The organism is Acinetobacter sp. YH12052 (genome assembly GCF_013419835.1).
In the GTDB taxonomy this organism is placed as follows: domain Bacteria; phylum Pseudomonadota; class Gammaproteobacteria; order Pseudomonadales; family Moraxellaceae; genus Acinetobacter; species Acinetobacter amyesii.
In genome coordinates this window covers 57,672-115,342 of record NZ_VOZI01000001.1, presented here as the reverse complement: position 1 = coordinate 115,342, position 57,671 = coordinate 57,672, and the positions used below count along the sequence as shown (strand labels likewise).

Below are 57,671 nucleotides of genomic sequence, written 5' to 3'. Positions count from 1 at the left end.
TATTCGCCAAAACGGAATATTTTGAATGTCTTTGTCGCATTAATGCTGACTTTTAGCATTGTGGCTATGCATTATATTGGTATGGCGGCTGTTGATTTTGTACCGCTAAACTCGATGGATGTATTGGTGGCAGCGCAGATAAACCATAATTTATTGCTGTTTATTGTCTTATTTGTCACCAGTTTATTGTTGATGGCAGCCTTTAGTGTAGCGGTATTAGAACAACGTTTAGAGCATCGCAGTTTACAGTTGATGCGTGCAAATCGAGAATTGGCCAATCAAGCGGTACAAGACAATTTGACCCGTTTACCTAATCGACTGTTTTTGGCTGAATATGCACATTTTCTATTTACAGAGCATCGCTTAAGACAAGATAAAATTGCTTTTATTTATATTGATATCGACCGTTTTAAAGCGGTCAATGATGTGTTTGGACACCATGTGGGTGATCAATTGCTGATTCAAATTGCCACGCGAATTCATCGTTTAATCGATGATCAAGCCAAATTGCTACGAATCGGTGGCGATGAGTTTCTGATTGTGCTTGAGTCGGCAAGCAATGACTCTGCGACAGCAATGTCTGAAAAAATATTGGAATTGATGCAAGAAAGCTTTTTGATTGCAGGCAAGGAAATCAATATTTCAGGCAGTATTGGTATTGCGATGTACCCTGAACATGGTGCGAACCTACAAGATCTGCTGATCAATGCAGATACAGCAATGTTGAGTTCAAAGTATCAAGGGCGGAATACCTATTCATTTTTTAATTATACCGCTGACCAATTTGAAGAAAAAAGTCAGACGAAACTGATCAATGATTTATATAAAGCGGTAGAAGAACAACAATTTATCTTATTTTATCAGCCAAAATTCAATGCCACTGATCGTGAAATTTGTGGGGTTGAGGCCTTAATTCGTTGGAATCATCCAACCTTAGGTATGCTGACGCCAAATAAGTTTATCAATGGTGCGGAAAAAACTGGACTGATTATTGCCATGGGCTATTGGGCGCTTGAAGAAGCCTGTAAGCAAATTCAGCACTGGGAAAAGCTGAATATGCCGCTGTATCCGATTGCGGTTAATTTATCAGCCATCCAGTTTGAGCATAAACATTTATTTAGTACTTTAGAGTCGCTTTTTGCACGGTATGAAATTAACCCGTCCAATTTAATTATTGAAATTACCGAGTCAACAGCGATGCATCATATCGATGCCAGTATCGTGACTTTTGAACATTTGAGACAGATGGGGATTAAAGTTGCGATTGATGACTTTGGAACAGGACATTCAAGTTTCTTGTATTTAAAAGAACTACCTGTAGATGAGCTGAAAATTGACCGTGAATTTATCCGCAATTTGAGCGTTGGCTCTAAAGAAGAAATTATTTTAGAAAGTATTATTCACTTGGCAATTCGACTGGGGCTAACAGTCACTGCAGAAGGTGTAGAGACAGAACAACAAGCAGAAATTTTAAAACGTTTAGGTTGCCAACAGTTACAAGGATATTTGTTAGGAATGCCGATGCCAGTGGTACAGCTTGAAGAAAGCATGAAAGCGAAAGTTGAATAAGGTCATTTGTAGTCTGATCGCATTGCCAATGTGTATAGAAAAAAAGAAAATGAAATGTGCTATATCGTCGATAAAAACAGGTCGTCATCCAATGTAAAACATCAAGACACGCCACGCTAAGATTTTGACTCAACCCGATGTGGTTGATTATTTTTAATGGTCAATCTGATACAATATCGCCAATTTTCCATATTGATCAGATCTGATCTTTTGCACTGCGAGTTTTGCAGTAGGTGTCTTTCATGAGTTTTAAAGAAGAATTAGCGACACAGGTCGCTCAGCGACGTACTTTCGCTATTATTTCCCACCCAAATAACACACTATAATTCATCTCATTCCAACCCATTTCAAAAGCATTCAAATTAAAATTAATATTTTATTAATTTACAATATTTTATTTAAATTTCATTCTTGTACCCATTGCATGGTATTTCAAGTTGCATTAAGTTTATTCAGAAGTTTTGTGTACATGAGTGTGTACATATTTAATGTTATTTTTTTTGATTTAAAAATTTGTACACAGGTGTGAAATGCCACTTACGGACACATGGCTTAAAAAGAATTTAGGTAAGGTTAGGGGTGAGCAACATGTCGAACCTGATAGGGATGGCTTGAGTGTGCGTGTCTCACCTAAAGGTAAGATCACTTTTCAAATGCGCTTCAGATATGAGGGTAAGCAAGCTCGTCTAGACTTGGGTTCTTATCCCAATTTGACTTTATTGCAAGCTAGACAAGAGTTGCAAAAAATGAAAGGTGTTCTAGAGGCAGGACATGATCCAAGAGTATATAAAAAGCTAGAAGTTCATAAGGTGACAAACGCACTAACTTTTAAAGAGCTCTATTTCGAATGGCATGAAAAATACTGCATGCCGAATAAGAAGAATGCACAACAACAATTGCGCTCTTTTGAGTTGTATGTGTTTCCTAAATATGGATCTTTGCCAGCAAATCAAATTACACTACATATGTGGTTAGAGTTACTGGAAGACCATTTTGAAAAGTCTGCATCAATTACTGATAGACTATTAACGAATTCAAAACAGTGTTTAGACTGGGGTGTAAATCGTAGGCTTATTGAGAACAACCCGATACGTCATATAACAGGCAAACGTGATCTTAATATTAAAAAGAATAAAGTAGACCGAATTCTTGAAGATGATGAGGTAGCACTAATCTGGAAAATTTGTGATAAATCTAGAATGGCATTGAAGAATGCACTGTTTATAAAAATCTGTCTCTTCTATGCAAATAGATATAGTGAACTGAGGATGGCGAAAAAAACAGACTTCGATTTTGAACGCAAAATTTGGACTGTGCCACCTGAAAATCATAAAACAGGTAAGTACACGAAGCGGCCTCTTCTTAGACCGATATTACCTGAAATTGAGCCTTTTATTAGGCAGGCTATGGAGCTGAATAATTCCATCTATATGTTTGTGAATAATGGGACTAAAGAGATGTATGGGCAAAATGGTCCAGGCAAGCTTCCGTATAATGTTATGCAATATGCAAGAAAACATTATGGTGTGGAGATGAAGCATTGGTCTATGCATGATTTAAGACGTACCGCTCGTACTCATTTTAGTCGTTTTACATCACGTGATATTGCAGAGTTAATGATTGGTCACACCATGCCTGGAGAGCAAGGGACTTATGATTATCACGATTATCAAAAAGAGATGAGTATAGCTTATAAGCAGTGGTGGGAAAAATTGGAAAGCCTAACTAATTAGTTAGGCTTTTGTTGTTTCTGAAATATTGGTTTTCCCAGATTATGATTTGCTCTTCATCCCAAAGGCTTTTAGAACCCACGGATACCTTGATAGGAGATGGAAAGGGTTCTTTAAAAATTTTCTGAGTAGGTTGCTGCCATCTCCATAGTGTTGTTTGAGATTTGATTTTGAATCTATTTAGTAGTTCTTGAGAAGTAAGATAAGCCATTGCTAATTTACTCCTTCGGGCTTTTAAAATTATGAATAATATCAGTATCAATATAGGGTGAGTCCTTTTGGAACAACCCATCTAGCACATTAGAGAGATCCTTTAAGTCCACAAAATACGGAGACTTTTGACTTCGATCTAGACGTGCGCATTTGAAAGGGAAGTCCATTTTTCTTGCTTTTTCTAAAATATTTTCTTTGCTTAGATGTGGGTAATATGCTTTACAGACATCATCCAGCATTGGCATCGGGTTGCCGAATTTTAGAAACAGATAGTCGTAAGTAGAAATAGTTATTGTCACTTTTAAACACTCATGTATTGTCGATAAGCGCATTGTGCAATTGATAAATAAAAAATGAGGAATGTTACAGCTGTAAAAAATAAATGAACGTAAATTAATTGAATTGTAAGGTTTATTTTTTCATGTAAATTAGTTATGTAATTCTAATTTATAAAGGTCTAGCAGATGTCTCATGTGGAAATTAGACAAAATATTAACGAGTTAAAAGCTGAGCTGTTAAATCAGTATGGTGCAGTCATTGTATTTCTTGCGGATTGGGATCCTTATGTGCAACAACTAAAAGTAGAAGTTGTAAGAGATAAATCTATGCCTATTAAAACAGTGAAAGAGAAGATCAAGAGCATCCAATCTATAAAATTTTCTAATTTAGAGTCTGTTGAAAGAATAAAGTTTCACAAAATAAAGGATGATTTTGAAGAAGGCGAAACTCAAGAAATTTATCAAGCTATGCTTCAGGATCAACACAATCCCCGTTATGAACAATTCCAAAAAGATTATAAATATAGTATTGGGGATTTAATTGAATTGTTTAATCAGCTAGATTCGCTGTCTAGTAGATTGTCTAACTTAACTGCAAAAGAAGCTGAAGAAGAGTTTGAAAATATTTTTTATCAATATATTTGTTTAAATACGGTTAATTATGGGTTGACTAATAAGGCTTTAAAAAAACGAATTGATAAGACTAGAGTTGTTTTAGGTGAAAGGACTAAGATCAGAAATCAAAAAAACGAAATGCTTACGCAGATTGTGTTGCGACAACATCAGCAAGGTAAGCGTTGGAAATCTGCAGATCAAGTTGCGAAAGATTGTATTGAGGTTATTGAAGAAGAGTTTGAGAAATTTGATACCAAGTGGCTTAATGATAAATTAACTGAAATTGAGGTAAATATATCATTTCAAGAAAGCAGACTAAAGGAAGTTGATAAAAATGATCCGAAGTATAAAAATAGTGAACAGCTAATGACAATAATGAGCGAAGAAATTTTGAATATTAAAAATGCTTTAAAGCGAGGATACCCATATGAGGAATATAATGATTTTCTATCATATGGGACTGAATATGTTGAAAAAAGTATTTCGAATACTTTACGTAAAAATAAACCTTTACTTGAAAAAATTCTTGAACAATCGGAACTCTAAGCTTCTTAATTTAATGTTCATTAATGAAATTAGACTCTGCCTAATCTAGGCAGAGTCTAATTTTACTATGATTTAAATTGGATTTAGTAAGGAAACTCACCTGTTAGGGGGTTACATTCTTTTACATAGGCTTGATTTATGAGTTCTTCCAAAACCTTATCTTCCGAAAGGTTTTTTTTACGAGCAAGTGAGGCTAAGGCTTCTTTTGCTTTAACTGTAAGAGCATAAAATCCAGGTTTTTTAACCTTTTTATCATCTCGATGTCTTTTCTGATACCAAGCATTAGATATTTTTTTTCTAAGGGCATAGTGGACATTAATATCTAGATCATAAAGTTGATCAAAGATTGAGTTAATATTTATTTCAGGATTAGTAGAGTTTAATAAATTCACGCGGAGTCTCTTATATTCTTCACTTTTATAAATGTGACTATTAGCCCATATGTAAAAATCATTTTCAGCAAAATTAAAATGACTATCGAACTTCATGTGTACATTGGAGAAACGTTTATATATTTCCTCTAATGATCTGGGATGGTCAAAATATTCTTCGTATGTGAAAAGTATATAAAAAAACTTATAAACAGGATTGCTTATATCTTCTAGTATTCTACTTCTTAAATTATTTTGCATAGTATTGTTTGCGAATAATATAAAACGTTTATTATTTTCGATATTCTTCAGATCAATTTTAGGCATAGAAATATGAGCTTGGTATTCTTCTAGGCAATAAATAAAATGCTCTATATCACGGTCATGTAAATGACAGAGTTCAGCCATGATTTCCTTTTTGATATCAGAAAATTTATCGAGTCTGTTTAGCATATCAACATCAGTCCGCCTAACATCTTTGTATTGTTTAATCTCTTCATTAAAGATATTGAGTATCCATACTGCATCAATATCTCTACAACGTGATAGGAATGATTTAGTTTGATCTAAAGCTGGAGTTCTACGCATTTTTGAATCTACCTTAGTAAAAGCTTAGGTCATACTTTATGGCAATCTATTGCTTACTATTCCATTTCTTTTCGGGTGATTTCGGTTGATTTGCCATAGTTTTTTTAAATGCTTGGCGTGAAGAAATTACCGTGATATCTATAGCTCCATCTTAAATACAGGGCCTATTTAACTTTGAACTTAACTTTGATGGAGTGCTTATCATAGTTTTAAATGTAGGACGTTTAGAATTTAAAATATGGAGGTGATGAGGTTTTAATTTGAATTTATGATTCATGATTTTGAAAAAATATGAATTTATTTAAGTAAATAATGAGGGAGTGTTTAAGCAGAAAATACCGTGTAACTTTTTAGATGCTTTTGATGGCTAAATAAATTTAAAACTTTGAATTTTTATCCCTATACAAGTTTTGAAATTGATTTTTATTAATTAACTTAATTCTAGCTTTTTTTAAGGCTGGAGCCTAGATGAATTTAAGCGTGGAGCAGGGAGAAAATATGCTTAATGGGATAAATAGATACTGTACTACAGGAGGAATTTGGACTCCCTAAAGCTTTGGTTATTAATCTAATCGTTTATTAGTTAATATTTTGTTGAGAAGTAAAACGTATATATATACTGAATTCCCTATCTCTTATGTAACTGTCACACACATAGGTTTAAACATGAGAAATTTAATTAATCAGGCACAACTTACACTTGATATTGAGAACTTCTTAAAATGTCTAAAAAGAAGAAGTAGGGAATGGGATGGATTCTATTCACAGCTTACTAATCTGTTATTAGACTTTAATGATATTTATGATCCTGATGATGAATACCCAGGTTATCTTCAGTTCTTTATTATTCTGATATATGACTTAAAAAGCATAGACTCTGATGAAGTTGATCTTAAAAATGAATTGGAATCGATTGGGTATAGAGAATTGAGATCAGAGTTGTTAGATTTATCTGACCTTTGCGAAAAATATTATGAAACTATTGAAAAACAGAAAGATGAAAATAAAATTGAAGTGCAGAAATATTGTAGATCAATACTTAATAAATGCAGTCGAATATTAGTTGCTCGTGTAGACTTGGGTTATTTGCAAGAATATTCTAGACGAATCAGGGTTGAGGATATTTATAATGATTTGGATATACTGCTTAATCGTATTCAAAATAAAGATGGCATATTTAAACATGTGATCGGATATATGTGGGGAGTAGAACAAGGCGGTAGAAGTAAAGGTTTCCACTGCCACTTAGCAATCATCTATGATAATGCCTATCGTGCTGGAAGTGCAGGATATTGGGGAGATGAAATAATCGAGCTATGGAGGGATATTACTAGAGGTTATGGTCAAGGCTATAATTGCTGGAACCGTGAACGTGTAGCGAAACTTCGAAGAGAGGATAAGCTGGGGATCGGTGTGATTTATCGTTGCGATTCAAAACAAGTGACAAATTTCATTGAGGCAATGGAATACATTGCTGATCATCACAAACGTACTCTTCAATACTTACGTGTAAAGCCAAAAGGACGAAGAGTATTTGGTAAAGGTCAGTTAAGAGCGCAGTATGATAGACGCTAAATGAAAATAATCTCAGATACAGCAGGTAAATAGCCACCGATTTTATAGATACCTTTTAGTTAGATATGGACTGTCACTACTCTCCTAGACAAATTTAGTCTATTCTTTTTACATAGGAGAGAATATTGTGAGTGGGCAACGATATACTCCAGAATTTAAAGATGAAGTTGTTAAATTGATTAATGAACGTGGATATTCTGTCACTGATGTAGCATAGCGTTTAGGTGTATCACAGCACAGCATTTATAAATGGCTAAAGGCGGTACAGCCTTTACGTAACAACTCTGATGAACATGAACTACGCGAAGCAAAGAAAGAAATCCTACGTCTTAAAAGTCAGCTTAAACAGACTGAAGAGGAACGGGATATCTTAAAGTGAAAGCACTGCTTTCACGCCGCTTTGCAAGCCTGCCCGAGTGAAGTATCAGTTTATCCTGGAATACAGCCATCAATTTAAGATTAAAACGATGTGTCGGGTCCTTAAGATCGCTCGTGCTGGTTACTATGCCTGGTTGCATGAACCCGAATCAGGCAGGACGATTGAAGATAAGCGGTTATTACAGCTCATCCATTCTTCTTATGAGGCCAGTTATGGCATCTATGGTTATCGTCGCAGTACGCTGGATCGTAAGCGTCCGCTGAGTTATTTATGGGAGGATTATCATCCAAGCAGATAAAATTATAAAGCACTGATTTAATTGCATATAACAGAAAGAATATGAAATCTGTTTTAATCTCCATATATGATGAATATCATTTAAAGCATCGTAATAAAATAGAGACTTTATTCAGCTCATTAAAAGGGTAATATAATTTAGTCCTCAGTAAAGCGAGAAGCATTGAAGTGTACTTAGCTGGAATTTATGCATCTTTATATGCTTACTAATGATGTTATCAAAATAAGCTAAACATTCGAGTAATGGAATCCTTGGCTTAAATAGGTTTCGGGTTATTTTTAGCAAGTAAATGAAAAAGTAGTTAAATGTCATCTTATTTAAATATCTGCGGCGTATGGTTCAGCCATCTTTAGATGGGTTGATGCCATGCTCGGTTCTCTTGAAAAATTCCAATTAAAAACAATCAGCGTGGTATGTATAAGTTTCAGCGCTTTATTGCTTACCGCTTGTCAAACTACTACGATAACGCGAAATCAACAAGCCAATACAGAGCAACAGCTCCAACAAGAAAAAGTCCAACAACCGAAACGTGTGGTCTTTTTTTTGGGTGATGGTATGGGCATCACCACGCTTACCGCTTCACGTATTTATGCTGTTGGTGAAGATGGTCAGTTGGCGATTGATCGGCTGCCTGAGTCTGCTTTTGTTCGTACCTTTTCTGAAGATGCGCAAGTCACGGACAGCGCACCTTCGATGGGCGCGTACATGACCGGTGTGAAGATGAAAAACGAGGTGATCTCGATGCAGACAGGGACGATTGCGGTTGAACCTGACTCAGTAGGGAATAACCAGTGCGTTAGTAACCCACAAAACAAAAATAAGCAAAACACACAGACTTTACTTGAATTAGCCAAAGCAAAGGGCTGGGGGACAGGGGTTGTGACCACGACGCGAATCACGCATGCCACACCAGCATCGACTTATGCGCATATATGCCACCGTGATGCTGAAAATGACATTGCATCACAGTTGGTCCCGAGCTCAAAAGGCGATGATTATCAACGCTATAACCTCAAACTCAAAGATGGAGTCGATGTGGTTTTAGGTGGAGGTAAGCGTCAATTTTTGCCTAAAGATGCAGGTGGAGAACGTACTGATGGGCGCAATCTAATTACCGAGATGCAAAAGGCAGGCTACCGCGTGGTTTTTGATGAAAACCAACTGTCCCAAGTGCAACTGGCGAAAAATGAAAAATTATTGGGTTTATTTAATCACAGCCATTTAAATTACGACTTGGATCGCACCAAGAAAAACTTGGCAGAGCCGAGTCTCAAGCAAATGACGCTGTCTGCTTTAGACATCCTGACGCAAAATAAAAAAGGTTTTTTCCTGATGGTGGAGGGCGGGCGTATAGATCATGCGCTGCATGACACCAATGCCAAACGTGCTTTACAAGACACGATTGCCTTAAATGATGCTTTAGAAGCAACCATTCAAAAGCTTAAACAAAGTGATCCTGAACTTAAAAATACACTGATTGTAATCACAGCCGACCATGATCACACCTTGGTTTTAAATGGTTATGCCAAGCGTACAGGAAAATACGTCGAAGGTAAGGAAACCAGTGTGCTTGGATTGGTAAAAAACTATGATCAAGCGGGCTTTGCTCAAGATATTCATGGTCAACCTTATCCGATTATCGGTTTTGGTACGGGCAAAAAACGCCCCACTCAAAACCGTATGGATGACTTGGTACTGAACTTAAAAGACACTGATGTCTGTCATCCTGTACAAGGGCCAAAGGCACCACAAGGTGAAAAATATAGTTTCACCTATCCTTTGGCTGAAACGGGTTGGTGTACGGGCACTGCTGCGGATGATTTCCAACAAGAAGCTGTGATTCAAACGGGCTATAAAGATAAAGAAACGCATGGCGGTGCAGATGTGTTTTTAGGTGCGATTGGTCAGGGAGCCGATCAGTTCTCAGGTAGCCTTGAAAATATTGAGGTCAATCACCTCATTCGTAAGATCACAGGCTTATAGCAGAGGGATATCACATGAAACATACTTTAAAAACCATCCCATACATGATGCTTCTGCTTACAGCGTCGATTTCTTCAAGTGCTTTATATGCTGCGGACACCACAGTTACACCGACGAAAAGCGTTATATTCTTTTTAGGCGATGGCATGGGACCAACCACAGTGACGGCAAGTCGTATTTATGCTGTGGGGGAAAATGGCAAACTGGCCATGGACAGCATGAAGCACGCAGCAAGGATTAAAACCTATTCTGAGGATGGTCAAACCACAGATAGCGCTCCCTCTATGGGCGCCTATATGACTGGGCAGAAAAATAAAAATGAAGTGATTGCCATGACAACAGGAACGGTTGCGGTCGAACCTGAAGAAGGAAAATTGCCGAATGGCAAAAGCTTAGCGAAAGCCATCAACCGTTGTCCAGAACAGGGCAGTAGTATGGTCGCAGGGATGCCTGCGTTAAGTATTTTAGAACTGGCAAAAAAGCAGGGTAAAGCGGTTGGCGTAGTGACGACGACCGAACTCACCCATGCCACACCTGCGGCAACCTATGCACATATCTGTCACCGTGATGCGCAATACGATATCGCGCTTCAAGCTGTTCCAAAAGGTAAAGCTTATAATCCAAACTTATTGGATGGCATTAATGTCCTTATGGGAGGCGGCTTAAATCATTGGACGCCTTATGATGCAGTCTCTAACCCCAAAGGGCGCTTGGATGGTCGTGATTTATTGGCAGAGTTTAAACAGCAGGGTTATCAAACCGTTTTAAGCCAAAGTGATTTGGCACAGACGGTCAATACTCAGAAAATTTTCGGCGTATTCTCCACACAGTCGCATTTAAATTTTGATTTGGACCGACTCAAGAAGAATATAGAGACTGAACCGAGTCTGGCGGCGATGACCAGTAAAGCGATTGATGCACTGCAAGCACAGAGTCATGGACAAGGCTATTTCTTGATGGTTGAGGGTGGGCGTATTGACCATGCGCTACATGCCAATAATGCCAAACGGGCATTGCAGGAAACCAAGGCATTTAATGATGCAATTCAAACCGCACTGGATAAAGTGGATTTGAGCAATACCTTGATTGTAGTGACGGCAGACCATGACCATGTGATGACCTTTAATGGTTATGCCGCACGAACGGGTCAAACGACGGAAACTAATCCAGGTATTTTGGGGCTGAGCTATGACTATAATATTGCAAAAGAGCAAAATGCTTACAGCAAAGTGCTGGCTGATGGCCAAGTACATAATCCATACCGCGATGTAAATGGGGCAACAGGAACGACGCTTGTTTTTGGAAATGGTACGGGTAAACGTTTAGATATTCGTGACAGTATTAGCAACGAGCAAGCCTTTGCTGACGACTATAAACAAGAAGTCGGGGTACAACTGACGAAAAGCGAAACACATGGCGGCGGAGATGTGATGCTGTTTGCTGAAGGAAAGAATTCAAATCTATTCAAAGGCACACAAGAAAATACATGGGTATTTGAGCAATTGAAAAAGGCGTTTGGATTCTAATGGATACAAGATTTATACGGCCGTTCAAATTCAAAATGAAATTCTTAGCATTGTCTTTCAGTTTGCTCAGTCCATGGGTATGGTCGGCCGATGAATATCGTATTGATTATCAGATTGAACGGTTGGATGCCAATGGGGTCACGACCATTCAAAAATACAGTGAGAAAATAATTCGAGATGAGCAAAATATTTGGATTGAACGTTTAAACACACAAACGCATGCTGACGAAGCCCAGACACATAGCAACGCTCATGTGTCTGCCAAAACAGACACCCATGAGCATGTGAGTTTTGACAGTGCAATTCAGTGGATGCAGCGCAAAGATGTAGTCGGGCAAGCAAACGTAGAAAGTCCGTTTCAGCGTTTTTATATTTTGCCAGATGAAAAAATGCGGGTGCAATTGCAGGATGTCGATCAAGAAATGCTAGGGATGAAAAACTGTTGGCGCTGTGAATATAGTTTGATTCATCCTGACATTTTAAAGCGAGCACAATTGATTCAACGTGATCCGAAGTTAGCGCGTTATCAAATAAGCAGTGCTGGGCAAACGTTGAATATTATATGGAGTGAACAAGATCAACTGGTTCAAAAATATGAATTGCTCAAACCGACCTCAGGCTATGCCAAAACCTTTACCGTGCGCAAAATTGGCCAACATGTTGCTACACCTTGGACACAAACAGAAAAATACAGCGAACGTGACTATGCGGACTTTAGTGATTAGCCGATGAGTTTTTGACTTTTAATTTCGACGTTAAAATAGAAATACCTGTGATTTTTTTTGGAAAAATAAGCGCTTAGGACTGTGCCGCTTGTACAGTTAAACCACTCCAACGCTTAAACGCACGTCGAAAATTGGTCGCATCGTTAATTTGTAAATACTGAGAAATCTGTTCAGTTTTAAAACCATGTACACGATATAAAATAATGGCAGTATGCAAACGACTTTGATCGAGTTGCGCCTGAAAATGGGTCTGATGCTTTTTCAGTTTACGTTTTAAGGTGGCAGAACTCATTTGAAAATAGTCAGCGGTTTGTTCAAGTTGAATATTATTTTGAATATTCTGCATTAAATATTGGTGCAAACTGAGCAAAAAACTCTGTTGAATATTTTGAGCTGTCATTTCTTTCAGCGCATATTGATAACTGATTGAAGCTAAGGTCGAAGAGGCATTGGGAAGTTTTTCATAAATCAAATCGCGAGGTAGGCTCATCATGTTGATCGGGCGATTAAACTCTAAAGCACTGCCTAAATGTGTCCAATATTGTTCAATATAGTCAGGTTCAGAAAAATTAAACTCGAATTTCCACGCTAACTTGGCTTGGTACAGTTGACGGCTAAACGCTTGTATTGCACTCATTGCGCTTTCAATTAAAAAGCGATTTTCAAGCTTGTTTTCATCTAACCAATAAATATGAATATGGCTTTGACTGTACATGAGTCGAGGGCATAACCATGGTGAAACGGACGCGGAAAATTCTAAATAGCGGCTAAGTGCCTCATCGAAGGTCGATGCATAAAGCATGGATTTAATGGCGTCATTAAAGGGAGTGGTTAAACTGCGCTGACCAAATAAGAAACTGATGTCCTGATTACGAAAGCACTGTTCAGCATTTTTTAAAACCTGTTGTAACTGTTGCTGACTAATTAGTTTTTGCCCTGAAAAGATATCTTCTAAGAAAATACTGCTGCCACTGAGCAGGACGTGATGTTCGACTTCATGACTCGCTGCCAAATCAATTAAAATAGACAATTGATGATGCGCAGGAATGTAGTTGTAGTCGCATTCAAAGCTCATACCATGACTCGCTTCGGTGAGTAGTACTGCTTCACTTGGAGCAATTGCTGATTTAAGGCACTCAAGAGTTGTTGGGCAGTTTGGTATTGTCCGACAGCGCAGCAGGTCGTGAGTGCTTTTAGAGGAATGTGCACGGACAGATCACGTTGATAATAAGCACTGACCATAAGCATGCGTTCAAGTTGAGCAGCCATTTTTTCAGCCTGTTGTAGCTTAGTCTCTGGTAACAACATAATAAAACGATCTCCTGCGAAGCGGCAGAGCAGGTCTTGTGGTCGTAAGTTTAAGCTAATCAATTGTGAAACATGCTGTAAAATAGATGTGCCTTCATCAAAGCCATGTGTTTGATTAATCTGATTAAAATTATGCATATCTAGCAGTATGACGGACATGTCGCTGGGTTCATGCAAGTTTTGCTCGATTGCGGCTTTGAGCTGTGTTTTAAAATAATGAGCATCGGCCAAAGGGGTGAGTGCATCGAATAAGCGATGATCCCGATAAATACGTTCTCGTTTTTGCATGTGTTTAGAAATTGCCTGTTCTTCTTGATGCCAAAAATAAATCCCGATGGTAAATAGATACAGTCCAATTGGAAAAGGAATGGACTCAAGCCATGCATCCCACATGATTTCTTTAGGCAGGCGAATAAACTCATCTAAGCTGTCCATCCACATGTGGAAAAAAATAAAGCACAGTCCATAAAAGATATAGTTGGTTACACGGCCCAAAGGACGGCTTTTAATAATAAAGAAAATCCAAATACCAATAAAAACAGTTGCTCCCCCTTCACCTAAAATATCGACCCAGTTCCATTCAGCAAATGACTTGCTCTGCCCAAGTAAGATAAACAACCAAAGGGATAAGCTACAGGCAGTCGCTACACATAATAAAGGCCAGCGGTAGTAAGCAAAGTATTTAGGCATAGCATTTTTTGAAATGATTTATTTTCGCCCAAGCTAAACAGATTTAGATGACAGTTTGATGGCAATGGCTAGGGTCAAAATAGATCAGGGTATTTTTGATTTTTGAGAATAAAAATGCTGAAAAACCCTATCTTTGAGGTGAATATGCATCATTCTGTATGCTCAGTATTTTCTCTATACAGATCAAATTAGCTCATTTTTTGCTGAAAAAGGCCAAAAACAAATAAAAAGGACAGATCGTAAAAGGCACTGTCACATCATGTTCACATTCAATTTCTATTGTGCGTTCAAACCATGCCACTTTGGCTTGAGGGGAAGAACATAATGCAAAATAATCAGAGCCGTTTCATGAAACAGAAGCGTGCGGGTTTTCAGCTCAGCACACTGGTCCTGTCAATGCTGAGCATGACGCATCTACATGCCGAAGATAACACGGTGGAATATGTACAGGTCATTGGTCAAGCTGCAAGTATGGATAAAGCACTCAAAGAACAAAAACGTGCCGACCAAATCAGCAGTGTGGTACATGCCGATGGCATTGGACAATTACCCGATGACAATGCCGCAGAAGCGTTGCAACGGATACCAGGTGTATCTACAGAGCGTGACCAAGGCGAAGGACGTTTTGTTTCCGTTCGTGGTTTAGGCGCTGACTTAAATGCAGTAACCATCAATGGTACTTTGGTTCCCGCGCCTGAAAGCGATCGCCGTGGCGTAGCATTGGATGTCTTACCTTCAGAGCTAGTACAGTCATTGGCTGTGGTGAAAACGCTGACACCAGACATGGATGCCAACTCATTAGGTGGTACGGTGCAGGTTGAAAGTTTATCGGCTTTTGACCATGACGGTTTGTTTTATACGGGAACGATTGAAGGTGGTTATGATGAAAAACGGGAAAAATATAGCCCTAAAGCATCTGGTGCTATCAGTAATCGTTTCAGTGTTGGTGAGGGGCAAGACAACCTTGGGGTGGCACTGGCACTGAGTTATCAAAACCGAAAATTTGGCTCGGACAATGTTGAAACGGGTGGGGCTTGGGATGGTGACGCACTTGAAGAAACCGCAATGCGTCAATATGACATCGAGCGTGAGCGCATTGGTGCGGGTTTAAACTTTGATTACCGTCCGAATGACAGAGGCGAATACTATTTAAGAACTTTATATAGTCGCTTTAAAGACACTGAATCACGTCAGGAAGTGGCGGCTGAATTTTCTGATCCACAACTTGCAGGCCAGCGTGGTGATGCAGAAGTGACTCGTTCACTGAAGAGCCGTGAAGAAACACAAGAAATACAGTCTTTTGTCCTCGGTGGTAAGCAAGGTTTTGGCACGTGGACGGTGGAAGGTCAGCTCGGTTATAGCGAAGCATCGGAGGAAAATCCAGGGGGAATTTCGGGGGCAAAATACCAAGGTGATTTTAGTAATGTTGGATTTAATAGTACGCAAAAACCTGTAATTACGGCAGACCAAGATTTTTATGATGCGGCCAACTATGAGTTAGATTCGGTGTCGTGGGAAAAATCTAAAACCACCGATAAAGAATACAACGGTAAATTAGACTTTTTGAAAGACTATATGCTGGGGAATTATGCTGCTGCATTGAAGTTCGGCGGAAAAATCAGTCAACGTGAAAAAACCAACAATACCGATGAATGGAAATATGAAGATCTCAGTACGTCAAGTTCAGATTTCAATTCAAACAGCCATTATGAACTGGGTCAGTTTGGTCCAACCATTAATAAAAACGCTATTAAAGATAAAATCAGTGGATTAAATCCAAATGATTATGTGGTTGCTGACGGTTCAATCATTAATGACTTTAAGTCGAATGAAGACATACAAGCGGCTTATGTCATGAATACCGTTGATTTGGATCAACTGCGTGTGATTGCAGGCTTACGTTATGAAAATACCAACTTTGAAGCACGTGGTTTTGAGTTCAATGATGATGCGATTACTGCGACTAAATATGAAAATGACTATGATCATTGGTTGCCGAGTTTACATTTGCGTTATCAATTGGCCGATAACGCATACCTCCGTGCCGCTTGGACCAATAGTGTGGTCCGTCCAAACTTTGCGCAAAGTGCACCAGGTGTCTATATCGATGGTGATGAAGCTGAGTTTGGTAACCCAATGTTAAAGCCTTTAGAGTCTTCTAACTTTGATCTGGGTGTAGAAAAGTATTTTGGCAAAGCCAGTATGGTGGGTTTCTACGCATTTTATAAAGATATCGATAACTTTATTTATAACACCAATATTGCAGGAACAGGGCAATGGGCTGACTTTGATGAAGCTATTACCTATAAAAATGGTAATGAAGCAAAACTGTACGGGATGGAGTTTGCCTACTCACAAAAGTTTGACCATCTAGGAGCGCCTTGGAATGGTTTCTTGCTGGGCTTTAATACGACCTTTAGTAAGTCAGAAGCAGATATTGATTCGATGAAAGATGGCGAACTTCTGAGCCGTCGTATTCATTTACCAAACCAGTCGGATGTGGTCGGTAATGCCATGATTGGTTGGGAAAATGAGCGCTTTGGTGTACGACTTTCAGCAAATTATAAATCGAACTATTTGTATGCATTAGGTGATATCGACACGCCAGAAAAAGACATTTATACCGATGATCAAATCTTCCTTGATTTCAGTAGTCATGTGAATTTATCTAAAAACTTACAATTGAAGTTTGATGTGCAAAACATCACCGATGAAACTTATTACAACTATGCAGGCTCTAAGGCTTATAACGCTCAATATGAAGAATATGGCCCAGCATACAAACTTGCACTGACCTACACCCACTTTTAAGTCAAATTAAATTTAGTTCTCAGGTTTGCTCAGCAGAAGCAGACCTGAGTTTCCTTGCCCAATTTTGAGTGTCTCTATGAAATTTTCATCTTTTAAATTATCTGCTTTAAGCAGTTGCTTACTGTTACTAGCAGCATGTAGTCAACACAGTATGCCTCAGCCTACGCAGAGTAGCCAGTTGTTAAGCCCAGTTGAAATACCAATAGATCAGCCCATGGCAGCGAAGTTGCAATTACGTGAAGTCGACATGAATGGGGCGAAAACTGAGGATGTGCAATGGTTAAGCTTGAGTGCATGGCCTGAAGTTGCCGCACTGTTGAGCAGTAAAAATAAAGGGCTACAAATTTTAGATGATCAACAAAATGTATTACATCAAATTCAAGGTCAGTTTGGGCGTTTTGATTATCGGATTGGTTCGGAGCGTCTATTGATTGCTGCGTCGAATTTGCAACAACAGCAAATTCAACTGATGAGCATGAACTTAAAAAATAAAGCATGGGACAAACCTAGCTTCATTCCAAAGCGTTCATTTAAGTCTGAAGATGTTTGTTTATATACCGACGCTCAAGGGCTGAGTTTTGCTTTTTTAGTGGGTGAAGAGGGGCTTGGTGAGCAGTGGCTGGTGGCTCAGCATGAGAAGGCCTTGGTTCAACCCCAGTTGGTACGCCGTCTCAGTTTTCCACCTGCTAGCAGTGTATGCAAAGTGAATGATGCCACAGCAGAACTGTTCATTAATGAAGCCAGCGTTGGCGTTTGGGTATATCCAGCTCATTCTGAAGCAGATATGGTGCGTCAACCAGTGGATCTTGTGCAACCTTTCGGTTCGATTCAAGGTTCACCCTCTGCAATTGCGATTGTAGATGATCATATCGCTGTACTCGATGCGGAAAAACCTTTGCTTTATCGTTATCAAAAGCAAAATAAGCAATGGAAAGCACAGCCACCCTTACAACTAGACACGGTGAAAGAAGCAGAGACTTTGAGTGTTCAAGGTAATTTAACCGATAAATCCTTGCTGATTTTAGATGATAAAACCGTGAAAGTGACAGATGTGGAATGGGAAACTCACCCCCAGATCAAAACCCAAAATATCATCACTATTCCAGCAGAAGTGCAGACGGAGGGTGTGCCAAGTACAGGTGACGCGGCTGATGATCCTGCGATTTGGCATAACGCTGCACAGCCGAGTCAGTCCCGTATTTTAGCGACAGATAAACAAGGTGGTCTACAGGTTAACGACTTACAGGGCAAAACTGTGCAGTACTTGCCAGTAGGGCGATTGAATAATGTCGATGTACGCTACGGTTTTAAATGGGGCAATCAAACGGTCGATTTGGCTGTGGCATCGAACCGAGATCATAACAGTCTGCATCTCTTTGCGATTCAACCCAAAACGGGCAAGGTTTCTGTGCTCGGCGAGCTAGCAACTACATTGGATGATATTTATGGCATTTGTATGTACCGCGATGCTCAAGGGGAAATCTATGCCATTCCCAACGATAAAAACGGGACTTTTGTTCAATACCACATCACGGCTGCACAGCAAAAATTACGGGCTGAAGAAGTACAACGTTTTTCAGTTCAAACCCAACCTGAAGGCTGTGTCGTAGACGATGCCACAGGACGTATTTTCTTGGGTGAAGAAGATGTCGCGGTGTGGGTAAAAGATCTCAATCCAAAAACTCAGCTCCCTATGCAGCAGGTGATAGGTGTAGGAGAGGTGATGCATGATGACATTGAGGGAATGGGACTTTATCACGGTAAAAAGCAAAGTTATTTGGTAGTTTCAAGCCAAGGCAATGACAGCTTTGTGGTGCTTGATGCTGCAGCACCTTATACGGTTCGTGGCGCATTTCGTGTAGGCATCAATATCGACAAAGGCATTGACGCTGTGTCTGAAACAGATGGACTAGATGTGAGTTCCCTAAATTTTGGTGGCAAATGGAAGCAAGGCATGTTGGTGGTGCAAGATGGACGTAAACGGATGCCTGAAACCAATCAGAACTTTAAATATGTGCCGTGGGAAAAAATCGCTCAAGCCCTGCATTTGGACTAAATAGCGCTTTAGTACATAGGCTGGGGCAAAGAGTCACAGCCCATTTTAAAAATATACATGTACTGCACCATGCAGTAAAAAATTGGAGTGCGTTATGCAAGCAACAATGGATCAAATGTCGGTTTGGATGTTGATTAGCCATGCCAGTGTGTTGGTGAAAGTAGTGATGTTGATTTTGGTTTTATCCTCAGTAGTAAGTTGGTATTTAATCGTGCGTCACGGTATGTTACTTCGTGGACAAGAGCAGCTTTGGAACCGCTTTTTAAAGAATTTTAGACAGCAAAAAGATCTCAATCTTTTACAGCAAGATTACCAACAGCCTGAACAACAGAAAGGCGTAGTCAGCATTTTTCAACATGGGGTGGATGAATACCATCAATTGATCAAAGATGAGCAACTCACCACAAGTGATGTGATTGATGGGGTAGAACGTCGTTTACTCAGTAGTATTAGTGAAGAAGAAGAAAAGCTTCAGCAGAATCTAACCTTTCTCGCAACAGTCGGTTCAGTCAGCCCTTATATAGGCTTATTTGGAACGGTCTGGGGCATTATGAATGCGTTTATTGGACTGTCTGCCGTTGAACAGGCAACCCTCAATACAGTTGCACCAGGGATTGCAGAAGCGCTGATTGCGACAGCTATTGGTTTATTTGCCGCTATTCCTGCGGTCGTGGCGTATAACCGCTTTTCGGCACGTGCTGACAAGCTTTCCAGTCGTTATTACGGTTTTGCCAATGAGTTGCAAACGCGTATTTATCGTTTGTTGGGGCACACTGAGCGCACTTCGCGTTAAGGAGCAAGAACCATGATTAAGCGTCCTCAAAAATTAAAACCCAATGCTGAAATGAATGTGGTTCCTTATATTGATGTCATGTTGGTGTTGTTGGTAATTTTTATGGTGACTGCACCAATGTTGACGCAAGGCATTCAAATTGATTTGCCTAAAGTGGATGCCAATGTCATGCCCGCGTCACAACAGCAGCGTATTGTAACCTTATCTATTCAAGCCAATGGCCAGTATTACTGGAATATTGGATCAGAAGTGAATACCGAGAAAGTTACGGATCAGGCCATTGATTTAGCCACTATGCAACAAAAGCTCGTTCCGATTATTCAAAAAGATAAAAGCTTACAGTTTTATGTACGTGCCGATCAGGATGCTGATTATCAACTGGTTGCACAGGCCATAGCATCCTTGCAAAAAAGTGGGGTAACGAACTTGGGGCTAGTGACAGAGGAACCACAATCATGATGACAACTGTTTCCAAAATTAGGTTTCGTGATCAAGGCCTAGCACTTTCGGTCACGGCTGGATTGCATATTGCGCTAATTGCATGGTTATGTACGGTTGAGATGCATGAAACATTGGCGGAACCCAAGCCGAAAACCATTCAATTACAATTTGTGCAAATACCCCCTCCAGCCAAACAACAACCTGAACCTAAAAAGCCTGAGCCGATAGTCGAAGAAAAACCCTTACATGAGCCTGTCAAGAAACAGCTTGAGAAACCTACTGAAGTCCAACCGAAAACCACCAAGAAGTTTGTAGAGTCACAGAGCAACAAAATTGTACCTACAGCGTCTAAACCGACACAGCAAGTCGTGACGGAAAAGCAAACGGCAGTAGCGGAATCTCAGAAAACAGTAGATACGCAGTCTCAAGCGGATATACCAACTCAGACGAAGACCCAGAAATCAGTAGAACCTAAAGCACAAACTCATCCTGAATCATTTGATGTTAAAAATTATCAACCTGTTACAAAAATAGCACCAGCTTATCCTGAACAAGCTTTGGATCGTAAGCTGGAGGGGGATTGTACGGTGGTGTATAGCGTGAACGAAAAAGGACGGGTAGAAAATCCAAAGGCACAAGGCGACTGCCATCCGATGTTTGTACGACCTTCGATTCAGGCTGCTCTCACTTTTAAATATCAGCCTCGTCTCGTCGATGGCAAACCGACCAGTGTGTCGAATGTTAAAAATACCTTCCAATATCGTATTGAAAGTTAATCTTATTCCGTGGGTGCCATAAATTCTCCTTTAAGCTCTTTTCATTTCTATATTTTTCAATTGCCCGTACTCTTCTTGCCGATAATATTTAGTAGCAAATTCAAGATACTATAAGATTACATGGTTATTACTGCTCAAAAAAAAAGTAAAAATATCATAGAAGCTATTTTATGGAAGCTATGTACGGGTGCGACATGGCATGATATTCCTCAAGAGCTCTGCCCTTTGCAAACTGCTTACAATCGATTTCATCACAGGCAAGTTAAGATACTTTTTTAACTGTCATGATCCTGAGCAGATCCAAGAATACACGGAATTGGGTATTTTAGGTGTTGGTCGAATCCACAGAAATAATTCTAGTGAAGTAGAAAAAATGGTTAATGCTGTGCGCTATTTAGTACGGCCTGAAAAAGATGCGCAACATCTGCGTGTGAAATGCAAAGCCAAGATGCGTACATTTCAATGAGTTGAAAATAATCTCAGATATACATTATCTAGATGAAAACGAGGTTTTAAATACTTTGCAAGGCTTGCCAATCGGTGAGCCTTTGTCATTTCTAGAGGTATATATTATGAGTTTAAATTGTCCTTATTGTTTTTCGGATCAGGTTATTCAAGTGGTTAATCAGCAGGTGAGTGGATCTGATTCTACAGGTCTAGCCGCATCTGCATCGTTCGCAACTATCGGTGCAACCATTTCAAAGGGTTTACCTTTGCCTGTATCACCACTGCTTGGCGGGCTTGCAGGTGCAGTCATTGGTGGCCTATTCAGTAGTGTGTTTGATGAGCCTAAAAAGCCGATCACGCTGACGTATTACCATTGCAATCACTGTCAGCAAAACTTTCGTTGAATCAGCATAGGAGATAAGAACGATGGCACATCAAATCGAACAAATCGCCTATGTGGGCGAAACCCCTTGGCATGGTCTCGGTAATCAGCTGAGTCCGAATCAACCACTGGAAGTCTGGGCACAGCAAGCCGGGATGGACTGGCGGATTGAATCGTCGAACGTCAGCTATATGGCACAGAATGAGCGTGGTCAGAGCATTATCATGCCATTTGAAGAACAGCGAGTGTTGTATCGTTCAGATACCCATGCACCTTTATCTGTAGTCAGTCAGCGTTATCAGGAAGTTCAGCCTAAAGAGATTCTAGAGTTCTACCGGGATCTGACTGAGCAATCTGGCTTTGAGTTAGAAACCGCAGGGGTTTTGAAAGGTGGAAAGAAGTTCTGGGCTTTGGCACGTACCGGGCAAAGTACCGCGTTAAAGTCTAAGGATGTCAGTAATGGTTATATCCTGCTGGCTACTGCGTGTGATGGCACCTTGGCAACGACAGCACAGTTCACAAGTATCCGAGTAGTCTGTAACAACACTTTAGCCATTGCTCTACGTGGGCAGAGCAGTAGTGCTGGTGTAGTGAAAGTTCCACATAGCACCAAGTTTGATGCAGAGAAAGTGAAGCAGCAATTGGGTATTTCAGTTCGTGCCTGGGATGAGCACATGTATGAAATGAAACAACTCACACAGCGTAAGGTGAGTCAGCAGGAAGCCAAAGCTTATTTTGATGCCGTATTCAACAACAGCACCATGTCAATTTCCGATCCTGAAGAAAACATTATTCAGTTCTATCGTAATGTCGCGCAGCAAGCTCAGGAGAAAAAGCCTGAACCGAATGGTCGTGCCATGAATAAAGCTTTAGAGATGTTTAATGGGCAAGGACGAGGGGCTGATCTTTCATCTACCAAGGACACAGCCTATGGCTTACTGTGTTCGATCACGGAATTTGTGGATCATGAACGACGTGCCATGAGTACAGATCACCGTCTTGATTCAGCTTGGTTTGGTGCAGGAGCAGGTCTTAAGCAACGAGGATTAGAGCAAGCACTTGCTTTGATCGCCTGAAATTAACTGACTCACTTATGTCGAAATCAAGTCACCCCAAACAAATGCTCATCAGAGCACTCATGTAACCCCTCTCAATTAAAACAGCAAACAAATCGCCATACCCGACCTTGTGTCGGGTATGGCTTTTTAATGCATTTCTTTTACAGAGATCAGAATTTATAAGGATAATTCCATGAATCAAATTGTATCTATTTCCCATCAGCCTACGACGGTAGGATCAAAGATCGTAGTCAATCCAACCATCACCACCAAACGCTCAACAGCAGCCAAGCGATTGGTTAATACCAAAGGGATGGAATATCAGGACTGGCTTGAAGTTCGTAAACAAGGTATCGGTAGTAGTGATGCCGCGACTGCCTGTGGTCTTAATCCCTACATGTCGATGCTGGAACTGTGGCTAATCAAAACGGGCCGTCAAGCTCAGTCTATTGAAGATGAAAGTTCAGGTGTAGCACCGCTGTATTGGGGCAAGCAGCTGGAACCTTTGGTGGCAGAGTTCTATAGCATGCACACCCATAACAAGGTGCGACGGATCAATGCAGTACTTCAGCATCCTGATCCCGATAAACACTTTATGTTAGCCAATCTGGATTACAGCGTGGTCGGCAGTGATGACGTTCAGATCCTAGAATGTAAAACAGCAGGTGAGCATGGAGCAAAATTGTGGCGTGATGGTGTGCCTTTATATGTGCTATGTCAGGTGCAACATCAACTGGCCGTAACTGGTAAACAGGCAGCGCATGTCTGTGTGCTTATTTGTGGGCATGAAACCAAGATCTTCAAAGTGACACGGTCTGAATCAGTGATTGAGCATATTGTTCAAGCAGAACAATATTTCTGGGAATGCGTGGAAACGGATACTCCTCCATCAGTCGATGCCAGTGAATCCGCAGCTAAAGCGATTCAACAACTCTATCCAGCGCATGTACCTTTAACGGTAGAGGATCTTTCGCAAAATGAAAATGCCAATTTGATGTTCGATCAGCTCATCAAAATGAAAGAAGAGATTCAGCATCAGCAGGAACGCTTTGACCAGCTTAAACATGAAATCCAGATGATGATGCAAGACAAGGAAAGGGCAGTCTTTGCAAATGGCTCAGTAGTCTGGAAGAAAGCCAAGGATTCTATCAGTCTAAATACCAAGGCATTGCTTCAGCACCAGCCTGAACTCATCGAGCTTTATCCACTTAAAAAGCAGGGCAGTCGTCGATTCAACATCTATAACGACTAAGCCCTATCTACAGCACCCAATCAAAAATTCACAAAAATCGCTCCCCGCTCTCTACCCTTCGGTAGAGAGCAAATCGGTCGCGATCTCTGTAGCACTTTATCTGGCTCTACATTCTTTGGGTAACTTATTTGGTCCTTGTTCTGACCTACATACATAGACCCAAATTTGTAAGGTAATACATTAAGGAATATCAACATGATTAAAGGTTTAGCAATTACTCCTCCAATACTCGGACGGATCAGTATCGGTCGGATGATCGAGAAGAATGGCAAACGCCTACCGGAAAAGGATGACCAGTTCACCATTACTTCCCAGATTCAAAGCAAAGAAGGCTGGGTCAAACATCCATTAGATGATCGGCTTCGAGCGAATACTCCCAATCAAAAGCTACGTTCAATCCCGGTCAGAATGATCTTTAATGATCCTGACTTAAACCTACGTGCTGAATACACCTTATTTGATCGCCAGACTGGACGACCTGTCTGTGTCGGTAATGGAGAAACCTGTCAACGTTTAACCAACCAAGGCGTGGAGCAACATCCCTGTCCATCCCCTTATTTATGTCCATTGGCTCAAGGAGGCAACTGCAAGCCTTACGGGCGTTTGCATGTGAACTTGGATGAATCGGATGAATTTGGAACTTTTATCTTTAGAACTACAGGCTTTAACAGTATTCGGACTTTGGCTGCACGGCTGAGTTATTACCATGCGGCATCAAATGGTTTGTTGTCTTGCCTCCCATTGCAGTTGATATTGCGGGGCAAGAGTACGACACAAAGTTATCGTCAGCCGGTGTATTACGTGGATCTAACTTTAAGGGAGGGGATTAGCCTGAATGAAGCCATTATTCAGGCGAAGCAAATTGATGAACAGAGTAAACAGGCAGGATTTTATCAGGAAGCTTTGGACTTTATCGCAAGGAAGGGTTTTGCCAATGCACAGTTTGAAATAGATATAGAAGAGGGAATAGATACATTAGAGGAATATTACCCTGAACGAGAACAGAACCGCGTAGGGGAACAACAAGTTTCACCTGAAGAATGTGTGCAAGATATTCAGCAGCGGTTACGGCAAAGTGTGAGAGCTGTAAATTAGTGAACGTATAACTAGAACTAAGCACTTTTAAATTCTGGGAAGGAATTTTAATATTCCAAACCAGAATTTAAATAGTAATTATTTTGTGTGATTTTTTATGTAATTTTGTGTATTTTAGCGGTTTTAGTTAAATCTTTATTCCTTATAAAAATTGAAGAGACATGACCTGTCCAACTTGCAAGCAAAATAGCGAATTAAAGAGGGTAGTTAAAGTGAAATATGAAAAATATAGAGTCAAGTCGCCATGAAACTCTAGCAAACCGTTTAGCAGATATTCTGACCCGATTAAATTCAGGATATAGGCTAGAGCCTAATGCGCTTGCTAAAGAATACGCAACACATCCCAGAACAATTAAGAGAGACTTTGATCGTTTCGAGGGATGTAATATTCCTTTGCAAAAAGAGGGGAAATATTATTTTTTAGATCCAAAGTATTTAGGACAGCTTACTTTTAAAGATATTAGAACTTTTTCACAGATCTCTGGTATTCAATCTTTATATCCAAAACTCGATGTCTCATTCTTGCGTGAGCTTCTGGATAGTCGAGTATATGGAGCGAAAGGTTATTCAGTTGAAGATGCATCTCAATTTAAAGAGTTATTTCGACTTTTTAGCGAAGCAATCCTAAAGCATCAGCAAATTGCATTTCTTTACAAGAAAGAATCACGTGTGGTTGAGCCTTATAAGTTACTGCATCACCACGGTAGTTGGTATTTGGCAGCAGTAAGAAAAGGCGAGTTAAGGGCGTACAGATTAAGCCGAATAGAGTTATCTCCACATACTCATGAATTAGCAAATTACAAACCTGACCCACAGATTTTATCTCAATTAGAGGATGAAAAGAGTATTTGGTTTGGACAGGAAAAGTTAGAAGTCATTTTAACTGTTCATGTAGATGTGGCCTCACACTTTCAGCAGCGACAACTATTGCCTGAACAACAGGTTATTAAAGAGTTGGATGATGGAAATCTATTACTTTCGAGCCGAATTACACATATGACTCAAATCTTACCTTTAGTTAGGTACTGGATCCCACATTTAAAAATTGTGAATCCTGTAGGGCTTCAAGAGCAAATAGAAGAAGAGTTAAAAGTGTATCTAGGTATTTAATATATAAAAATTTGAACAAAGGGGGATGTTAATGAGTGAAAATATGAAAGAACAAATATTATCAACTGGAAAAATCTTAATCAGTGATATTGCGCAGGCAATAAAGAGTGAGATTCAGCCGTTAGATGAGAAAAGTCAAAAGCGTTTAGATCAAATTACAGAATTAGATCAGACGAAAGTAGATCAGAAAGTAATAGAGTTAAATGAATTAGACAAGGCTAAACCTGCACGCTTTCAGTTAAAGGATATTGTTTTACCTACAACTACAGAAAATGAAATTCGTGAAGCCCTAATTAAAGTTAAATTTCATGAGCTTATTTATCATTCTTGGGGATTTAATGAAATAGATCCCTCCGGTAAAGGCTGTGTTTTAAATTTTTATGGTCCACCAGGAACTGGTAAGTCTCGTGGGGCAGAAGCTTTAGCTGGTGAGTTGGGTTTACCTTTTTTGAAGGTGGATTTAGCTGAGCTTGAAAGCAAATTCATGGGTGAAACAGCTAAAAATCTATGTGCTGTATTTAAAGAAGCCCAAGAAAACCATGCTTTATTATTTTTTGATGAAGCAGATACTGTATTAGGAAAACGTTTGTCATCAGTAACTCAAGGAGTAGATGCTGAAATTAACATGACACGCTCGACTATGTTAATTGAGATGGATAACTTTACAGGCGTATTGGTCTTTGCCAGCAATTTCCCAGAAAACTACGATTCTGCATTTAGGCGACGAATTTCTCACCATATCCATTACCAGCTTCCTGACCTAGAGGCCAGAATTCGGTTATGGGATATGCATCTTGTACCTAACATTCCTTTGCAATGCGAAAGCCGTGAACAATTATTAAAAGACTTGGCTGAAAAATCTGAAAGTTTTTCTGGTGGTTATATTTTACAAGCGATGCGTTTAGCTCTACCAATGGCTGTTGATCCTATTGAGCCTGAAAAAAGTCAACTTACGGAAGAGCATCTACTCAAGTCAATTGAGTTGGTTAAGCGTGGCATGCGTGAAGTTGGTAGTGATGTTCAAGAGCGTTTAACTGATACCAGAGAAATGTTTGGTATTAAAAAGAATTCAGATGAAGATTTGACTAATTCACAGGAAATAGTAGTTCATAGTGAATTGATAGAAAGTAAGAATATTAATGCAGAGGGGATAAATTAATGGGCTGGTTTGGTAGAGCATGCAGTGCTGTGGGTGGTGCTATTCGTAGTGCAGGGAGTGCAATAGCCTCTGGTGTAAGATCAGCAGCATCTGGAATTGGTAGAGGACTCAGTGCGGCAGTATCTGCAGGTGGTCGTTTCTTCAGTAGTGCAGTTTCAGCTGTAAAACAAATGGCTTCTAAAGTTCATGATTGGAAGGCATTATTAGGCGCAATGGTAGATGGAGCTAAAAAAGGTGCGCAAATAGGTGCAAAAAAAGGCCCATGGGGAATGCTTTTTGGTGGCTTAATTGGTGCAGGTATTGGTGGGTTATTTGAGTTTAATAGACAAGCTAAAGCTCATCAGCAAGAAATGCCTCAGCCAATTTATGAAGAGCCAAATCCTTCAAATGAAGTTGATGGGGATATTGAACGTTTAGGTAAAATGATCACCGAGTTTCTACCTGCACTCCAACGTAAATTTTCAAGCAATGCTCCAGTTGAAAGTTTTGAAGAATATTTACGTATAGATGTTTCAATGGCCTTTATACGTGATTTTTTAAATCGTCTTGAAAAGATGGAAAGCACTTCTGAACTTACTGTTTCTGATCGTCGTTTTATTGAATTAATTGATAAGCTGGCTTTGGACAAACCAATGAGTGAAGCTGAGCTTCAAGAATTTGATGGGTTGGTTAAACAACGTTTTGGCAAGAGTTTGTTATTAATTGGATCTCAGCGTTTATTTGCATTGTGGACAAATGAAGAAGAAACCTGCAAACAAAATGTGAATCAACATCGTACAGAAATTAGCCGTGCTGAGATTTACTTTAAAGAATTGGAAAGTCGTGCGAAATACAACTTACCAATGACAGATGAAGAAAAAGTCAAATATGAGGAGTTGAAAGGGCATATAGTTCAAACTAGAAATGAATATGAGAACTCTAAAAAATATTTAAACAATATTCGTTTAATGACAGGTGTTGCAGAAGGTTTATTACAACAAGCTGAAGCTGATAATGCTGGGCAAGCTATACGGGAGCAAGAACGTAAGCGTGCAGATAAGGCAGGTGCAATTCTGGTCAATATGGAGCGTACATTGGATGAAAATGAAACAGCAGTAGAATTGCCATTATCTGAAGAAGATAAGTCATTCTTAAATCAATATGTTGATTTACATATGCCAGCGGCAATTAAACGCCAAAAACAACACGCTCAAGAATTTGTGGAAGTATCCGTATGAACAACATATTTGCTTTTTTATTACCTCATACAACACTCGATTGGTTTTTCTTTTCTTTATTATTGGGGTGGCTTGCATTCTCTTTAGTAGCAGCCAAAAAAGCTAAAAATAATATTCAACAACGAATCCATTCATCACATTTTACAAATATTAAAGCTAGTTTTACTGAATTATCAACCGCTTTAAGAGATCCAAAATGGGATCATATTGTTGAAAATGCACCGGGATTTGCTTTAGTACTTGGGTTATTGGGTACATTTTTAGGTATTGGCTTGGCAATTTCAGGGGCTGGTCAAATATTGGCAGATATGAATTCAGGTTCTACAAGCGCGACTGATATGCGCCAAACTATTGGCAATTTAAGTCCAATGCTTGCTGAAATTGGCTTGAAATTTAAGAGTAGTGCTTGGGGTATTTTAGTTCATATTGCTTTACGACTCATAATTCCTGTATTTGGTATTGAAGAAATACGCTCTCAGGCAATTTTAAAGCAACTTGAGAAAGATGCAGAGCAAGAAGAACAAGCAGTTAATAAGCGCTGGGAACAAATAGAAAGTTTGCTTCAAAAAGCATTATTTACTAATACAGCACAAGCAGGTTCTATCGCTAAAGTCATGGAAACTCAAACAGAACATTTGGCTATCATTGCGGAAGTTCAACAAACTTTTGGTGACAACGTTAAAACTTTAGGTGCATCAGTTAAAGAGTTTGAAAAAACAGTAGATGCTTTTAGAGGAAGCATGAAAGTTGCTATTCAAGAGATGCAAGAAAGTGTACAAAATGCAAGTCAAGGTTTACATGATACCGTCGAATCAATGAAAGAGGAAGTAAGCACTACTTTTACTGAGTTTAGAGATAATGTGTCACAAACACTAGCAAAAGTAGGGGATGATATTTCTACTTCGAGCTTTGCAATAAAATCTTCGGTAGATACGCTGAGTTCTAGTATGAGCAAGGAACTGCAAAATGTCACAATGGTAACAGCAAGTTTAACTACACATTCTCGGGAAATGGCAGCAGCAATCAGTGAGCAAAAATTAACATTAGAAGAAATGGGCGATAAAGTTCAATCTATTGCATCCAAAGGAGCTGAATATGCTTTTAGCCTAGAAGATGTTACTGGCAATATTGAAAAACTGGCTGGTTCTGATGGCATTATTGCTAGTAATCTTGCAAAAGTTGCATCAAATACTAGAGAAAGTAATCAACATCTTGAAGTACTTGCAAATAATTTAACTGCCACTGAGTCTGGCTCTTCATTTGGTAACTTTTTAACAAGGAAGTAATTCCAATGGCAGATCATGCGAATAACGAATGGATCTCTATTGGGGATTTCATGGCAGGTATTGTTGGTGTACTCGTTCTATTTTTTGTAATAGCAATTTTAATTACAGCAACTTCACAGGCTGAAGCGGAAGAGAAAAAGCAGCAAGGGGCTATCAAAGTTATTAAAGCGATTGAAAAAACTTTAAAAGAGAGTGGAAACTCAAAAGGGATTACATTTTTGCCTGAAAAGGGAATTATCCGCTTGGAAGATTCTTCTTTTGCTCAGGGGAGTGCATGTTTAGATGGTGGGCTACAGAAAGCTTTCAAGGAAAGGTTGGCTCCATTAATCCAAAAAAATATGATTGATAATCGATTGCTGAATATACAGATTGAAGGACACACAGATGCAGCACCAGTAAATGGTGTTAAATCAAATATTTCTCAAGTGTGTTCACCATTTGATGATAATTATACTTTATCAGCTGGCAGAGCAAGAGAAGCTAGAAAAGCATTGTTTACCCAGCTTCAGTCTTCTGAATTGGTTCAAAGAATTTCAGTCGTAGGTTATGGTCCTGATAGATTATTAAATAAAGATAATCCGAATGCAGCAAATAATCGACGAGTTGAGATTAGATTTATTATTCAGGATCTTTAAAATATATTTTAATAAGTCCTTATATTAAAAAATAGACCCTCTCAATCTGAGAGGGTTTATTTTTTATTTCGCTATATCACCATATGGATTACTAAAGGCTTCTCCTTCTTTCGCCCACCAGATAATCAATAAAATAATACCAATAATAGTTAGGCTAATAAGATACCACCAACCAGATTTTCCTATGTCATGGAGTCGGCGAGTAGAAACAGCAAGAAAAGGAATAATAGTTGCTAAAGTAACTATTCCATAAAAAATAACTTCAGTTTCTAAAATTGCATCTAAGACCATCGCAAAAATATTGCAAATTACTAATGCGAGATAAAAGAACCAGAATTCTTTACGTCTAGCACGACCATTAAAATTTGCATAATTTTTTAAACACTTAATAAACCAATCAAAAAGATTGTAATCTTCCTCTGATTTTTCTGTATTAGTCATAATGTGGGAAGTTGAGCTAATAGAATTATTTAGTGCTTTATATACGCCAATTACTTGTCCATTTGTATCAAGATCAAAATCAATAATAAGACCACGTTGAGGATTAAAGACTTCTTTCCATTCACTGCCTATAAATGTATACCGTCTTTGATCTTCCCCTGAAATAATTCCACTATTGGTTTGAATTGAAAAATCGAGAATTATACCTTTCACTTTTATATCTCCAAATTTAACAAGTTGATATTCTTGTTTTATTAAGGTAGATAATGTAATGATGTGTGGACAGGGTATGTCATTATTTTTAGATTTTTTTATAAAAATTTATAACAATATTATTGTCTTATTTTGGTGGGTAAGTTAGTGTTTTATAATATTTGAGTTTAACTTAATTCTAAAAAAAGGCCAAATTTCTCATAGTGCTATTTTGTTGAGAACAAGAATAATGAATAAGTATTTGAGCTTAAAATAAATGAATATAATGGCTGGGCTCTTTCTCAGCCATTAAATTATATTCTCTCCTATGTAAAAAGAATAGACAAAATTTGTCTAGGAAGGGTGGCAGTTCAATATTTCGAGGGGGGGATTACCAGGGAGAGCTTGATAAGTCCATTAGTGGATTAAAACTAAGTTGGTAAGGCAAAATGATTGGGATGTTCTCCCATGTAATATTTTTCATTTGGATTTAATTTGAAAGAAATTTAAGTTAGTGTTGTCAGTGAAAATAGGTGGTAATTATGAATAGAAAAGCTTTATTGGAACTTGCGGATTTTCTGGAAACTCTGGATCCAAAACGATTTGATATCCGTACATGGAGGATGCCCTCTAAAGGAAAGCCTGGTTTTGTTAGTGATGAGCAATTGTTAAATGACCAACAGACAGTAGCATGCCCCGTAGGTTGGGGGTGTTTACTGGATAGTTGGAAACAAGCTGGACTATATATTGCTTCTTGCTATGTGGGCGAAGAGCAGTTAAGCAATCCTTTAAGTAAACCGCATGTGATGAGTTTGGTCAGAACTAAATTAAATGATGAATTTGACTCTTATGAGGCTGTGGATATTTCATTGAATTTATATCCAGGGATGGCGGCAGTTTTATTTAACCCTGATAATTATGCTGATGAAGAATTTACTGATGCAAAGACCGTGGCTGAAAGGATTAGAGATTTTTGCCTCGTATCAGAGGATGATATTGCCAATACAGTACTGTCCTATAGTGATTCTGACTAATCATCTTGCAATGATATAGGTAAAAGCTCGGGAGCTGGCCAGATAATTTGAGGTTAAAAATTTCTGCTTGCCTAATTGCGGTCTAATGATAAGATTTGGCACTTCGAATCTGGATTGTTGAAAATTATTTTGAAATCATTTAAGACTTTCAAGATAGTTTTGTTCAATTAATTGGGCTTTATATTAAATCATGAATGAAAGATTAGATTTTCTGATCAAAATTGAACAGTTATTAGAACCTTTAGCGGTGTGGCATGTACCTCATGATTCAAGTGTTAAGTCTGTAATTGATCAATGGATAAATGCTATAGCTACTAATAGTCAATTTTTTTGTAACCCTCTTATTAATAATCCCAATCTTTTGGAAAAAGAAGTTATTGATTTATTGAAAAAAGAAAACTTGTGGCATGGTCAAATAGAGTTCTTTAATAAAGTTTTCGGTAACCTTAGCTTAGCCCCAAATCCTCAACATGACTTTAAGTTTATAGATTTATTTGCGGGGATCGGTGGAATAAGATTAGCCGCTCAACGAAATGGAGGTGTGTGTGTTTTTTCATCTGAATTCGATGGTTATGCACAAAAAACTTACAAATTAAATCATGGAGATCTTCCGTTTGGAGATATTACTAAAATTGATGAAAAATCAATTCCTGAACATGATTTATTGCTAGCAGGCTTTCCTTGCCAGCCTTTCAGTTATGCAGGTAAATGTGAGGGGTTTGAGGATCAAACAAGAGGTACATTATTTTTTGATGTGCTGAGGATATTGGAAGCAAAAAAACCAAAATTTGCACTTTTAGAAAACGTAAAGGGCTTTAAATCGCATGATAATGGCAAGACCATGAGTATTGCGTTAAAGGCATTGGAAGAAGCTGGTTATAAAACTTTTTGGACCATTTTAAATAGCTACGATTTTGGAGTCCCTCAGTACCGTGAGAGATGGTATTGTGTAGCCATTAGAAAAGATATTGATTCCTCTGAATTCAAATTTCCTGAAAATAAAGATAGAACTACAACTTTAAGAGATATAGTTGACCTAGATGTGGATGATGAAGCATTAAGTCTTAGTGCATTTGAGTTGGAACGTATTAATTATCATTTTGAATATAATCACATTAATGAAAGAGTTGAGCATGATAGCTCGATGTATGCTCGCAATACTAAAAAAGGCAAACATGGTGTTTTCTCTTATTTAAAGACAGATGGCTCTTTACGTTTTCATGTTGGGGATGTGGCTAAAACACAGATTCAGGAAGCTTTTTATGCTTGTTTAGATACATATGCCCCAACTATAATCGCCAATCGGGTTCCTAAGTTGTGGGATATTAAAAGAAAATTATCAGTAAGGGAGGCGGGGCGACTTCAAGGATTTCCTGATAATTTTGAATTTAATGTCTCTAATTCACAAGCCTATAAACAGTTAGGGAATTCGGTTACTGTTACTGTGCTATTTGAAATTATCAACGAAATTATGAAATTGCAGGAAAGTTAATAATGCCATATATCTCAATAGAAAGAATTATTACTGCTAGAGATTATATTAATGACAATGTGAATAAGCCGGAAACTTTTTCAGGTCTAATTTTCTTTCTATTGAGTGTTAAAAATAAAAAACTTGATGGTCGCTACTTAGAAGCAGACATGGTGAAGTTTTGTGATTTCGCAGATAAAGCATTCTATCTAAAGGATATACAACAAAACTATTCAAGTAAGACCTGGTATGCATTATTAAGTAGCGATTGGCTTCAAAGTATTCTTACTGTTTATTTAAAAGGAAAGAAATTAAAAGTTAATAACTTGCTGATTTCCCTTTTTTGGTACTTGGAGTGTGACTCGCTTGATAAGCTGGTGGAAGAATTTAAACGCAATATTGGTAATGATGTTTTTGATTTCCTATTTTACTACGAAACGGAAAGCGTACATATAAGCCCAGTTGTTTGCACTAGAGCTGATTTATTTGCACGTTACAGTGGTGATAGTAATTATACAATAAAATTTGGCAATACCTTCTTAGCTAAACAGGCTAGTGATTTATCAGGTGCCCCTTTTGGACAAACCTTATATAGTTCTCAAGAAATTAAGAAAACGATATCAGTTTTTGATTTTGATTTTATAGATAAATTTAATTTAGGTATTAATAGTAAGCAATACTTCGACATTGATGTAGGAGAGTTGAGATTACCTAAGCCATTTATTTTACTAGCTGGAATTTCTGGTACAGGAAAAACTCGCTTTATCCGTGAACAGGCAAAGGCATCTGGTAGTTTATCTGAAACATATTGTCTGACCTCTGTTCGACCAGATTGGCATGAGCCAAGTGACTTGTTGGGATATATTTCTCGTTTAAGTGGAAAAACTGAATATATAACTACTGATGTTCTAAACTTTATTGCTAAGGCGTGGAAAGCACTTGTAGATGCAGGATTAGACATAAAGCCTCAAGTCATTGAGGGATATGGTGAACGTCTTTGTGTTTGTGGAAACTTTTCTCAATTGGAAAATATTCCCCCATTCTGGCTATGTTTAGATGAAATGAATTTGGCTCCGGTAGAACAGTATTTTGCTGATTATTTATCCGTACTGGAAACGCGAGAATGGCATTGGAGTGATGAAACTTTTAAGTATTTAACAGATCCACTGCTTAAACCAAACATTTTTATTCAAATACAAAATAGTACTGAATTCCGCCAACAGCTAGGTTTTGAGGGGAGTCAATATGATGAAGTGTGGGAGGCTTTTTCTAAATTTGGTTTAGGGATTCCATTTAATTTGCTTGTAGCAGGTACTGTGAATATGGATGAAACCACGCATGGATTTTCAAGAAAAGTTATAGACCGTGCGTTGAGTTTTGATTTTGGTGAATTCTTCCCAAATATTTTTCATGAATATTTTCAATCAAATATTAAAAATAAAACTTTGAGTTATCCAATTCGGTCTTATGTAAATCTTTCCGCTTTACCTGAAATAGATCAAGATGGCACAAAAACAGTTACATTCTTGGACGCTGTCAATAAATTATTAGACAATACACCTTTTAAATTGGCATATCGTGCTTTAAATGAACTTTTACTGGCCGTTGTTAGTCAAAATCCAACAAGTGATAAAGATTTATTGGCAGTATTTGATGATTTCCTTATGTGTAAGGTTTTACCTCGGATTGAGGGGGACAGCGATAAGCTAGTGAACGTCCATTCAGAAGATTCACTGCTGAAACAATTGGTTATATTGATCGAGCAAGAGTTCTCTAAACTTGAAGATAGTTCTGCTTCAGATACGCAAAATATAGACCGTCCTGACTTGCTTCGCGAGTTTAGAGAGGGTGAGAATGATATCATTAATGTTCCATGCAGAAGTTTGGCAAAATTGAAGTGGATGCAGATACGTTTGGAAAATTCAGGCTTTACTAGTTTTTGGCCATAAATTACTTAGGGTAGATGGTCAGTTATGCCTGAATTACTTTGCGTAGCAACTCCAGAATTTGAACTTTCTATTTGGTCAAATGATATTGCGAAGCGCCACAAGACTTATACGGAAACTCTTAATAAACGGGGAGGTAGTGAGGCTTTACTTGATGGAAATGCTGTTTTGGAGCATAGACGTCCGTTTATTTATTTTTCGCCTCCATTACAAATTCAGTACTTAAAATTTGAACAGATAACTATCGAAAAAAATCAGAATGATGAAGCATCTGAAATTGAATTGTCTTCGCCTTTGTTTTTTGAAAATGTGCAATATCAGTTTGAATGGGTTTTTGTTGAGAAGGTTCATTCAGCTCAAATGATACACAAGAACCAATTGTTGAATGATGGTTTTCGGTTTATTGAAGCTCATCGAGCAATGCCTGCACGTATTACAGGTACAATCAATACAGGTAATAGTATTGGCTGGATGCGGTTACCTATCGAGTATCGAATTGATGGTCAAGTATTCCGGCATGAACTGTCTTTTGAGGTTCTTCCTACAAAAATGGATTTACATGCAGATTTACCTGCAATGTATCAGGTGATAGATCAAGTATTTCCATTATGGCGTTTTAGCTTGGTTGAAAAAACAGAGCAAAATGCAGTCAAGAGTGAACATCGAGGGCATTTCCCTTTAATGTGGTTGGCGAATTTCGCACAGTTAAGAGAGCGTTTTGAACAGGGTTTGAAAGTTGTTACACAAGCTCCTCATAGCAGATTGCAAATACAACACTCATTTATAAAAGCGGATCGGCTTAAAGGGCGGATAACGCATCGGACTGGTTTGAAAATTAAGGAAGATGGGTTGAATGGTTGTTTTGATAAACGCTATAAAATTGAGACAAAAAAATTAAGTGTAGATACTCCTGAAAATAGATTTATCAAATCCGTTGTCACAACTTGCAAAAAAAGACTGATTTTATTTGAAAAGGCTTTAAGAGCAAGTAATCAGATATGGGATAAACAACGTCTCTCTGATGCTTTTTTGGATGAGTTGCATGAATGGCAACGACCTTTGCAAAAAGTATTGGCACAAAATTTTTTTAATGACGTTGGATCCTATACAGGTTTAAGTAAGGAGTCATTGGTATTACAGCAAAAAACAGGTTATAGCACTGTTTATCGAGTGTGGCAGGATCTTAAATTTTATCTGGATAAATTGGGGAGTGTATCAAATATCTCAATGAAGTCTGTGGCAGAGATATATGAAATTTGGTGCTTTTTAACACTTAAAAATATTTTGCGGGATGAGTTAGGGTTTGAAGAAATCAGTGCGGCCAAGAATAAATTAGTGTTAAATGAATTTTTTGAGTATCAGCTAAAAGATGGTTTTGTGGGAGCGTTTGAATTTAAGCGGACGGATGGGGTTAAAGCTCGACTGGCACATGAACCAAAATTTACTAAAAATGGGCGGGAAATTCGTTCATATTTAGTCAGTCAGGAACCTGATATTGTTTTAGAAATTGAATTATCAAATGGAAAACGATTCATCTGGTTATTTGATGCGAAATACAGAATTAAAACTGAGCAAGATCGTTTTGGTTTTGATAATGTGAATAACAAGGATTACGTGCCGGATGATGCGATTAATCAGATGCATCGTTATCGTGATGCATTGATAAGGGTTACCACTGAGACTGAGTTCGCAAGTAACAGACATTCAAAAAGTAGACCTGTATTCGGTGCTTTTGCTTTATATCCTGGTTATTTTGATCAGGAACACACAAGGAATCCTTATCAAGATGCTATAGATGAAATTGGCATTGGAGCGTTTGCTTTATTACCTAATGTTCAGAATTATGATCAAAATGGACATTATTGGTTATTGCAATATTTAACTGCACAAATAGGAACGGTTCATCATGGTCGAAATACTTTGGATGAAAATCTATTTATACAAGAGCCTGCTCGCATTGCATATCAGGGTATGCAACAGGTTTTACACACTGACTTAATAATGACAGTGTCATTAGGGGAAGAAATAGGACGAGAACAAGCTTATTTTGATGCATTTAACAATGATAAAGCCCAATGGTTTCATTTATCAGAAGATACATTAAATAGTAAATATGGAATTCATATTTCAAAAGAAATCAGATATTTGGCTGTGGCAATGCCATCAATTGAAAATCCGGGTACAAAGCAAATTGAAAAAATTTGGCCTGTTAAAAATGTACGTTTGATACCTCGGAATAAAATTACTAAAGCGCAAGCAGGTAAATACAGTGATTCTACCCAAATCTATTATCTCTTTGAATTGGGACATCCGTTATTGTTACTGAAAAAAATTTCTCATGTTCCGCATTTGCCTATTAGGAATTCGATGAAGTTGACAACAATGGAATCTCTAACTAACGCCAATCAATTTGCTGATTTAAAAAGTGTTTACAAGAATGTACTTAATTGAGTTAGATTTAGTGTAGAGGAATAGTCATCTCAAAGCTTGAACTTAGGATATGAAAAACATTTTTTTCGTTTTATGACTCTAAATAGTGATCGTCAGGATTTTTAATCCATTCTTGAAATTTATTGATCGACCACTCGCAATTTTGATCATTCTTTATTGTGCATTCCCACCATATGCATATTCTCCAATCAAGTTTTTTGAGCTTAAGAATATTACTTATATCTCTATTAAGATTTCCTAAAATTTTCTTTCTCCAGAAAAAACATTAGTTTTAGGTCATCTGAAGTGTTTACAGTTATGGAAATGCCAAAAGCAACCTTGAACAAAAATAACAACTTTGTATTTAGGCAAAACTAGATCGGGGCAGCCAGGTAGGTTTTTATCATATAGGCGATATCTGAATCCTAAGTGATGAAGTTTCTTCCTGATTTTTAGCTCGGGTTTAGTATTTTTTGATTTGATTGATGCCATGATTTTGGAGCGGATTTTACTTACTTTGTGTGGTAACTCAGTGTCTGTTGATTTCATGATAATAGTCTAGTTTAAAGTGAAGCTTGTATATATTAGGCCTCCTAATTTGTGACATTCATACATAATTCATGTATGGGATATGAGTATATAAAAGCATCTCTAATGTGCAGTTAAAAGATTAAGGAGTCAATTCCCTCTACAGAAAGACATTAAGTGATCACTTAGTTTTGACTTCAATGACTAGTTTTTTAATGATAAACGTCTCAGTACAATAACTGTAAATCTGCTACAATTGCGCCAATTTTAAGTTATCACTTCACTGGCTTGATACACATTTACAAGTGTGTACAAAACTGTGTACATATTGAAGATTTTTTCTATGTTTAAAGAACAATTAGCTAGAGAAGTCGCGGTTCGCAGGACTTTCGCTATTATTTCCCACCCCGATGCCGGTAAAACCACAATGACAGAAAAACTGTTGTTATGGGGACAGGCGATTCAGGTTGCAGGTATGGTAAAAAGCCGTAAATCTGATCGTGCGGCAACGTCTGACTGGATGGAAATGGAAAAAGAACGTGGGATTTCGATCACCACTTCGGTTATGCAGTTCCCGTTTAAAGACAAGATGATTAACTTGCTCGACACCCCAGGGCATGAAGACTTTTCTGAAGATACCTACCGTACATTAACTGCCGTTGACTCTGCACTTATGGTGATTGATGGTGCAAAAGGTGTCGAAGATCGTACGATCAAGTTGATGGAAGTGTGTCGTATGCGCGACACGCCGATTATTTCATTCGTCAACAAAATGGACCGTGAAATTCGTGAGCCATTAGAATTGCTTGATGAAATCGAAAACGTTTTAAAAATTAAATGTGTTCCGATTACTTGGCCACTGGGCACAGGTCGTGACTTTGCCGGTGTATTTAACCTACTCGAAGAAAAATTCTACGTTTATAAGGCAGGTTTCGGTTCAACCATTACGGATATTGAAGTCCGTGATGGCTATGACTATGCAGATTTGCGTGAAAAAGTCGGTGATCTCGCTTGGGCTGCATTTGAAGAATCATTGGAATTGGTTCAAATGGCCAATGAACCTTTAGACCGTGATGAATTTTTGGCAGGCCGTCAAACGCCAGTCTTGTTTGGTACGGCACTCGGTAACTTTGGTGTGGACCATGTTTTGGATGCATTTAGTCAATATGCGCCTGAACCTAAAGCACATCCAACTCAAGACCGTAAAGTTGAAGCGACTGAAGAAGGCTTCACTGGTTTCGTCTTTAAAATTCAAGCCAATATGGATCCAAAACACCGTGACCGTATTGCATTCATGCGTATCTGTTCTGGTAAGTATGAAAAAGGCTTAAAAATGAAACATGTGCGTCTAGGTAAAGATGTGCGTATTAGTGATGCTTTAACGTTCCTTGCTGGTGACCGTCAGCACCTTGAAGAAGCATGGCCGGGCGACATTATCGGTTTGCATAACCATGGTACGATTCAAATCGGTGATACTTTCACTTCGGGTGAAGATTTACACTTTACCGGTATTCCTCACTTCGCCCCTGAAATGTTCCGTCGCGTGCGTTTAAAAGATCCTTTGAAGTCAAAACAGCTACAAAAAGGCTTAAAAGAACTTTCAGAAGAAGGTGCGACTCAGGTCTTTATGCCGCAAAACAGTAACGACTTAATCGTGGGTGCTGTGGGTGTGCTTCAGTTTGAAGTCGTGGCTTATCGCCTGAAAGAAGAATACAAAGTTGATTGTATTTACGAGCCTGTAAGTATCAATACCGTACGTTGGGTATCTTGTGATGACGAGAAAAAATTCAACGAATTTAAGAAAAAAGCACATGACCAATTGTCTGTCGATGGCGGTGGTCATTTAACTTATCTTGCACCAAGTCGTGTGAATTTACAGTTAATGCAAGAACGTTATCCGGATATCGTGTTCCGTAATACACGTGAACACTAAGTTGTTCTTTTACAGAAATAAAACAGCTTCTTCGTGAAGCTGTTTTATTTTGTGGTAGAGTTTTTAAATCCATACATTACGCAATCATTTGGTCGTTTAGGACATCATGAAAATATTCAAGGATGCTACAGTTTTTGCACTTTTGGGGAGTGTTTTGCTGCTCAGTGCATGTGATTCAGGAAAAGAAAACAAAGCGACAAAGCCGGCCGATGATGGCGCTTCTGAAGCGGCCGTGATCAATCCAGATGTTTTGCCTTATTTAAATATCCAAGAGCAAGCCGCTAAAATTGCCAAACCGTTTTGTGAAAATAAAAGTTGTATTGATTTAGAGATACAAACCATTCAGACCGTAGATACGTGGTTGAATAGCTGGATTGAAAAGAATCAGGCCAGCGTCGTACAAGATCAGATTGCACTAAAGCAGAATATGAATCTCCAACAAGCTGTCGATGCGTATGTGAAAAAATCAGATGCTTGGCAGGCCGAGTTTAAAACCAATAAAGCCTATGAATTGGCGATGTACACACGAGTTCCATATCAACGGAATCAATATGTGCTGCTGCAAATCGGTGTCGATACCAAACAGGAAAATATCACGGTCAAAGAGCGCTATTATTTTTTTGTGGCAGACCGTCGTGCGAAAAAAAATCTCAAACCCTTAGATATTATTGATGCAAAGCAGCAGCAAAATATGGATGCCATTGTGCAGCAAGCCTATGGCAAATGGTTAGATGAACAAGATGTGGATGTCAAAAAATCGGCACCGAAAAAGCTCTATTGGGGCCAAGCAGATTGGTTCTTTGATCAAGAAGGCGTCGGTTTGCATTATCGTACAGATGAAATTGTCAAAGATGGTAAACAACTGGATATTTATCTCAGCAAAGCGCAAACACAACAAGTATTGAAAGCTGACGTTTATCAGCATATGTTCTAATCAACGAAAGTATTTAATTTGATAAGATATTTACCAAAATAAATATCAATTATTCGAAATGAAAGGTTGAAGCAATGGTGCAAAAAAATAAAATTTGGGCAAGCTCAATATTGGCAGTTTCTGTTGCATTCACGGCGTGTCAGCCACAACAAGCTGAACCTGAAAAAAAGCCGGATCAAGCCAAAACTGAACAGCCAGATTTGAGTGCAAAACTGATTGGTGATGCGGAAAAATTACAACTGAATTTACCTGAATGTGATGGCGGGGTCTGTCCTGAAATTTCAGTTGAACGCTTAAACAGTAATCAAGCCTTTATTGATGAATTTATTGATGCGGAAATTCTAAAACAGTTAGGCGAAATTTTATCTGTTTCGCCTTTAGAAGATAAGACGCTGAGCACTGATGCTCCCGCTGCAAGTGAAGTTCCTGCAGCGTCTGAAGCAAAATCTGCTTTGGCAAAGGTTGAAACGCCCAAATTAAAATTGGAAAAAGCCACGCAGCCTTATATGCAAGCGTTCTTAAAGTTAGATAAAGAATTGAAATCTTTAAGTGCCAATCAGCAAATCAGTTTGATGATTAAACCTAAAATATTGAATGCTGAAAAACCCTTGGCAACAGTGGTTTTAAATACCAGTTCATATTTAGGTGGAGCGCATGGTTCTTCTGCACAGCAATATTATAACTTCGATTTAAGCACTCAAAAATTGGTACAGCTCAATGACATATTGCTGTCCAATCAACGTACTAAACTTGAAAAGCTGGGCTATGAAGTCTTTAAAACTTGGGTGAAAGATGCCAAGTTGGCGGACAATGTTCAAGAATATGAACAGATTTGGAAATTTAAACTGTCTGATAACTTTTATCTAAGTCAGCAAGGTCTAATTTTGCAATATGCCGAATATGAAATTGGGCCATATGTGGCGGGTTTACCACGTTTGACCATTCCGTATGATCAATTGCAAAGTATCTTGAAAAAGCAATATCTACCTCCAGTTGAAGCTGCTGAAGCCTCAGCCGCAAAAGCAAATTAATCAGTTCAATGACTTACTCACTGTTTGATACGCATACGCATTTTGATGTTCCCGATTTTGACGCTGATCGGGAACAGTTGGCGTATGCTGCCAAACAAGCGGGTGTCGATGCTTTGGTATTAATTGGTTTTGTACAGTCACGTTTTCACGATTTGCTGCAAACCCAAGAGTTTTTAGCTCGTTTATCCAATGCTCCCAAAAGCTATTTAGCCCCCGGCTTACATCCGTTTTATATTGAGCAACATCGTACAGAACATTTGTTCGATGTGGAACAGCTGCTAAAGCAGCATGATTGTATTGCTGTAGGTGAAATAGGTTTAGATACCTTTTTGAAACAGTATAAGCAGCCTGAACTTTTTCAAAAGCAGCAGCAGTATTTTTCCGCACAACTTGATTTAGCACAGCAGTTTGATAAACCCATTTTGCTGCATATTCGCAAATCCCATACGGAGGTGCTTTCGATGCTAAAGCAGCATCAATTTAAACTCGGTGGTATCGCACATGCATTTAGTGGTGGTGTTGAAGAAGCGAAGGCATTTACCAAACTAGGTTTTAAAATTGGTGTAACAGGGCAAATCACCAATCCCAATGCAAAAAAATTACATCAAGTGGTTCAGACTTTGGGTGCAGCGCATTTGGTCTTAGAAACTGACTGTCCAGATATGACACCCTTATGTTGTCAGCATTCGACGGAAGGGCGTACCCGTAATACGCCAGTCAATTTGACCTATGTATTGCAGGGGCTAGCTCAGAGCTTAAACCGTACTGAGTCTGAGATTGCAGATATATTATGGAAAAATTCATTACAGGCATTGCATCTGGACGCTTAAGCGGCAACAAATATGACGCCGCTTGATTGAATCTAGTTTCATTCGCATCGTGCATGCAATGATGGTTTTCTAAAAAAAGGCGCATTATGCAATTTCTAAAATGCTTTAGACTTGGCATTATGCTGTTAAATTATTTTGAGTGAGTTTCACATGGCACAAGGACTATTGGCTGGCAAACGCTTTTTAATCGCGGGTATTGCAAGTAAGTTATCAATCGCATTTGGTATTGCGCAAGCTTTACATCGCGAAGGTGCAGAACTGGCTTTTACATATCCAAATGAAAAATTAAAAAAACGTGTAGATGATTTTGCTGAACAATTTGGTTCAACTTTAGTTTTCCCATGTGATGTCGCAGTGGACGCTGAAATTGATACCGCTTTTGCTGAACTTGCTAAACATTGGGATGGTCTAGACGGTGTTGTGCATTCAATTGGTTTTGCACCGGCACATACTTTAGATGGCGATTTCACTGATATTACCGACCGTGAAGGTTTTAAAATTGCTCACGACATCAGCGCATATAGCTTTATTGCGATGGCTCGTGCGGCAAAACCTTTATTGGCAGCACGTCAAGGTTGCTTATTGACGCTGACTTACCAAGGTTCTGAACGCGTAATGCCAAACTATAACGTTATGGGCATGGCAAAAGCGTCACTAGAAGCAGGCGTACGTTATTTGGCAACAAGTCTTGGTGCTGAAGGTATTCGTGTAAATGCGATTTCAGCAGGTCCGATTCGTACCTTAGCGGCTTCAGGGATTAAATCTTTCCGTAAAATGTTAGACCTAAATGAAAAAGTCGCACCACTTAAACGCAATGTAACTATTGAAGATGTCGGTAATGCAGCATTGTTCCTTTGCTCGCCTTGGGCAAATGGTATTACAGGTGAAATTTTGTATGTTGATGCTGGCTTTAATACTGTAGGTATGAGCGCTGATCTAATGGCAGATGCTGAGTAATTTGCTCCTCCCTTTTTAAAAGGGAGGGTGGGAGGGATTTTGTTAAGTAGAAGTAAATCCCCCTCATTCCCCCTTTAGTAAAGGGGGAAGCTAAAAGGCAATAAAAAAGACCGCTAAAAGCGGTCTTTTTTATATCTGAGATCAAGTAATTAAGCTTGGCCTTCAGCAGCAGTTTGCGCACGTTGCAAATTCGCTTCGAATTCAGCATCGAAGTTAATTGGTGTAAGCAATAATTGTGGGAAGCTGCCTTTAGTAACCATATCGTTCACTGCTTCACGTAGGAATGGGAACAAGATATTTGGGCAGTAAGCACCAAGAATGTACGGAAGACGTTCTTCTTCAACGCTATCGATCAGGAAGATACCTGCTTGAGTAACGTCAACGATAAATGCAGTGTCACCCGCATTGTTCGCTTGAACGACAACTTTCAGTGAAACTTCGAAGTGTGTTGGATCAACTTTTTCTGCAGAAGAAGAAAGGTTGATATTTAGTTCAGGCTGCCATTCTTTAGTAAATACTTGAGCCCCAGGTACTTCGAAAGAAATATCTTTAGTATAAATACGCTCTAATGCCAATTGTGGTTGAGCTTGTTGTTCTTCACTCATTGTTTATTCCTTAATATGAGGTGACGATTTATGTTTAAAATTAAGATAGCATGCCGTCGAGTTTGCCTTCACGCTCTAAAGCATAAAGTTGGTCAAAACCGCCAATAAACTGATCATTAATAAAAATTTGAGGAACGGTACGGTGGTTGGTGCGTTGCATCAATTCAACACGTACTTCAGGCGCTTCATTTGATAAATTAATTTCTTTATAAGCCACGCCTTTACGCTCTAGGAGCTGTTTTGCACGAATGCAGTAAGGACATACAGTTGTTGAATAAATCGTAACTTCAGCCATGTTAATCTCCTAAGAAGCGCTTATTTGCTTTTAACTAGAGGTAAGCCTTGAGCTTTCCAGTTGCTAATGCCGCCGTCTAAACGGTATGCATCTGCATGACCGACTTGTTGCAATGCAGAACCTGCCACTTGACCAAGGTTACATACAAAAACCAACGGACGATCAGAAGTTTTTAACTCTTCAATGTGTTTTGTAATTTGGCTATATGGAATATTACGGCTACCGCTAATATGACCTTCGCGGAAGTCTTTCGCATCACGTAAGTCAATCAATTGAGCATTTTTAGCTTTAACTAAAATCCCTAAAGATTGAGGTGAAATTTTGCGACCATTACGCTGGCCTTCAAGAATAAAGAACAGCACGACCAATACAGCCAGCGTTCCAAATAAGAAGGGGTGATTCCCCATAAATTCGAACCAACGTTCCACAATTCACCTAACTACAATTTTAAATTGCCAAGAGTATAGCCCATAAATATGGTGATCAAAATCACCCCTTCAAGGGCATGAACAGAATAAAAATTAATTTTTTTGCTGCGCTTCCGTGATTTCATCGATCAGACGTAAATAACTGTCTAATCGGCGCGGCAAAATTTCGCCATTTTGAGCAGCTATTCTAAGCGCACATTGCTTTTCATGTTTATGCGTACAGTTACGGAACTGACAATAACCCAAATGTGATTCGATCTCAGGGAAACCTTGCTGAACTTTTTCCAATTCTAGGTGCCATAAACCAAATTCACGGATTCCTGGTGAATCAATCAATGCAGAACCTTCACCAAACGCAATTAAGCGCGTAGAGGTGGTGGTGTGCTGACCGAGCGCGGAGTTTTCCGAAATAATATTGGTTTTTTGCGCAGCATCTGGAACAATGGCATTAATTAAAGTGCTCTTACCAACCCCAGACTGACCTACAAATGCGACAGTTTCACCAGAAAGTCGAGCAGAAAGTGTGCTTAAGTCACCATCGGATTGGGTTTGCATGACCTCATAGCCCAAGTCACGATATTCTTGTAATAGTGTTAAAATCGGATCATTGTCTTTAAGCAAATCTGATTTATTTAAGACCAATAATGCTGGAATATCGGCATCTGCACAGGCAACCAAATAGCGATCAATCAGGCCTGGCGCTGGCTCAGGAAGCGGTGCAAATACAATCACAATCAGGCTGACATTGGCTGCGACAGGTTTCACTTTGTGATAACGGTCAGGGCGTGTCAGTAAAGATTGGCGTGGATGAATCGCGGTAATAATCCCTAAACCCGTGATCGGGTCAGCTTGCCATTTGACACGGTCACCCGTCACCAATAATTCGAGATTGGTACGGGTATGGCAGCGCCAAACACTGCCTAATTCGATGGGTTTCCAATGTGGTTCAGGTTCACCTGCTTGCACAATGGGTTTTTCAGGATGTTGGTCGGGTGTAGACAGCGCTTGAACTTCAAGTTGACGACCATAATGTTGGACGACCAAGCCTTCCAAATCTGCAGAAGTATCGATTTCTTCCTGACGAGATTTATGTTGCTTCTGAATGCGACGTTGCTGCTGTTCAGTCAGTCGGCGCTTACGAATTAAAGCCATTCATATCCTAAAAAACCGTGAAAACTAGATGGCAAAAATAGCATGAAAGCAGGGTCTATTTACAGCGCAAGCCCAATAAATTTGCTACTATGTTCATTTTTACAGCCTAATAAGATTGCACATTTATGAGCAGCACACCTGATACACGCCTGATTTGGATTGACCTTGAAATGACAGGTCTAGATACAGATAACGACCAGATTATTGAAGTTGCAACAATTGTGACGGATGATAATTTAAATATTCTGGCGGAAGGGCCTGTGCTTGCGGTACATCAGTCTGACCGTGTGCTCAATGCAATGGATGAATGGAATACTCGCCAACATGGTCAATCAGGCCTAATCGAACGTGTACGTCGTAGTAAATTGACAGCACAAGATGCTGAACAGCAAACTTTAGAATTTTTGAAAAAATGGGTGAATCCAAAATCATCACCAATGTGTGGTAACTCAATTTGCCAAGATCGTCGTTTCTTGCATCGTTTAATGCCTGAAATGGAACAATACTTCCACTACCGTAATCTCGATGTATCATCAGTGAAAGAATTGGCGAAACGCTGGCGCCCAGAGATTATGGGTGGCTTGAAGAAAAATGCCTCACATTTAGCGATGGATGATATCCGAGACTCGATTGCAGAGCTCAAATACTACCGTGAATATTTCTTTATTATGAATAAAGACTAAGGTTGTGAGATCGAAAAAGAGGCGAAAGCCTCTTTTTTTATCCGAGACATTTTCTCTATCGTTGATAGACGTTGGCTTGATGAATCTCGAGAAAACTGGCAGGCTGAGCCAAATCAGTAAAGCCAAATTGGCGATATAAATCATGTGCATCTGCCGTTGCAAGCAACATGCGTCTTAGATCTGCGGAGCCACATTTTTCAAATAAAGTACTCACAATTAATTTTGAATAGCCTTTGCCTCGATGCGCATCGGCGACATAAATATCGGCTAAATAAGCAAAAGTTGCATAATCCGTAATGGCACGACCAAAACCGATGAGTTCTTCATCGAGAAGTAAGGCCACGGCCAAAGAGTTTTCAATCGCTTTTTTCACCACATGTTTTGGAATATCTTTTGACCAATAGGTATGGCTTAAAAAGCGATGCACGGTGTCTAAATCCATTTCATTTTTGTCATCGGTGATTTTTAAATTATTTGGCAGAGGATGGATGTCCATGGCAATACACACTTGAGCTTTTGATCTATGGTTATATTCTTAAAGCAGATCTCCGTTCGCTGTAAATGTTTATTTTGATGGATTTAGACTTGATGCGGATTCAGCTCTATTGCTGATGTACCCTGAATTGCGTTTTATCAAAGAAAAAAAGCAGTGAATTTGCTAAAATGGCGGCTGATTTAACACTGCCTCCAAACCTATGACTGAACTGCTCCAAGATGATGAATATGACCGCCGTTTTGCTGGCGTAGCCAAAATATATAGTGATGAAAGTTTTCATCATTATGAAAAAAGTCATGTCATGGTGATTGGGATCGGTGGTGTAGGCTCATGGGCGGTCGAAGCTTTAGCGCGTACAGGTATTGGTGAGCTAACCTTGGTCGATATGGATGTGGTTGCTGCATCGAATATTAATCGACAATTGCCAGCCATGAGCACGACACTGGGACATGAAAAAATTGAAGTGATGGCAGAGCGCTGCCGTGCGATCAATCCTCGAATCAAAATAAATTTGATTGATGATTATCTCACACCCGAAAATGTCAAAGAAATTTTGGCAGGTGCTCCTGACCTGATTTTAGATTGTATTGATGATGTGAAGGCCAAATTTGCCTTAATGCTACATTGCCGTTTTAATAAAATTCCGTTGATCGTTTCAGGTGGGGCTGGGGGCAAACTTGATCCGCTGAAAATCCGAGTCGCAGATTTATCAAGAACAGAGCAAGACCCGATGTTAGCTAAATTGCGGACACAATTACGCGGCAAAGGCATTTGTAAAAAGCCGAAAGAAAAGTTTGGGATTACCTGTGTTTATTCGATTGATAATCCATTTTCCAGTGCTGATGTTTGTCCAAGTGCGGGCTTACGTTGTGGTGGATATGGTTCAGCAGTAGTGGTGACGTCCAGCTTTGCGATGGTGGCTGTGTCAGAGGTGCTCAAAAAACTTGATGCAAAACGAGCAAAAGCATGACAGCTATCTCATTTTGAAAAAAAAAAGCACCGAATTCGGTGCTTTTTTTGTATATAGAATTAAAATCAGACACAATGTTGGAATAATTAAAATATTGATTTTTTTGGGGCGAGTATGTGGTTTTTACTGATACTAATTTTGGGGATGGGAGCACTTGCGTTTTGGATGTGGAAAAGACCCGATCCAGTGAAACGCGATCAGGCTAAAGCGGTTGGGCATGACTTGTGGATAGACCAATTAGATGCGCAGCTGAAATTCGCAGAACGTTTAATGCTTGATGCACCAACCGACTATGCGCGTGCCTATGAGTTGTATCAAAATTTGGCCAAACAGCATGAAATTCCACAGGCCTATGTCGCTATGGGACAGATGCATTTACAAGGCTTAGGCAGAGAAGTCAGTGTGGAAAATGCGCTGGCTCTATTGGCAAAAGCCAATAGTTTAGGCAGCGATGATGCTGCATATGTGTTGGGACAAGTTGAAGAAGGTATCTATGGCGGTGTACCCAATCTTGAAAAAGCGCAGTATTGGTATCGACATGCGATTTCACGCGGTCATTTGGATGCGCAATATCGACTCGCCGAATTAAACCCAGAAGATCAGACACATGCCGAGCAGCAACATTTAGATTTGTTGCAAAAAAATGCGGACAATGGACATGCCAATTCACAGTATCAATTGGCACAGTTCTATTTAAACCAAGCCACGCCAAATATTGCTTTGGGATTGGAATATTTACTGAAAGCTGCCCAACAAGACCATATGGCGGCTATTCAGCAATTGCAGCAATTCTATGCACAAGGAAAGTATCTTGCGCAAAATGATGAAAAGTCATTGCAATATTTAAAGCGAGGATTGCTACTCGGGCACCAGCAGCAGTTGTATGAATATTATCAAGCAGTATTGATGGGTAAAATCGACGTCGATCAGCGTCAGCGGGTTTATCATGATCTTTTGCAGCAGGCCAAAGAGCACAAAGTTGCTGCAGCCAGCCGATTATTAGGCATTGCACATTTTCATGGTTGGTACTTGGAGAAGCAGGAAACTTTAGGTTTTCGCTTTCTGACCGAAGCTGCTCAACTTAAAGATGCTGATGCAATTAGTCTTATTGCAGCGCTGTATTTTGAAAAGTATTTGGTTAGTGATGATCCGCAAAAAGCATTTGAGTTATATCAAACAGCGTATCAATTCAAACCATTATTCATTAACCAAGTCGGTTTGGCACTATGCTACCTACATGGGGTCGGTGTTGAGCGAAATATCAAGCAAGCACAGCAACTTTTAAATGAAGCTGCTAGGCATTTAAATGATATGTCCATTACTTGTGTCGCCGATCAGAATTATGTGATTGGACGTTTTTATGCATTGCCAGAATATCCTTTACCACATCGTGATCAGTGTCTGAGTTATCTGGAAAAAGCCGCAGAACAAGGTTCGCAGGATGCTGCTTGGTATCTCTACCGTTTAGCCGTGGACAATATCTTGCCTGATCTACAGTTTGATGAAGCTCAAAGCCAGCGGGCATTGTTGAAAGCGGCAAAATTAGGTCATCCTGATGCACTCACGCAACTAGGTCTAGTTAATTTAAAAGGACAATGGGGAACACAAGATTTCCAACAAGCATTGCAGTATTTCTCGCAAGCGGCAGCATTGGGTAATGTGACTGCCTTGTACCAACTTGGTGAAATGTCAGAACATGGTTTAGGTGTACAGCAAGATTTAACCCAAGCGCATAGCTATTATGCACAAGCGGCTCAGGGGATGAGTGCTGCGGCGTTAACGCGATTGGGCTATTTATATATTCATGGCATGGGCGTAGAGCGTGATCTTAAAATTGCACAGCAATATTTGGAAAAAGCGGCCTTGCAAGGCTATGTCGAAGCACAAGAACAATTGGAGAATATTCACGCATTTTTAAATACCAATTAATATTGATGCAAGGCAGTAAGGTGGTATGAAGAGACCTGAAGTTTAGTTTGATGGTCTCTATATTTTTTTAATGCAGAAATAAATAGAGTAAAAATAACATAAAGAATTAATGTGGAAATTTGAATTTTTACTTACATAAAACCCAACAAAGCAGGCAGTTTATGCCTAGAAAAATATGAGTTTTTTTGATTAAATACCCCGCATATTTTATAAAAATCTGATTTTAGATAATAACGATGCTGAACAATATATATTCTGCAATTGAAAAATTGGGCATTAGTCCACAAAAACGTGCTTTGCACATTCAATTTTCCAATACCACGCTGAATGAACAAGTATTCTTGCAACGTATTGATGGGGAACATGCCTTAAGTGAAGGTTTGAATGTTCAGCTCATCTGTCTCTCAACTTCTGCCACGCTCGAACTGAAACAATTTATTGGCACGCAAGTCGCAATCGATCAGGTGACCGATGCGGGGCAACTTTTTCGTATTACCGGGATCATTACAGAAGCATTTCAAGGCCAAAGTGATGGTGCATTAACGCTATATAAGTTGACCTTAGAAGATGCAACGGCACTATGGCATAAGCGTCGTAATAGCCGCGTGTTTATGAATAAATCGGTCAAAGATGTGGTCGAGATTATTTTTAAGGAATGGCAAAAAAAGAGCCCACTTTTTGCAGCGAGCTTAAGTTTGGACTTAAGTGGCTTAAAAAAAGAGTATGACGTTCGACCATTCATGATGCAAAGTAATGAAACCGACTATGATTTTATTACCCGCTTACTACGCAGTGAAGGCATTCATTGGTTGGTCGATGAAGCTCAATCTTTTGTAACATCGTCTGCGACACCCATAGCAGCTCAAAAGCTACGTTTGATTGATGAAAATAGCCAATATCAAGCTTTGGAGCGACGTAATATCCGTTTTCATCGCAGTAGTGCAACTGAAAAAAATGACAGTATGACCAGTTTTATCGGTCAGCGCAGTCTGCAACCGACGTCGGTACATGTGCAACGATGGCAAGCGGATGTGCTTGAACAGGACGAGGGTGGTGGTGCAGTACAAAGCAAGCATCTACATAGTCAAAATCAAGATAATGCGAGCTTAAGCTTAGAGCAGGCATGGCATGTGAGCCCTGCATGGATGCAAGATCTGAATGGTGAAGATGCTGCAACTGCCTCTAATAGTGCTCAAGTTGAACGTCTCAATCAAAATTTTAGTGATTATTATGCGGCTCAAGCCAAACAATTTATTGCTAAAAGTACCGTGCGTGATACACAAGTTGGTTATTGGTTCAAATTGGATGAGCATCCAGAGATTGACCAACATCGTGGTGCCGATCAAGAATTTTTGATTTTATCTAAGTCTTTTTATAACCAAAATAATTTACCCAAAGACTTAACCGATCAAGTTACACAGTTAATCCATCAAAGTCAGTGGCAAGTCAAACAAAGCGATGCGGATGAACGCCAAGCCAATACCTTGGCTTTGCAACGTCGAAATATTACGACCGTTCCTGAATTTAATCCACTTACACATCGACCAGTAACACATCCGCAGCGTGCTAAAGTTGTGGGGCCTGCCGGTGAAGAAATCCATGTTGATGAATGGGGGCGGATAAAAGTCCGTTTTCTGTTTACCCGTTCTGATGATCATAGCCATGATGGTGGTGCAGGTGCGAACAATAATGACACAGACTCGGCTTGGGTTGATGTGCTGACGCCTTGGGCCGGCGAAGGTTATGGCGCACGCTTCTTACCTCGAATTGGTGAAATAGTCGTCGTTGATTTCTTTGATGGCAATATTGACCGACCTTTTGTCGTGGGGCGTATTCATGAAGCGCAGCGTAGTCCCACTAAATTTGACAATAAAGGACAATTACCCGATACCAAAAAACTCGCGGGAATTCGTTCCAAAGAAGTGGCGGGAGAGGGTTTTGGTCAATTACGCTTTGATGACACCACGGGGCAAATTAGTACCCAGCTGCAAAGTAGTCATGGTGCGAGCCAACTGAACCTCGGTAAGCTCAGTCATCCAAAAGATAAAGCAGAAAGTGAAGATCGGGGTGAAGGTTTTGAGCTGCGGACCGATCAATGGGGGGCAGTACGAGCTGGACAAGGTTTATTGGTGTCGACTTATAAACAGGAAAAGGCCAATGGTGAACATTTAGATGCAGAGATTGCAAGAACACAGCTGGAGACGAGTCATAGTAATAGTAAGTCTTTAAGTGATATTGCAAAACAACAAAAAACAGATGAAATTGAATCTGTTGAACAGCTAAAAGCTTTTGCCAGTGAAATAGAAAAAGATATCGCTAAATTTAAAAAAGCCATTCTTTTACTTAACTCAGTGGATGGTATTGCACTTAGTACACCAGAGGATATTCATTTATCTGCAACAGGCATGATCAACCAAATTGCCGGTGATAGCATTAACCTGAGTACGCAAAAAAATATTGTGGGACAAGCTTTAGGTAAGGTTAGCTTATTTGCAGCTCAAGGTGGCATTAAAGCAATAGCAGCGCAAAGTAAAGTCGAAATTCAGGCACAGTCTGATGCTTTGGATATTTTGGCAAAAAAAGGAATTACGATTTCTTCTACTGAGGACAAAATAGAGATTAGCAGTCCTAAAGAGATTGTGATCACAGGAGCTACTTCCCAAATTACTTTAAATGGCTCGGGAATTTTTGCTAAGACAGGCGGTAAATTTGAAGTAAATGCAGGGCAGCATCTATTTAAACCAGCATCGAGTGCTAGCAAGTCTGCACAACTTCCTGCTTCTAATCCGATGAAAGGGGCTTTAGAACTGCTTAAGAGCTATGGTGGTCAAGATTTCTTTAGCGGAACTGGATTTAAAGTGATTGATGCTTTGGGCAAGCAAGTTACAGGAAAATTAGACGGCAATGGCTTTGCTCAAGTAACGGGTATTGCACCAGGACCGGCTAAAGTTGAGTTTGACAAAGATCCTCGAAGTGCTTGGGATTCAGCGAGTCATTTTAAGCGTGACTATCAATGGGCAGAAAACGTTGTACCGGGAGCTTCAGACTTGATTCAGAATGCACTCGGGTCGTTGGGGCAAAATTTAACTTCACAGCTTAAAGATAACTTATTCAATTTAAATGCAGATTCTTTAAAAAATATAGGAAAAAATGCATTAAAAGATGTTGGTGGACAAGCGTTAAATCAATTTAAAGACCAAGTCAGCAACTCTGCACTATCTGCAATTTCATCGAAACTCAACTTTGGGCTTTCTGCTTCACAAATGGCAAGTTTGGGTCAGGGGGCACAAGGCTTATCCAGCGTATTAGGTGGAAGTGGAATGAGTAACGGCATCGTTTCTGGGTCAACTGCTGCCGCAGTTCAGAACTCTCAAGCAACCATTGATAAGGACATTGTGGGCCGTAAAATTTCTTATTCCACACGCGCATTGACCTATACAGAAACCATTCGAGAAGGCTCTGCAACGCCCGCGAATGTGACAGCTGCACCAGTCGCGGTGCCTAAAGTGCCTGAAATAAAAGTAGCAGAAGCGGCACCAGCACAAGCGATACCAGTCCTTGCTAGTGACGATGATTGGGTAGATAGGAAGCAATATTCAAGCCCTTATCTCACTTATATCGAAACTACACGACCGAAAAAGAACAATGGTTAGCGTTTGCTAAAGCTAGCGTCAAACACAGTTTTAAATATTTAGAATTTGAGTAATAGGTTTTTACATGACAATTGATCAAAATGTTCAAAAAGAACAACAGACAATAAATAAGCCAGCCGTAGAACTGGCAATTTTTAATTTAGAAAGTGTGACGCATACTGAAGATCATAAATTTATAGCACATCAAATTCAGGATTATTTAAAAGCGTGTGGAAATACCAGCCTTGAGCAGTTAAAAGCCAATGCAAATGTGCCTACGGTGGCCAATATTTTTGCACTTTCAGGTGCAGTGTTGGACTTACTATTATTTGCAACCGAGCAAGAACAAGGCGATGCCGCTTTGCAAAAATCTGCTTTGCTGAGCATGAACCTGATTGGCTTATATTTAGAGCCAAAAGCTGAAGCGCATGTGCGTATGGCATTGCGTCCATTATTGGGATTGATGGCTGAAAAGCTCTATCCAGAAAATGGCAAAATTCAAGAAGCTGATATTCGCCGTATGACCTTGCATTTAAATGCACAAATGGCAGGAGATTTAGAAAAGTTTCTGACTGAAACACAGGCCAAACTACCTAGCCTGCTTTCAGGTGCGACAAATTTAGGAACATCAATATTAAACACTTTTGCAGCACCTATTCAGTCGGGGCTGGTTTCACCGACTATTAGCTTTGGTGCAAGTGCTGAAAAACGAGATCCGGCAGAACAATTTAGCAATTGGGCAAAACCGCTGATTGATTTAAGTAAAACCAGCGCACTTGCCAATATGCTACCTAAAATTAGAAAAGCACAGACAGGTACATTATTGCAAACCGAAGCAACTCAGGCATTGAGCTTACTTCCTAATGAAATTCAAAAACAAAGCAATGCGGGGCAAAAATATACCTTGGCATGGCTTATTCAAGAAACTTTAAAAGCCATCAAAAAACAAGGCAATAAAGCCAGTGCGAGTGTGCCTTTAAACCAAACAGGTGAGCACGAACAGCATACGACAGGTGATACTTTAGAGTTTTTATATTTACAAGTTGATGCCTTAAATAATTCATCGTGTATGGGAGCAGACTCTCAATCTGGAAACAGCATTAGTTATTCGATTGGTGCGGAACGCGTGAATCATACCGATTTTTATTTATCTAAAGTGGGTTTTTCTTTTAGTCGTCAATACAATTCACAAATGGATGAGTTTGATGACAGTATGATTGGCGCTCGCTGGATGATGCCATTTTCTAATGTCATTCTCCAAAATTTAAACGGTTATCTCTTTATTGATAGCAATGGACGGAAGCATCAGCTCCCAGAGTCAATTTTGTATGAGGCATATACGGTACCCTATGAAGGCTTCACGGTAGAACCTCTAGAAAATGAAGACTTGTTGTTGAATTTTGGTTCAGATTGGAACTTTCATTTTCATAGTTTTAATGGTGGTCGGCATTACCATCTTGTACAGCAGTTTAATGAAAAAACAGAAGAAAAAGTTGTACTTGAATATCTTTTGTTGGAACAAGTTGCTTATTTACAAGCAATCGATTTCCAATTGAAAAGTGGAAAGCATAAAGTTAAATTTGCATTTAATGATCAAGTTAAAATTATCGCAGCTTTTGTTGATGAGCAGCCTGAGCCTTTGTCGCGTTATGAATATGATCAACAAGGGAATTTGATCAAGGTGATTGATCAAAATGGTCATACCCGTAGTTATGAGTATAACGAGGCACACCAATTAATGCGTTATACTGACCGTACAGGGCGTGGACAAAATATTCGTTATGAGTCGACTGACTCCAAAGCTAAGGCGATCGCAGAATGGGCTGATGACGGTAGTTTCAAAACACGTTTAGAGTGGCACCCGCGTTTACGTCAGGTGGCGGTGTATGATGCCTATGATGTGCCAACTTATTATTATTTTGACTTAGATGGCTTTACCTATCGTACACGTTTAGCCGATGGACGAGAAAAGTGGCTTTCGCGTGACAGTCAAAAACGCATCACCCGCCAAATTGACTTTGCAGGGCTGGAAACTGAACAGGTTTATAATGATCAAGGCCAGCTAATTAAAATTGTTCAACCCAATGGTGGTATCATCCATTTTGCCTATGATGAAGCAGGGAATTTATCTGAAACCAAAGACCCCGAAGGCAATATCTGGGAAAAAGAGTATGATGCTGATGGTAATGTCACCAAGGAAATTAATCCTTTAGGTCATGCAACACAGTATAAATATAATAATGATAATCAAATTGTTGAAATTATTGATGCCAAAGGCGGTTCTAAAAAAATCCAATATAACGACCTTGGACAAATGGTGTCTTATAGCGATTGCTCAGGCAAAGAAAGCGCATGGGAGTACGATGAGGAAGGAACACTTACCGCACAACAATCTGCTGATGCGCAGCAAGTCAAATATATCTACAGCTCAGCAGGAAAAGATAAAGGACAGCTCAAAACTATTGTTTATCCTGATGGACTCAAAGAACAATTTGAACATGATCAAGAAGGAAGATTACTTAAACATACCGATACCAAAGGCTTAGTCACACAATATCGCTACAATACTGTTGGCTTACTTGAACAAAGAATTGATGCCAATAGACACCAAATTGGCTATCAGTGGGACAAACAAGGTCGGATTCAGAAACTCATCAACCAAAACCATGCCGAATATTTATTTGGTTATAATCGTTTTGGGCAGTTGGTGCATGAACAAGCCTTTGATGGCGAAGAAAAGTATTACAGCTACAATGAAAATGGACAACTACTCCAAATCCGTCAACTGAATATCCTGACCCAATTTGGCTACCACCCAGATGGCTCAATCGCTTCAAAAACC

47 protein-coding genes and 3 pseudogenes (2 of these 50 cut by a window edge) are annotated in these 57,671 nt (G+C 39.2%); 39 read left to right on the top strand and 11 right to left on the bottom strand.

From position 1 onward, the window contains the following. The 3 genes and pseudogenes from FTU06_RS00495 to FTU06_RS00490 all read left to right on the top strand — a co-directional run. On the top strand, nucleotides 1–1,569 hold the 3' portion of the coding sequence (locus FTU06_RS00495) for a bifunctional diguanylate cyclase/phosphodiesterase (protein ID WP_180026003.1). The gene continues 498 nt to the left of window position 1, outside the view; only the last 1,569 of its 2,067 coding nucleotides appear in the window; its start codon lies beyond the left edge, outside the window; the stop codon is at nucleotides 1,567–1,569. A 242-nt stretch (nucleotides 1,570–1,811) separates the two neighbouring features. After that, nucleotides 1,812–1,883: pseudogene (locus FTU06_RS17030) on the top strand (hypothetical protein); the annotation flags it as partial. Nucleotides 1,884–2,099: 216 nt separating this feature from the next. Next, nucleotides 2,100–3,302 carry an integrase family protein gene (locus tag FTU06_RS00490; RefSeq protein WP_180144307.1) on the top strand — a complete coding sequence of 401 codons (1,203 nt, stop codon included), beginning with the start codon at nucleotides 2,100–2,102 and terminating at the stop codon, nucleotides 3,300–3,302. Between the two features lie 215 nt (nucleotides 3,303–3,517). Here FTU06_RS00490 and FTU06_RS00485 read toward each other — a convergent pair whose 3' ends face one another. Continuing rightward, nucleotides 3,518–3,844 (bottom strand): pyocin activator PrtN family protein, encoded by a 327-nt coding sequence (locus tag FTU06_RS00485; protein ID WP_004729569.1) that lies wholly within the window; start codon nucleotides 3,842–3,844, stop codon nucleotides 3,518–3,520. A gap of 132 nt (nucleotides 3,845–3,976) precedes the next feature. On the opposite strand from FTU06_RS00485, the gene FTU06_RS00480 reads away from it, so the two are divergent. Beyond that, on the top strand, nucleotides 3,977–4,951 hold the full coding sequence (locus tag FTU06_RS00480; RefSeq protein ID WP_180144304.1) for a hypothetical protein: 975 nt from the start codon (nucleotides 3,977–3,979) through the stop codon (nucleotides 4,949–4,951). 83 nt (nucleotides 4,952–5,034) lie between these two features. On the opposite strand, the gene FTU06_RS00475 is transcribed toward FTU06_RS00480, so the two are convergent. Further along, nucleotides 5,035–5,910 (bottom strand): hypothetical protein, encoded by an 876-nt coding sequence (locus tag FTU06_RS00475; RefSeq protein WP_180144301.1) that lies wholly within the window; start codon nucleotides 5,908–5,910, stop codon nucleotides 5,035–5,037. Between the two features lie 666 nt (nucleotides 5,911–6,576). Here FTU06_RS00475 and FTU06_RS00470 point away from each other — a divergent pair. From FTU06_RS00470 to FTU06_RS00450, 6 genes and pseudogenes are all read left to right on the top strand, one after another. Beyond that, nucleotides 6,577–7,485: an inovirus-type Gp2 protein gene (locus tag FTU06_RS00470; protein WP_180144298.1), complete on the top strand. Its 909-nt coding sequence runs from the start codon at nucleotides 6,577–6,579 to the stop codon at nucleotides 7,483–7,485. A gap of 127 nt (nucleotides 7,486–7,612) precedes the next feature. Continuing rightward, nucleotides 7,613–8,099 (top strand): annotated as a pseudogene (locus tag FTU06_RS17025) (transposase); the annotation flags it as partial. A gap of 77 nt (nucleotides 8,100–8,176) precedes the next feature. After that, nucleotides 8,177–8,371, top strand: a pseudogene (locus FTU06_RS16715) (IS982 family transposase); the annotation flags it as partial. Nucleotides 8,372–8,528: 157 nt separating this feature from the next. Then, nucleotides 8,529–10,145 carry an alkaline phosphatase gene (locus FTU06_RS00460; RefSeq protein ID WP_131273880.1) on the top strand — a complete coding sequence of 539 codons (1,617 nt, stop codon included), beginning with the start codon at nucleotides 8,529–8,531 and terminating at the stop codon, nucleotides 10,143–10,145. Between the two features lie 14 nt (nucleotides 10,146–10,159). Next, the gene (locus tag FTU06_RS00455; protein ID WP_010326316.1) at nucleotides 10,160–11,671 is read left to right on the top strand and encodes an alkaline phosphatase; all 1,512 of its coding nucleotides are present in this window, start codon (nucleotides 10,160–10,162) and stop codon (nucleotides 11,669–11,671) included. 35 nt (nucleotides 11,672–11,706) lie between these two features. Then, nucleotides 11,707–12,396 carry a hypothetical protein gene (locus tag FTU06_RS00450; RefSeq protein ID WP_252725842.1) on the top strand — a complete coding sequence of 230 codons (690 nt, stop codon included), beginning with the start codon at nucleotides 11,707–11,709 and terminating at the stop codon, nucleotides 12,394–12,396. Between the two features lie 73 nt (nucleotides 12,397–12,469). On the opposite strand, the gene FTU06_RS00445 is transcribed toward FTU06_RS00450, so the two are convergent. Further along, on the bottom strand, nucleotides 12,470–13,471 hold the full coding sequence (locus tag FTU06_RS00445; protein WP_180144295.1) for an AraC family transcriptional regulator ligand-binding domain-containing protein: 1,002 nt from the start codon (nucleotides 13,469–13,471) through the stop codon (nucleotides 12,470–12,472). Beyond that, nucleotides 13,468–14,394 carry a diguanylate cyclase domain-containing protein gene (locus tag FTU06_RS00440; protein WP_163141003.1) on the bottom strand — a complete coding sequence of 309 codons (927 nt, stop codon included), beginning with the start codon at nucleotides 14,392–14,394 and terminating at the stop codon, nucleotides 13,468–13,470. The genes FTU06_RS00445 and FTU06_RS00440 overlap by 4 nt, the downstream gene beginning before the upstream one ends. Nucleotides 14,395–14,718: 324 nt before the next feature. Between FTU06_RS00440 and FTU06_RS00435 the strand changes: the two genes are divergently transcribed. The 15 genes from FTU06_RS00435 to FTU06_RS00365 all read left to right on the top strand — a co-directional run bounded on the left by FTU06_RS00435 (nucleotide 14,719) and on the right by FTU06_RS00365 (nucleotide 30,912). Further along, complete coding sequence (locus FTU06_RS00435; RefSeq protein ID WP_180144292.1) at nucleotides 14,719–17,205, top strand: TonB-dependent receptor; 2,487 nt, start codon at nucleotides 14,719–14,721, stop codon at nucleotides 17,203–17,205. A 76-nt stretch (nucleotides 17,206–17,281) separates the two neighbouring features. Continuing rightward, a complete protein-coding gene (locus FTU06_RS00430; RefSeq protein ID WP_180144289.1) occupies nucleotides 17,282–19,261 on the top strand; it encodes a phytase in 1,980 nt (659 codons plus the stop codon). 94 nt (nucleotides 19,262–19,355) lie between these two features. Beyond that, nucleotides 19,356–20,054 (top strand): protein TolQ, encoded by a 699-nt coding sequence (tolQ, locus tag FTU06_RS00425; protein WP_049590884.1) that lies wholly within the window; start codon nucleotides 19,356–19,358, stop codon nucleotides 20,052–20,054. 12 nt (nucleotides 20,055–20,066) lie between these two features. Beyond that, nucleotides 20,067–20,513 carry a protein TolR gene (gene tolR / locus FTU06_RS00420; RefSeq protein WP_086208627.1) on the top strand — a complete coding sequence of 149 codons (447 nt, stop codon included), beginning with the start codon at nucleotides 20,067–20,069 and terminating at the stop codon, nucleotides 20,511–20,513. Beyond that, a complete protein-coding gene (locus FTU06_RS00415; RefSeq protein ID WP_218954028.1) occupies nucleotides 20,510–21,271 on the top strand; it encodes an energy transducer TonB in 762 nt (253 codons plus the stop codon). The genes tolR and FTU06_RS00415 overlap by 4 nt, the downstream gene beginning before the upstream one ends. A 120-nt stretch (nucleotides 21,272–21,391) precedes the next feature. Next, nucleotides 21,392–21,550: a transposase gene (locus FTU06_RS17020; protein ID WP_180144276.1), complete on the top strand. Its 159-nt coding sequence runs from the start codon at nucleotides 21,392–21,394 to the stop codon at nucleotides 21,548–21,550. A 293-nt stretch (nucleotides 21,551–21,843) separates the two neighbouring features. After that, entirely contained in the window at nucleotides 21,844–22,122 is a 279-nt protein-coding gene (locus FTU06_RS00405) for a hypothetical protein (protein ID WP_131273872.1), read from the top strand. A gap of 22 nt (nucleotides 22,123–22,144) precedes the next feature. Continuing rightward, nucleotides 22,145–23,176, top strand: a complete 1,032-nt coding sequence (locus FTU06_RS00400) for a DUF932 domain-containing protein (RefSeq protein ID WP_010115604.1) — start codon at nucleotides 22,145–22,147, stop codon at nucleotides 23,174–23,176. A gap of 175 nt (nucleotides 23,177–23,351) precedes the next feature. Continuing rightward, nucleotides 23,352–24,410: a YqaJ viral recombinase family protein gene (locus tag FTU06_RS00395; RefSeq protein ID WP_180144273.1), complete on the top strand. Its 1,059-nt coding sequence runs from the start codon at nucleotides 23,352–23,354 to the stop codon at nucleotides 24,408–24,410. A 195-nt stretch (nucleotides 24,411–24,605) separates the two neighbouring features. After that, entirely contained in the window at nucleotides 24,606–25,505 is a 900-nt protein-coding gene (locus FTU06_RS00390; protein WP_180144270.1) for a hydrolase or metal-binding protein, read from the top strand. A gap of 219 nt (nucleotides 25,506–25,724) precedes the next feature. Further along, nucleotides 25,725–26,615, top strand: coding sequence for a YafY family protein (locus FTU06_RS00385; RefSeq protein WP_180144268.1), 891 nt, complete (start codon nucleotides 25,725–25,727; stop codon nucleotides 26,613–26,615). 31 nt (nucleotides 26,616–26,646) lie between these two features. Continuing rightward, a complete protein-coding gene (locus FTU06_RS00380; RefSeq protein ID WP_180144266.1) occupies nucleotides 26,647–27,774 on the top strand; it encodes an ATP-binding protein in 1,128 nt (375 codons plus the stop codon). Nucleotides 27,775–27,803: 29 nt separating this feature from the next. Then, nucleotides 27,804–28,991 (top strand): hypothetical protein, encoded by a 1,188-nt coding sequence (locus FTU06_RS00375; protein WP_180144264.1) that lies wholly within the window; start codon nucleotides 27,804–27,806, stop codon nucleotides 28,989–28,991. Beyond that, entirely contained in the window at nucleotides 28,988–30,277 is a 1,290-nt protein-coding gene (locus FTU06_RS00370) for an apolipoprotein A1/A4/E family protein (RefSeq protein WP_180144263.1), read from the top strand. The genes FTU06_RS00375 and FTU06_RS00370 overlap by 4 nt, the downstream gene beginning before the upstream one ends. A 5-nt stretch (nucleotides 30,278–30,282) precedes the next feature. Further along, nucleotides 30,283–30,912 carry an OmpA family protein gene (locus FTU06_RS00365; RefSeq protein WP_075696089.1) on the top strand — a complete coding sequence of 210 codons (630 nt, stop codon included), beginning with the start codon at nucleotides 30,283–30,285 and terminating at the stop codon, nucleotides 30,910–30,912. A 63-nt stretch (nucleotides 30,913–30,975) separates the two neighbouring features. Here FTU06_RS00365 and FTU06_RS00360 read toward each other — a convergent pair whose 3' ends face one another. Continuing rightward, the gene (locus FTU06_RS00360) at nucleotides 30,976–31,566 is read right to left on the bottom strand and encodes a DUF805 domain-containing protein (RefSeq protein WP_180144261.1); all 591 of its coding nucleotides are present in this window, start codon (nucleotides 31,564–31,566) and stop codon (nucleotides 30,976–30,978) included. Nucleotides 31,567–32,087: 521 nt separating this feature from the next. On the opposite strand from FTU06_RS00360, the gene FTU06_RS00355 reads away from it, so the two are divergent. The 4 genes from FTU06_RS00355 to FTU06_RS00340 all read left to right on the top strand — a co-directional run bounded on the left by FTU06_RS00355 (nucleotide 32,088) and on the right by FTU06_RS00340 (nucleotide 38,447). Beyond that, the gene (locus FTU06_RS00355; protein ID WP_180144258.1) at nucleotides 32,088–32,579 is read left to right on the top strand and encodes a hypothetical protein; all 492 of its coding nucleotides are present in this window, start codon (nucleotides 32,088–32,090) and stop codon (nucleotides 32,577–32,579) included. 190 nt (nucleotides 32,580–32,769) lie between these two features. Then, nucleotides 32,770–34,071, top strand: a complete 1,302-nt coding sequence (locus tag FTU06_RS00350; protein WP_180144255.1) for a DNA cytosine methyltransferase — start codon at nucleotides 32,770–32,772, stop codon at nucleotides 34,069–34,071. Between the two features lie 2 nt (nucleotides 34,072–34,073). After that, nucleotides 34,074–35,999, top strand: a complete 1,926-nt coding sequence (locus tag FTU06_RS00345) for an McrB family protein (RefSeq protein WP_180144251.1) — start codon at nucleotides 34,074–34,076, stop codon at nucleotides 35,997–35,999. 24 nt (nucleotides 36,000–36,023) lie between these two features. Continuing rightward, nucleotides 36,024–38,447: a restriction endonuclease-like protein gene (locus FTU06_RS00340; RefSeq protein ID WP_180144250.1), complete on the top strand. Its 2,424-nt coding sequence runs from the start codon at nucleotides 36,024–36,026 to the stop codon at nucleotides 38,445–38,447. Nucleotides 38,448–38,723: 276 nt separating this feature from the next. Here FTU06_RS00340 and FTU06_RS16710 read toward each other — a convergent pair whose 3' ends face one another. Beyond that, the gene (locus FTU06_RS16710) at nucleotides 38,724–38,918 is read right to left on the bottom strand and encodes a very short patch repair endonuclease (protein ID WP_257234206.1); all 195 of its coding nucleotides are present in this window, start codon (nucleotides 38,916–38,918) and stop codon (nucleotides 38,724–38,726) included. Between the two features lie 379 nt (nucleotides 38,919–39,297). On the opposite strand from FTU06_RS16710, the gene FTU06_RS00330 reads away from it, so the two are divergent. The 5 genes from FTU06_RS00330 (at nucleotide 39,298) to FTU06_RS00310 (ending at nucleotide 44,639) form a co-directional block, all read left to right on the top strand. Further along, nucleotides 39,298–40,887, top strand: coding sequence for a peptide chain release factor 3 (locus FTU06_RS00330; protein ID WP_180144247.1), 1,590 nt, complete (start codon nucleotides 39,298–39,300; stop codon nucleotides 40,885–40,887). A 106-nt stretch (nucleotides 40,888–40,993) separates the two neighbouring features. Continuing rightward, nucleotides 40,994–41,821: a hypothetical protein gene (locus tag FTU06_RS00325; RefSeq protein ID WP_180144244.1), complete on the top strand. Its 828-nt coding sequence runs from the start codon at nucleotides 40,994–40,996 to the stop codon at nucleotides 41,819–41,821. Between the two features lie 74 nt (nucleotides 41,822–41,895). After that, a complete protein-coding gene (locus FTU06_RS00320) occupies nucleotides 41,896–42,852 on the top strand; it encodes an RsiV family protein (protein ID WP_180144241.1) in 957 nt (318 codons plus the stop codon). Between the two features lie 8 nt (nucleotides 42,853–42,860). Next, entirely contained in the window at nucleotides 42,861–43,682 is an 822-nt protein-coding gene (locus FTU06_RS00315) for a TatD family hydrolase (RefSeq protein ID WP_180144238.1), read from the top strand. Between the two features lie 150 nt (nucleotides 43,683–43,832). Next, complete coding sequence (locus tag FTU06_RS00310; protein ID WP_078189642.1) at nucleotides 43,833–44,639, top strand: enoyl-ACP reductase; 807 nt, start codon at nucleotides 43,833–43,835, stop codon at nucleotides 44,637–44,639. Nucleotides 44,640–44,788: 149 nt separating this feature from the next. On the opposite strand, the gene secB is transcribed toward FTU06_RS00310, so the two are convergent. The 4 genes from secB to rsgA all read right to left on the bottom strand — a co-directional run bounded on the left by secB (nucleotide 44,789) and on the right by rsgA (nucleotide 47,119). Further along, nucleotides 44,789–45,244, bottom strand: a complete 456-nt coding sequence (gene secB, locus FTU06_RS00305; RefSeq protein WP_078189641.1) for a protein-export chaperone SecB — start codon at nucleotides 45,242–45,244, stop codon at nucleotides 44,789–44,791. 40 nt (nucleotides 45,245–45,284) lie between these two features. After that, the gene (gene grxC / locus FTU06_RS00300) at nucleotides 45,285–45,539 is read right to left on the bottom strand and encodes a glutaredoxin 3 (RefSeq protein WP_078189640.1); all 255 of its coding nucleotides are present in this window, start codon (nucleotides 45,537–45,539) and stop codon (nucleotides 45,285–45,287) included. 20 nt (nucleotides 45,540–45,559) lie between these two features. Next, nucleotides 45,560–45,967 (bottom strand): rhodanese-like domain-containing protein, encoded by a 408-nt coding sequence (locus tag FTU06_RS00295; RefSeq protein ID WP_078189639.1) that lies wholly within the window; start codon nucleotides 45,965–45,967, stop codon nucleotides 45,560–45,562. Between the two features lie 93 nt (nucleotides 45,968–46,060). Beyond that, on the bottom strand, nucleotides 46,061–47,119 hold the full coding sequence (gene rsgA / locus FTU06_RS00290; protein WP_180144235.1) for a ribosome small subunit-dependent GTPase A: 1,059 nt from the start codon (nucleotides 47,117–47,119) through the stop codon (nucleotides 46,061–46,063). 125 nt (nucleotides 47,120–47,244) lie between these two features. On the opposite strand from rsgA, the gene orn reads away from it, so the two are divergent. Continuing rightward, complete coding sequence (orn, locus tag FTU06_RS00285) at nucleotides 47,245–47,802, top strand: oligoribonuclease (protein ID WP_067763591.1); 558 nt, start codon at nucleotides 47,245–47,247, stop codon at nucleotides 47,800–47,802. A gap of 55 nt (nucleotides 47,803–47,857) precedes the next feature. On the opposite strand, the gene FTU06_RS00280 is transcribed toward orn, so the two are convergent. Next, on the bottom strand, nucleotides 47,858–48,298 hold the full coding sequence (locus tag FTU06_RS00280; protein WP_180144232.1) for a GNAT family N-acetyltransferase: 441 nt from the start codon (nucleotides 48,296–48,298) through the stop codon (nucleotides 47,858–47,860). A 199-nt stretch (nucleotides 48,299–48,497) separates the two neighbouring features. Here FTU06_RS00280 and FTU06_RS00275 point away from each other — a divergent pair, with 199 nt between their 5' ends. The 4 genes from FTU06_RS00275 to FTU06_RS00260 form a co-directional block, all read left to right on the top strand. Continuing rightward, nucleotides 48,498–49,268: a ThiF family adenylyltransferase gene (locus FTU06_RS00275; protein ID WP_180004537.1), complete on the top strand. Its 771-nt coding sequence runs from the start codon at nucleotides 48,498–48,500 to the stop codon at nucleotides 49,266–49,268. Nucleotides 49,269–49,382: 114 nt separating this feature from the next. Continuing rightward, entirely contained in the window at nucleotides 49,383–51,197 is a 1,815-nt protein-coding gene (locus FTU06_RS00270; protein WP_180144229.1) for a tetratricopeptide repeat protein, read from the top strand. A 236-nt stretch (nucleotides 51,198–51,433) separates the two neighbouring features. Further along, nucleotides 51,434–54,850, top strand: a complete 3,417-nt coding sequence (locus FTU06_RS00265) for a type VI secretion system Vgr family protein (RefSeq protein ID WP_180144227.1) — start codon at nucleotides 51,434–51,436, stop codon at nucleotides 54,848–54,850. 64 nt (nucleotides 54,851–54,914) lie between these two features. Continuing rightward, nucleotides 54,915–57,671, top strand: partial view of an RHS repeat-associated core domain-containing protein gene (locus FTU06_RS00260; protein ID WP_180144225.1) — the 5' portion only. It continues 1,962 nt past the right edge of the window; only the first 2,757 of its 4,719 coding nucleotides appear in the window; the start codon lies at nucleotides 54,915–54,917; its stop codon lies off the right edge, out of view.

Excerpts from the sequence above, each read along its gene's own strand:
- FTU06_RS00490 (WP_180144307.1), top strand. The coding sequence starts at position 2,100 with ATGCCACTTACGGACACATGGCTTAAAAAGAATTTAGGTAAGGTTAGG.
- FTU06_RS00485 (WP_004729569.1), bottom strand. The coding sequence starts at position 3,844 with ATGCGCTTATCGACAATACATGAGTGTTTAAAAGTGACAATAACTATT.
- FTU06_RS00480 (WP_180144304.1), top strand. The coding sequence starts at position 3,977 with ATGTCTCATGTGGAAATTAGACAAAATATTAACGAGTTAAAAGCTGAG.
- FTU06_RS00475 (WP_180144301.1), bottom strand. The coding sequence starts at position 5,910 with ATGCGTAGAACTCCAGCTTTAGATCAAACTAAATCATTCCTATCACGT.
- FTU06_RS00470 (WP_180144298.1), top strand. The coding sequence starts at position 6,577 with ATGAGAAATTTAATTAATCAGGCACAACTTACACTTGATATTGAGAAC.
- FTU06_RS00460 (WP_131273880.1), top strand. The coding sequence starts at position 8,529 with ATGCTCGGTTCTCTTGAAAAATTCCAATTAAAAACAATCAGCGTGGTA.
- FTU06_RS00455 (WP_010326316.1), top strand. The coding sequence starts at position 10,160 with ATGAAACATACTTTAAAAACCATCCCATACATGATGCTTCTGCTTACA.
- FTU06_RS00450 (WP_252725842.1), top strand. The coding sequence starts at position 11,707 with ATGAAATTCTTAGCATTGTCTTTCAGTTTGCTCAGTCCATGGGTATGG.
- FTU06_RS00445 (WP_180144295.1), bottom strand. The coding sequence starts at position 13,471 with ATGAGCTTTGAATGCGACTACAACTACATTCCTGCGCATCATCAATTG.
- FTU06_RS00440 (WP_163141003.1), bottom strand. The coding sequence starts at position 14,394 with ATGCCTAAATACTTTGCTTACTACCGCTGGCCTTTATTATGTGTAGCG.
- FTU06_RS00435 (WP_180144292.1), top strand. The coding sequence starts at position 14,719 with ATGCAAAATAATCAGAGCCGTTTCATGAAACAGAAGCGTGCGGGTTTT.
- FTU06_RS00430 (WP_180144289.1), top strand. The coding sequence starts at position 17,282 with ATGAAATTTTCATCTTTTAAATTATCTGCTTTAAGCAGTTGCTTACTG.
- tolQ (WP_049590884.1), top strand. The coding sequence starts at position 19,356 with ATGCAAGCAACAATGGATCAAATGTCGGTTTGGATGTTGATTAGCCAT.
- tolR (WP_086208627.1), top strand. The coding sequence starts at position 20,067 with ATGATTAAGCGTCCTCAAAAATTAAAACCCAATGCTGAAATGAATGTG.
- FTU06_RS00415 (WP_218954028.1), top strand. The coding sequence starts at position 20,510 with ATGATGACAACTGTTTCCAAAATTAGGTTTCGTGATCAAGGCCTAGCA.
- FTU06_RS17020 (WP_180144276.1), top strand. The coding sequence starts at position 21,392 with ATGGTTATTACTGCTCAAAAAAAAAGTAAAAATATCATAGAAGCTATT.
- FTU06_RS00405 (WP_131273872.1), top strand. The coding sequence starts at position 21,844 with ATGAGTTTAAATTGTCCTTATTGTTTTTCGGATCAGGTTATTCAAGTG.
- FTU06_RS00400 (WP_010115604.1), top strand. The coding sequence starts at position 22,145 with ATGGCACATCAAATCGAACAAATCGCCTATGTGGGCGAAACCCCTTGG.
- FTU06_RS00395 (WP_180144273.1), top strand. The coding sequence starts at position 23,352 with ATGAATCAAATTGTATCTATTTCCCATCAGCCTACGACGGTAGGATCA.
- FTU06_RS00390 (WP_180144270.1), top strand. The coding sequence starts at position 24,606 with ATGATTAAAGGTTTAGCAATTACTCCTCCAATACTCGGACGGATCAGT.
- FTU06_RS00385 (WP_180144268.1), top strand. The coding sequence starts at position 25,725 with ATGAAAAATATAGAGTCAAGTCGCCATGAAACTCTAGCAAACCGTTTA.
- FTU06_RS00380 (WP_180144266.1), top strand. The coding sequence starts at position 26,647 with ATGAGTGAAAATATGAAAGAACAAATATTATCAACTGGAAAAATCTTA.
- FTU06_RS00370 (WP_180144263.1), top strand. The coding sequence starts at position 28,988 with ATGAACAACATATTTGCTTTTTTATTACCTCATACAACACTCGATTGG.
- FTU06_RS00365 (WP_075696089.1), top strand. The coding sequence starts at position 30,283 with ATGGCAGATCATGCGAATAACGAATGGATCTCTATTGGGGATTTCATG.
- FTU06_RS00355 (WP_180144258.1), top strand. The coding sequence starts at position 32,088 with ATGAATAGAAAAGCTTTATTGGAACTTGCGGATTTTCTGGAAACTCTG.
- FTU06_RS00350 (WP_180144255.1), top strand. The coding sequence starts at position 32,770 with ATGAATGAAAGATTAGATTTTCTGATCAAAATTGAACAGTTATTAGAA.
- FTU06_RS00345 (WP_180144251.1), top strand. The coding sequence starts at position 34,074 with ATGCCATATATCTCAATAGAAAGAATTATTACTGCTAGAGATTATATT.
- FTU06_RS00340 (WP_180144250.1), top strand. The coding sequence starts at position 36,024 with ATGCCTGAATTACTTTGCGTAGCAACTCCAGAATTTGAACTTTCTATT.
- FTU06_RS16710 (WP_257234206.1), bottom strand. The coding sequence starts at position 38,918 with ATGGCATCAATCAAATCAAAAAATACTAAACCCGAGCTAAAAATCAGG.
- FTU06_RS00330 (WP_180144247.1), top strand. The coding sequence starts at position 39,298 with ATGTTTAAAGAACAATTAGCTAGAGAAGTCGCGGTTCGCAGGACTTTC.
- FTU06_RS00325 (WP_180144244.1), top strand. The coding sequence starts at position 40,994 with ATGAAAATATTCAAGGATGCTACAGTTTTTGCACTTTTGGGGAGTGTT.
- FTU06_RS00320 (WP_180144241.1), top strand. The coding sequence starts at position 41,896 with ATGGTGCAAAAAAATAAAATTTGGGCAAGCTCAATATTGGCAGTTTCT.
- FTU06_RS00315 (WP_180144238.1), top strand. The coding sequence starts at position 42,861 with ATGACTTACTCACTGTTTGATACGCATACGCATTTTGATGTTCCCGAT.
- FTU06_RS00310 (WP_078189642.1), top strand. The coding sequence starts at position 43,833 with ATGGCACAAGGACTATTGGCTGGCAAACGCTTTTTAATCGCGGGTATT.
- secB (WP_078189641.1), bottom strand. The coding sequence starts at position 45,244 with ATGAGTGAAGAACAACAAGCTCAACCACAATTGGCATTAGAGCGTATT.
- grxC (WP_078189640.1), bottom strand. The coding sequence starts at position 45,539 with ATGGCTGAAGTTACGATTTATTCAACAACTGTATGTCCTTACTGCATT.
- rsgA (WP_180144235.1), bottom strand. The coding sequence starts at position 47,119 with ATGGCTTTAATTCGTAAGCGCCGACTGACTGAACAGCAGCAACGTCGC.
- orn (WP_067763591.1), top strand. The coding sequence starts at position 47,245 with ATGAGCAGCACACCTGATACACGCCTGATTTGGATTGACCTTGAAATG.
- FTU06_RS00280 (WP_180144232.1), bottom strand. The coding sequence starts at position 48,298 with ATGGACATCCATCCTCTGCCAAATAATTTAAAAATCACCGATGACAAA.
- FTU06_RS00275 (WP_180004537.1), top strand. The coding sequence starts at position 48,498 with ATGACTGAACTGCTCCAAGATGATGAATATGACCGCCGTTTTGCTGGC.
- FTU06_RS00270 (WP_180144229.1), top strand. The coding sequence starts at position 49,383 with ATGTGGTTTTTACTGATACTAATTTTGGGGATGGGAGCACTTGCGTTT.
- FTU06_RS00265 (WP_180144227.1), top strand. The coding sequence starts at position 51,434 with ATGCTGAACAATATATATTCTGCAATTGAAAAATTGGGCATTAGTCCA.